The sequence below is a fragment of the Paracoccus aestuariivivens genome, from assembly GCF_009711225.1.
GTDB classification, from domain to species: domain Bacteria; phylum Pseudomonadota; class Alphaproteobacteria; order Rhodobacterales; family Rhodobacteraceae; genus Paracoccus; species Paracoccus aestuariivivens.
The window spans coordinates 222034-277378 of record NZ_WMIE01000001.1; the positions used below are offsets into that span (position 1 = coordinate 222034).

Sequence of the window (55345 nt, forward strand, 5' to 3'; positions counted from 1 at the left end):
CCATGATTGACCGCAAGCACAGCAACACCCTGCGCGCGCCCTTGTCGCGCGCAGGCCATTGCCTCGATGACATGCCCGAATGCGCCCATGATCCCGACGGACGCTTGCCGCTTATTGGCCTGCTGGCGACCGCGACGCTGGTTGTACTGGCGGTCGTTGCCGTATGGCTCGCATTCGTCGCGACCGATTGGTCCGCTTTGCTGGACCTGACCTCACACGCCACGAAGCGCGAGGCCTAGAGACGGGAATGTTCGATCACAAACTCCTGTCGGATGCCGCGCCGAACGCGCTGCTGCAGAACCTGATCATGCGCGGCTTACTATTCCGCGCCCGCCAAAAGCTTTTGACCATGCCGGACACGACGGAACTGGCCGACGACATCGCGGCCGCACTGGAACAGCGCCATCCCTTTTCCAGCGGACCAGCCGCGGCTTCATTTCACGTCTCGGCTGATCACCTGTCGCCCGCAGAAGCCATGCGCGACCCGATGCCCGAGGCATGGCAGATCATCATCGCCATGATTTGCGGCTCCATTCTGGGCGCCGCAGGATGGTTCGCGGCCGGATGGTTTGTAGCAGTCTCGACCTGACTGCCAACCCCAACCAATTTCGGAAGGAATCTAGCAATGGCCGGTAGCCGTTTTCAGGAAACCAAGGGCGGTGCGATCCTTGACCGGTTCACCGGAACCGTAATCGCGCGGATCGAGGTCACAGAACTGGACACATCGACCGCGCTGCGCGTCAGCCAATTGATCCTCGACGCCCTGCACCGCGAATTTGGCCCGACGCACCTGGTCAACGTGGTGCCTGATCGGGGCTGAAGAACCCGGCGGGCCTTTTCGGACCGCCGAACGGACTGGGTGCCCCAATAGAAGCCTGCGCCCCAACTTGCTGGCCGCTGCTGTACCACCACCACAACAATCCGCAGCGGCCAGCCTCTTTCCCAATCCGCGCCCGGCGGCTCCGGGCACACCCCAAAAGGAAGAAAGATGGCTCAGACGGTCGATAGCACCTCGGATGACCGCACCGCGAACAATGCGGTGCGCCACACCTACCGGATTCTGACCGAAACCGAGAAGAAGCAGATGCAGCAGATCAAAGATGTGGGCGGATATTTTATCCACACTCTGCATGAAATTGGCGGCACCGATGCCAGTGTCGACCGCCTCGCATCCCGCGATCTTTCGCTGGCCAACACCCACATCGAAGACGCCGTCAATCGCGCCGTCCGTCACATCACCTCATAAGATCGGAACTGCGATGGAAATCCCCAATCAAACGCGGCAATTGCGCAGCCTCGACCAAATGCTGTCGCTGGCTGACGCAGGCGACTATTTGCCCGACCTTCTGTCGCGGATCGAGGCAAACAATGTCGAACTGCGCCAGTTCGCGCAGGACTTCTCGACGACTGCCAAGGGCAAGATCACCCTGACGATCGACGTCAAGGTCGACCCCTTCGGACATGCCGAGATGGTCATCGAGGACAAGATCATCGGGCCGAAACCGCCCAAACGCAAAGCTGTTGCGTGGATGACCGGTGACGGTGGCATCACCACGCACAACCCCGCCCAATCCCGCATGGAAATCCGCGACACCACCGATGGTCGCCGCGAATTCCGCACTGCCGCAGAATAAGGATCAATCCATGAACGACACACCAAAGAACATCGCCGAGACCCTGTTGGCAGAGCTGCCGCGCATGGGCGAGGTGCAGGTGATCTCCAGCCCGAGCGATGGCCTACCATTTATCGTCGCGGTACCGGACGGCCTGAAGGTCGAAGATCTTACCGCTAAAAATCGCGCGCTGGCCGAGGCATTGAAACCGCTGCAGCGCACCGGAAAAGCTGTCCTGACCGATTTGGACAGTCTGATTACCTGGACCAACCGCTTCAAAGGCGACCACAGCGTGATCTTTGGTCAAATCCAGCCGAAACCGCAGCTGCTATCTGTGATCGACTATCATGGCGAGGGCGCACCGGTGGTCGATTCCGAACAGGGCGATCCGACCGCGCATTACGGTCGCCATCGCGGCATCTATAGTTTTCCCGTTTCCGAGGAATGGAAGCGGTGGAACCAGATCAGTGGACAGGGGCTCAGCAAAGATGAGTTCGGCGAGTTCATCGAAGTGAACGCCAAGGACCTGCTGGATCCGACGCCCGCGCTTTTGGGACATGACAGCAAGCCCGAACCTTGGGAACAGCGGATGATCGAGGTCGCCGCGCAGCTTCAGGGACGGTTCGGACAGTATGCGGCGCTGGTTCAGCTGTCGCGCAGCTTTCAGGTCCATGAAACCGGCCACCTGAACGTCACCACCAATCGAGACACTGGCGAGGCGCAAGTCCAGTTCCTGACCGAGCACAAGGATCCCGACGGTCAGCCCCTCCGCCTGCCCAACCTGTTCATGATCGCGATCCCGGTCTTCGAGGAAGGTGCTTTCTACCGCCTGGCAGTGCGCTTCCGGTATCGCAAATCCGGCGACAGCGTGAAGTTCTACGTCACCCTGCACAACCCCGACATCGCACTGCGCGACGCCGCGCGCGAGGCGATGAAGCGTGCGCAAGAGCTGACCGGCGTCCCCCTGCTGATGGGAACGCCAGAAATCGGCGCGGCCTGATCGCTCCGGTGTGTCGCCCCGAGAGGGCGGCCATCCAGAGCGACCGGAATAAGATGGAAATAAAAAGTGACCCCCTGCATCCACGCCCAGATCGAACAGCTCCGGTGGCTCCTCGAACAGGCCTGTAAGACCACCGGCTCTTATCTGCGTACCCGACCCATGGTGAATCGGACCGGCGATGGAGGGAAGTCTTCGAATGAAGATTTGATCGAAGAATTCGGGAGAATTGATTAATGGGCCGCCGCGCCACATTCACTGAAGCCGACATTCGCCGCGCGATGAAGGTTGCGCGTTCGATTGATGAGCGATCAGTTGTTGAAGTGACCGCCGAGGGCACAATCCGTATTCTGCCGGAGGCAGTACGCACCAACAGTTCGGCTGTCGACAAATGGTTCGAGGATCATGACGCGAGTTAACCTCAAAGGAATCAATCGGGTTCGTAAAAAGCTCGCCGATGGCACGGTGCGCGAGCATCACTATGTCGGACGCGGCAAGGGCGCAGTGAAGTTCTGGGATAGCGCCAGCGACGACAAGATCGGTTCGCCCGAATATGTCGCCGCCTTTTCACGGTCCGCGAAGGATGGATCACCTGCCCGAGGCAAATTCCGTTCGGTGATACTCCGATTCCTGGATAGCCAGGACTTCACCAAACTTGCCCCACGTACCCAGTCCGACATGCGGAAATCGTTTTATCACGCCGAAAACGGTATCGACAAAAGGTTCGGAGACGCACCGCTGGATGCATTCAACGATCCACGGATCAGGCGGCAGGCGCTTGATTGGCGGGACAAGATTGGTGGAAAGTTAGGCGATGATCGGATCAGACACCTGCAACGTCTGATAGCGTTCGGGCTCGATCGCTCGATGATCCGACAGCATCACCTCATGCAGATCCGATCAGTCTACAAAAGCCAACGGGCCGAAATCTTCTGGCTGCCAGACGAGGTCGAGAAGTTCAGATCAGGCGCACCGACTCACATCTGGCGCATCCTCGCGATCGCGCTGGAAACAGGATTGCGGCCGGGCGATCTTGCCCAGCTTTCGCGGGAGCACATTCATCGAACGCCCAATGGGCACCGAATTGTCATCTGGACTCAGAAGCGCAAGCGGCTGGCCTCGATCCCAGTTACGGCGACAATGGCGGAGATGATCACCGCCACGCCTGACCAGCAAATGCGCCTGATCGTCAACAAGGCCGGCGTGCCCTATCAGCATGAAAACTACCTCGGCGACGCAGTTTCGGAGTGGAGGGACAAGCTGAGGATTCGCAGCGAACTACGCCTCTATGACGCCCGCGGGACGGCCGCCACCAGACTATTAGAAGCGGGTGCAGAACTGAAGGAAATCGCGACCCACATGGGCTGGTCGATCAAGCACGCCGCAGAGGTGATCGAGCGGTATGTCGCACTTTCGCCTACAATGACCGACAGCCTTGCAGCCAAGCTAAACGCCCAAAACTAAGACCCACATCATTGATCCATCCCAGCCGAGAGAGTATCACCGCACCCTACACTCCGGAGAAGGAGATCGAACAGGAGAGTGACGTTAGTGGAAGACCTCAAAATCACGATGATCCCTCGCTCGACGAGGCGTTCATCTTCAAATCCAGTTTCGCCGTTCAGGTACCCCGGCGGCAAGGCCTTTCTGAGCGAGTACCTGGAATCGATGCTACCTAGATCGGCCACAGACTTGCCCATGTTTGCCGAACCGTTCTGCGGTGGAGCTGGAGCCGCATTGACGCTTTTAGCAGACGGCCACGTTTCAGACCTGTTTCTGAATGACGCGGATGCGCGAATCCACTCCACTTGGTTTGCTATGCTTCACGAAACCGACCGGTTCATCGCGGCCATTCACTCTACACCACTCGACATAGCACAATGGTATCGCCACCGTGACATTACAGAGTCGAGCAACAACAGCAGCTACTCATTCGATGTCGGCTTTTCGACCTTTTTCATGAATCGAACCACTCGATCTGGAATTATCGAAAAATCTGGACCGATCGGTGGATATGAGCAGAATGGAAAATGGAAACTTTCTGCCCGCTTTAATCGAGACGGGCTTGCTCAAAGAGTGAGGTGGTTGAGCGACCATCGCAGTCAAATACACTTACACAACTTAGATGCACTAAATTTTATTCATAAGCTAAAATCTGAACTTAATTTGAACTCGACACTGTTCTTTATTGATCCTCCGTATGTGCAAGCGGGCGGAAGGTTGTATTACAACGGCATGTCAGAGGCCAAACACGTTGCCCTCTCGGATCTTCTCACCGGGGGCTATATACCCCATTGGATATTGACTTACGACGATGCTCCACTTATCCGAAAACTCTACCAACACGAGGACATCTCGTTGATGGAGGTAAATTACAGCCTACAACGCAAGCGAATCGCCAAGGAGATCTTAGTCACGCCACCGCTGCGACGGGTAGCGGCGCATTTCTGAAATTTGCTATCCACTCAATCACCTGTGGCATATTTGCTGACTCGTCCATTTGCTGTCCCCCACGCGCGATTTCCATTCCAATTAGCGCCCGACTCGGAAGCCTAGTGCGATCCAAGAGGGCACCATGGCGCGCGTGGTCATTGATCCAATCACTGACTTCAGTCTCTCGAAAAGGAATAAGCGTAACAAATGCCTTGTTGCCTCTCGGGGGATAGCTAAGGTAATTGGGTTCAAAGACATCCACGTGAACTCTCACCGGCTTATTTTCCCAGTCATGACCGCTAGCAACCTGACCGTAGTATAGGATTGGCGGTGGAGGGCGATCGAGGATCTGCCAAGAGATCACATCGATACCGCCATCTTTCTCGTGTGGCGGCGTATGCTGGCCAGGTTGTTCCCTAACTTCGAACCCTGCACCACGCTCCTGTGCTCTGCGAAGCGTATCGAGTACACTTACTTGACCCTCACGGGGCCAGCCGACGCTTGCTGCGCTTCCAGATGCCAGCCCAGCCATGGCGAAGACCGAGATCACCTGAAAGACCCGGTTCCTAAGACGAGTTACCAGCGCAACCTCTATTTCAAAATCAAGGAGAGTATTTCGTGACAGGTGTGATGTGAGCAAACAAACTAAATATGGAGCATATTGCTCCACTTGCCAGTTCTGAATAAGAATAAGCTCCTCCCCATTGTCAGAAATACGAAATGGATAACCGCCGCCGCAGCCGACTGTCCGTTCTATCACTTCGTTTTCGATTTCATTGGTGAGGTCGTCGAGCTCACGATCCCTCTCTCCGATATCATCCTCTGGCTCGTTCAACTGCTGGATTAATGCACCACGCATCGCGTCGAAACGCGCCACGCTGAATGGGCTAAAAAAAGCTGTAAGCTCTAGCCAATCTGTCAAAGCAGCGATACTAGAATTAAGAATCGGAGGAATAACAGCCATTATTCTTCACCTAAAATCTCTTGCGTTTCGACACTCATTTTCATGGAGTGTCGAATAAGGAGAGAACGCTTAACCAGCGTTTCCGCAACCTCCAAAAGTTCAGCCTGCGTCGCCAAATCAAAGCCATCGAGGGCCTCTAACGCTTTTCTCAAGTCGTCATTGGCCTCGAAAATGTGTTTGGCAAAACGCTCGCTTTTGGGCGTTGCTGTTATTACAGCCGCTTCTAGACCACCGACTTCTTCAAGCTCCCTCGTCGCAGCTTTCGATCCAAGCACAATGCGAAGCCGCCCCAAGTCGGGATTCTGACTTTTAACTACCGGCTGGATTTGCTCCCGCTTTGACCCATATAGCCATAGCAGCAACTGGCGTAGTTTGCCGTAGTTCTCTTTATCTATAGGTTCACGAGACGGATTTTCGTTTCGCGGAAGTCTCTTCATTCCCAGATAACTTGTGTACTCCTCGTAACTCAGAGCCGTGTAAAGGTGTGAAAAGCTGAATGAATTTTTGAATCTCTCTTCGATTGAATAGACTTCGTTCTGTTCTGCCTGACGAAGAACAAACAAAGCCGTAACCATCCGATGTATCGTTGCGTGGTTGTCGCCCATACGTGATGCTATATCAGCTAGGCTTAAAGGCGAGGCTTCGTTGACCTGCGAATCAAGCCATCGACCGGCGTACTGTGCTTTTGCATAAGCATCCCACGCCTGCGGCCCGTTTATATGCTTGAAACCAATTAGTTCGCGCGCATCATCTTCTGACGCGACTCGGAATACGAGTATCTCGCGTAACGATTCGAGTACTTCTTGCCGCAGCGGGGGTACTACGATGCGAGCAGCTTTGGCGTATTCCGGATTTATCAGGCATTTGATTGCAGCTAACCGCCGATTGCCTTCCAAGACAGTAAGCTTGTCACCTTGAACGACAACAATAAGCGGCTCAATGTTGATGTAACCACTGGTCGCGATTGATTGCACGAGCTCGGATAAGTCCGCTGTAGATGCTAAAAGCTCTATGATTGCCGATTCACTGTCGTCGACGGGAGATTTATCGGGCGTAAACCGGGGATTCCTAGCATCAAACGCCAGCACCTCGAGCGGGACCCTTTTCGGCACCCCCACCTCGATAACATTATCCCAGTCCATAAAGTCCCCTCGGCATGCGTGGTCTCGCCTAGACACCTATCAGCGACAAACAAATCAGTCCATGCTGATGCAGTAAACGTCGAGCGAAGCGAACGAAATAAAAGCGGTCGGATGACTGCAAACCGAAGTGCAAACCTAGGCACATTTCGATTGCTAAGTACTGGTCGGGGCGAGAGGATTCGAACCTCCGGCCTACGGTACCCAAAACCGTCGCGCTACCAGGCTGCGCTACGCCCCGAACCAAGGGCTTACTAGCCGCTGCTTTCGTCGGGGGAAAGAGTAAATCTGCGCCGGGTGGTCACTTACATGGCGCATGGGCCGTGCCCTGCGGCAATGCGGGATGCGCCAGCACCATTCCTGGACGAATACCCAATTTTTCGGCGTCTCCGCCGCGCACTTCCAGCACCATCAACCGGTCAGGAGACGGATCGCCCACTGCCGCGCCGGAAATCGACGTCTCATCCAGTGGCCGCGCCATCGGATGGATGTGTCGCACCTGACCACGCGAATCGATAAATATCATATCCAGCGGGATCAGCGTGTTACGCATCCAGAAGCTAACGGGTTGGGCATGAGGATAGACAAACAGCATCCCCTGCCCCGACGGCAGGGACTTGCGGAACATCAGCCCCTTGGCCCGCTCGCCTTCGTCATCCGCGATCTCGACCGCGACTTCGACCGCCCGCTCGGGTCCAAGGAAAATGGCCTTGCCGGGATCGCAAGACAGCGTCGCCGACAAGGCCCCTGCAGGGTCAGAGAGAGTTAGCAGAAAAGTTGCGGCTAGCCATATCATACCGCGCCCGCAACAAGCCGCAATTTAGCGAGCGCGGCCGCTCCCCCCAATTGTGGCCCCTTGGCCTCCATCGCGGCCCGTTCCCAGGACAGAACCTGTGCGGCCATCAACCCACGTCTGCCATCAACGACCCGTAAGGCGATCGCCTCACCGACGGTCAGATCCGAAAAGCCGGAATGACGCAGCACTTCGACATGCAGGAACACATCGGCCTTCTGCTCGAAAATATTGGCAAAACCAAAGCCCTTGGCCTTGTCGAACCACTTCACCCGAGCGGGCAGCAGCGGCAGACGCGCGACTTCCTCGGGCGTGGCCGAACACAGATCGGCGATTGCCGGCATCGGCTCGCTTGCAGGCGCGTCGATTTCAAGGACTTCGACCGCCTGAACGCCGCGAGCCGTATTCTGGACCATGGCGCGGACCTTCGCGCCTTCGGCGACCGAGCTTTGACCGAAATTTCGCAGAACGTTCGAGTGCAGCAGAATGTCGGAACCACCGTCCGGATCGGTAAGAAAGCCGAAGCCTTTACTGCCGTCAAACCATTTGACGACTCCGACTATCTCCCGGAGTTGTTCGTCACCCACACTCATTCAGCCCACCCCACTCAACATCCCCTGATCTTCTAGCCGACTTATCCAACAACCTGCTGTCACAACGCAGGGATGAAAAGAACAATTTGGTTCAGTCCTCGGTCAGGTTTTCCATACCATGGATAAAACGTTGTTCATCATCAAGGGCTAAGACGCTGGACGACCCATAAAGTTTCTTCTGATATATTAGACGGTAAGTCCATCCTGTTCTTTTTCATAGCATAATCTTGCCGAAGCCACCGGAATCTGTCGTGAAGCCGGAACGCCCCGTCTGCCCAGAATTCGATCTGCTCAGGATGGATGCGATAGCCGCCCCAATAGGGCGGACGCGGCGGTCGCAACCCAAGATTGATGCCCTGTTTCGTGACCTCGGCCATCAATGCCGTGCGGCTTTTCAAGGGGCGGCTTTGATGCGAGGCCCATGCGCCGATCCGCGACTGCAGGGCGCGCGAGGAATAATAGGCGTCCGCGACCTCTGGCTCGACACGGCTGACATGCCCGCGGACCCGAATCTGGCGGCGCAGGGACTTCCAGTGCATCACGAAAGAAGCAACGCCGGTTTCCTCGATCTGCACACCCTTGGCGCTTTCGAAATTGGTATAGAACACGAACGAGCCATCCGCGCCCGCGCCTTCTATATCTTTCAGCAGCACCATCCGAACATCGGGCAGGCCTTGGGCATCGACCGTGGCAAGCGCAATGGCATTGGGGTCGTTCGGTTCACTGCGCTCTGCTTCGGCCAACCAGGCCCGCGCGATGGCAAAAGGGTCGTCACCCGCGAATATTCCCGTCCGATCTGTCATGGTGATACGACTTGATGCCCCCTTGGAGTTATCATAATCCTGCCCGAACTGTAGAAGCGCGAGGGACAGTAACATGTCAAGTGGAGCCGGTTTGGGGCTGATGAAGGGCCGTCGCGGCCTCATCATGGGTCTCGCGAATGATAAATCCATCGCCTGGGGCATTGCGAAAGCCTTGGCAGACCAAGGCGCCGAACTGGCTTTCTCGTATCAAGGCGATACGCTGAAGCGCCGGGTCGAGCCGCTTGCCGCACAGGTCGGGTCGGATTTTCTGGCCGAGTGTGACGTTGCGGATGAAACATCGATTGACCGGCTGTTCGCCACGATTGCCGAGCGCTGGGACAGCATCGACTTCATCGTCCATGCCATCGGCTTCTCGGACAAGGAACAGCTGCGCGGTCGCTATGCCGACACCACGCGCGACAACTTCCTGATGACGATGGATATCTCGGTCTATTCCTTCACCGCCGTAGCGCGCCGCGCAGCCGCGATGATGCCGAATGGCGGCAGTATGGTTACGCTGACCTATTACGGCGCCGAGCGGGTCATGCCGCATTACAACGTCATGGGCGTCGCCAAGGCCGCGCTGGAAGCCAGCGTGCGCTATCTGGCCGAGGATCTGGGCAAGGACGGCATCCGCGTCAACGGCATCTCGGCTGGCCCGATCAAGACGCTGGCGGCCTCGGGCATCGGCGATTTCCGCTATATCCTGAAATGGAACGAGCTGAACTCGCCCCTGCGCCGCAACGTGACACAGGAAGAGGTCGGCAAGTCGGCTTTGTATCTGCTGTCCGATCTTGGCTCGGGCGTCACGGGTGAAACCCATCACGTCGATGCGGGTTACCATGTCGTCGGCATGAAGGCCGTCGATGCGCCCGACATCGCCGCGGTCAAGAAAGACTGAGCGGAACCCATGAACGTCGAGCAAGTCCTCGCGCTTGTTTCGGCATTGTCGCTGGCAATTCTGACGCCCGGCCCTGCGATCATCGCGACGGTGCAAACCGCCTTCGCGCATGGCCGTGGTCGGGCGTTGCCTTACGCATTGGGGCTGGCCACCGGTGCGTCGCTTTGGTGCATATTCGCGCTTGCCGGAATGGCGGTACTTTTCCGGCTGCACCCGCAGTTGTTCGCCGCGATGAAAATCTTCGGCGGGCTGTATCTGCTTTGGTTCGCGTGGCGACTTTGGCAGTCTTCGACCCTGCCGCTGCCGGATGCGGCCACGGGCACAACCAAAGGCTTCTGGGGTGGCATCGCACTGAACCTGTCGAACCCCAAACCCGCATTGTTTTATGGGGCTTTGATCCTTTCGGTTTTTCCCGAGCCGATGGCGCCGCAGCGTCAGGGCTTGATTTATGCAATATGTCTTGCCACCGAGCTTTTCTGGTACGCGCTGGTTGCGCTTATGATGTCGACATCGGGGATGCGCAGGCGCTATTTTGGCGCGAAATTCTGGATCGACCGGGCGGCGGCATTTGCGATGGCGGGGCTGGGCCTGTTGTTGATCCTCGAGCATTGAAAGGATCGAAGGAATGAACGACCGTTTGCCGCATGAACGCGGCTTCCATATCAGCTGGGACCAGATGCACCGCGACGCGCGGGCCTTGGCGTGGCGTCTGGACGGCCGGGAATGGCGCGCCATTCTGGCGATCACCCGCGGTGGCCTTGTGCCAGCAATGATCGTCGCACGCGAACTGGACGTCCGCACCATCGACACGATCTCGGTCAAATCCTACAAGGCGGTCGGCGCCGAAGCCAAGCAGGGCGAAATTCAGGTCCTGAAAGCCCCCGATCACGAATTGATGGGCGATGGCGAGGGCATTCTGGTCATCGACGATCTGGTCGATTCCGGCCGCACGCTGGAGCATGTCCGCAAGCTTTACCCCAAGGCGCATTTCGCCACCGTCTATGCCAAGCCGAAAGGCCGCCCGATGGTGCAGACCTATGTGACCGAGGTCAGCCAGGACACCTGGATCTTCTTCCCCTGGGACATGGCGCTGCAATACGTCCAGCCCTATCGCGGCGAGGACTGATCCTCCGCACCGGCATTTGTCCAAAAACCCCAGCCCGCGCTGGGGTTTTTCTGTGACGGGCGTACACCGCGCGTACACAGCCCGTACACAACCCATGCACCGACCGAGTAGGCCGTGACAGAAAACCCATTGGTTCCGGTTCTGGAGACCCCGCGCCTGCTTCTGCGCGGGCATCGGCTGGACGACTTCACCGCATGTGCCGCGATGTGGGCCGATCCGGTCGTGATCAGACATATCGGAGGCGTGCCCTCGACCGAAGAACAATCATGGTCGCGGCTGCTGCGCTACGTCGGACATTGGCATCATCTGGGATTTGGCTACTGGGCCGTCACCCTGAAAGAGGATGGCCGCTATCTGGGCGAGGTCGGGCTGGCCGATTACCATCGCGACACCTCTCCGAAGTTGACCGGCAAACCCGAAGCCGGTTGGGCGCTGGTCCCGCAGGCCCATGGCAAGGGCTACGCGACCGAAGCCGTAAGCGCCGCGTTGCAATGGGCGGATGCGCATATCGATTGCGCGGCGACCTCGACCATCATCGCACCCGAGAATGCGGGTTCGATCCATGTGGCGAAGAAGGTCGGGTTTTCGAATGCGGTGATCGGCCGGTATGGTGAACACGAATCGCTGTTCATGGAACGCTTGCGAAGAACCTGACGGCACATGGGGCGGGAACGCCAATGGTGGCGACCTTCAATAAGGCAAAACCGTCCCGTCGTAATTCTGGAACCGGCCGGTGCTTTCCAGATCCAGCGCATCGAAACGGGCCACCAGACCACGGATCGAGGTTTCGACGTCGATATCGGCAGCCGATCCGCCCATATCGGTCCGGACCCATCCGGGATGATAGATGCCGACAGCAATGCCTTCGGCACGCAGGTCGGCAGCTAGATTACGTCCCAGATTCAGCGCCGCCGCTTTCGAGGCTCGATAAATGTAACTGCCGCCGGGCGCGCGGGCATCCGACCCCATCATCGAGGATATGATGGCGATCTTGCCGCCCGCCTTCCGCAAGGCTGGCAAAAGCGTCTGAACCGTCAGGAAAACACCCGTGACGTTCACGGCAAAGCTCGCGGCCCAATCCTCGGGCCGGTAGCCGTCCTGCAAGCGCTGTCCGCGATCCAGATAGACACCGGCATTGCAGACCAGAAGGTCAAGCGGACGATCCGACAGAGTCGCAACCAGCGGTCCGAATCCATCGGGTCTGGTCACATCGCAAGACACTAGACCATTCGCCGGGTTGCGGCTGGTCCCGATAATCTCATCGCCGCGCGCAGTCATGGCGGCAAGCAGTCCTGCCCCTATCCCCCTGTTCGCTCCGGTGATGACCGCCCGCATAGCCCTAGCCATTCCCCCGCACGAAGCGCGCTGCTTCCTCGGCGGCGCGGCGCAGGGCGTTGGACTTGTTCACGGTCTCCATGAACTCGGCCTCGGGGTCGCTGTCATAGACGACGCCGCCACCGGCCTGAATGTAAAGCTGCTGATCCTTGATCACGCCGGTCCGCAGCGCGATGCACATGTCCATCTCGCCATTGGCGGCGAAATAGCCCACGCCCCCCGCATAGACGCCGCGCTTTTCGGGCTCCAACTCGTCGATGATCTGCATCGCGCGGACTTTCGGCGCACCCGATACCGTGCCTGCGGGCATACCCGCCAGCAGCGCGGATAAGGCGTCCTCGCCCTCGCGCAATTCGCCAACCACGTTCGAGACGATATGCATGACGTGGCTGTAACGCTCGACGATGAATTGCTCGGTCGGCTTTACCGTGCCCATTTTCGCCACGCGGCCCACATCGTTGCGGCCAAGGTCGAGCAGCATCAGATGCTCGGCCAGTTCCTTCTGGTCGGACAGCAGGTCGGCTTCCAGCGCATTGTCTTCCTCGGGGGTCGCGCCGCGTTTGCGGGTGCCTGCGATCGGGCGCACGGTGACCTCGCCGCCGCGCAGGCGCACAAGGATTTCGGGCGATGCACCGACGATCTGGAAGCCGCCGAAGTTCAGGTAGAACATGAACGGCGACGGGTTCGTGCGGCGCAGGCTGCGATAAAGCGCAAAGGGCGGCAGCGGGAAATCCATCGCCCAGCGTTGGCTGGGCACGACCTGAAAGATGTCGCCCGCGCGGATATAGTCCTTGGCCTTCTCGACCGCCGCCAGATAGGCGTCCTTCGAGAAATTCGAGCGCAACTCGCCGACCTTCAGGTCATGGCCCAAGGCGCGCGGTTCGCTGGGCTGACGGTCGAGCGAACGCAGCGCCTCCATCAGGCGTTCGGCGGTCTGGGCGTAAGCTGCACGGGCGGGCGTGCCGTCCTGATGCCATGCGGGGGCGCAAAGCAGCACCTCACCCTTGACCCCGTCCAGCACCGCCACGACCGAGGGGCGCATCATCATCGCATCGGGCAGGCCCAGCGTATCGGGATTCACATCCGGCAGACGCTCGACCAGACGGATCATGTCATAGCCGAGATAGCCGAACAGGCCTGCCGCGCCCGCAGGAACGCCGTCGGGCATGTCGATGCGGGATTCGGCGATCAGGGCGCGCAGGGAATCCAGCGCCGGACGGTCATCGGTGACGAACTCGTCCGAGTAACGCGCCTGACGGTTGATCCGCGCCACGCCATCGCGGCAGTCCCAGATCAGATCCGGTTTCATCCCCACGAACGAGAAACGCCCGCGCACCTCGCCTCCGGTGACGCTTTCGAGCATGAAGCTGTTCGGCGCCGCCTCGGCCAGTTTCAGCATCAGGCTGACCGGAGTGTCCAGATCAGCCGCAAGGCGGATGGTCAGAAGCTGGTTGCGGCCCTGATTCCAGCCACGCTCGAATTCCGTAAAATCTGGGGAAATATCCATCACTGCATCTGTGTATTCACCGCATCGACTGCGGTCTGGTTCACGGTCACGCCGCTTTGGCTCTGGATGGCGCGGGTGAAGTATTCGAACACGTCCTGACGCATCGAATCGTTCAGCCGGTTCTGGATACCGTCGCGCATCTGGCCGTTATCCTCGCTGTCGGTATCGGCCGCGTGGATCTGGTCCAGCGTCACAAGGAAGACGCGGTTCTCGGCATCAACAACCTCGGTCTGACCGGCCTCGGCGATCTCGAAGGCGCGGGCGACGACGTCCTGCGGCACGCCGACGATGAAGCCGCCACGGGTCAGGCCCGGCTCGGCATGGCCTTTGGCCGGAACCACCGGAGCGACAGGCTCGACCGGAATGGGCGCGGCGCCAACCGCCTGGGCGACCGGAGCGGTCGCGGCAGGCGTCGGGTTCACCACCGGCTCGACCGCAGCTTCGGCGGCCAGCTTGCGCTCGTCGGCCAGAGCCATCAGTTGGCGCATGGTTTCGTTCTGGATCCAGTCGGCTTCGACGCGGTCACGGACCTCGGCAAAGGGAATCAGCGCCGGCGGCTCGATCTTGTCGAGGCGCATCGCGAAGATGCCGCCGTCTTCGAACGTGGTCAGCTCGGGGAAGTCCTTTTCGGTGACTTCGGCGGCTTTCTGGCGGAACTCGGGATAGGCCACGATGCTGCCCGGTTCTTCCTCGTTCGCGCCGGTCCAGTCGATCTGGCCGACCTGCATATGGGTTTCCTTGGCGATATCTTCCAGCGTCGCGCCGCCTGCCATGAGGTCGGTGATGCTGCTCGACTGGTCGTCGATCTGGCGCCGGGCGCGGTCGATGGCGGCCTCGACGCGCAGATCGTCGCGGGCCTGCTCGAACGTCACGTTCACCGGTTCAAGGATCGCGTTCATCGAGAACAGCGCCGGACCAAGATCGCTGTTGACCGGACCCGTGACGCCGGGCTGCTCGAGCGCGAAAACGGCATCGCCAGCCGCGCCAAGATCCTGCTTCGAGACTTCGCCCAGATCCAGATCGGCGAGTGTCAGACCGCGTTCGGCGGCCAGTTGTTCGAAGGTGACCTCGCCCTTGTCCAGACGGGCCTTGGCGGCGGTGGCGGCGTCGTTCGTCGGGAAAACAAGACGCTCGACCATGCGGCGCTCGGGTTGCTGGTATTCGTCCTTCCGCTGGTCATAGAGGTCGCGCAGGGACTGCTCGTCGACCTCGACGGTCTTTTCGATCATCTCGGGCGTCAGCCAGATATAGGTGATCTTGCGTTTCTCGGGCGAGGTGAAGCGCGCGGCATTCGCCTTGTGCCAGGATTCCAGCGTCGCTTCGTCGGGGGCGGCAATCGGCGCGGCCAGATCGGCGGTGGTCAGTTCCTGCCAATGGATGTCGCGGGTTTCAAGCAGCCAGCCCAGCGAGCGGTCGGTGACGGCCGCAGGCGCGGTGACGGCGGCCAAGGCGGCGCGTTGCATAATGACGCGGGCGGCATCCATGCGCAGATCATGTTCGAAATCGGCCTCGCGGATGCCCTCGCGGTTCAGGGTATCGGCGTAACGGGCGCGGTCGAACTTGCCGTCGAGTCCCTTGAACGCGGCGGCATTGGTGATCTGATCGGCCACCAGTTGGTCACCAACGGAAACACCCAGACGCTGCGCTTCGTCCTCGAGCGCCGCGCCGACCATCAGGCGCGACAGCGCGACCTGATCCAGACCGATATTCTTGGCCTCAGCAGCCGTCACCTGACGGCCGGTGCGCGCGGTGAAGTCCTGGATTTCATTGCGCAAAGCCCGCGCGTAATCCTGCGACGAGACATCGACGCTGCCCACGGTTCCGATATCCGCTGTCCCGCCCGAGAAATTGGTGACGCCGAAGCCGCCAAGTCCCAGGACCAGCATCCCCATCAGCAACCAGACGATGGTCGATTTGCCCTTGCCGCGCATTAGCATGTCCTGCCCGTTATTTTCGTCCTGTCGGAAGTCTTTAGGGGGCGACGGCCCCGTGAGCAAGTGCCGCGACCGGATCGGACGCGGCACGAGCAGTCACAAATCCGCAGGTTGGTTACCCGCGAAAGCCCGCCAGCCGTTGCATCAGGCTGCCGATACCCGTGACATCGGCATTGGCAAAGGCAATGCGGACATGGCGCGCGCCTTCGGCGTCACCTTCGGGCATGAACATCGTGCCGGGCAGCAACAGCACGCCCGCATCGCGCACGAGGCGCTTGGCAAGTTCGGGCGAGGAAATGTCGAATGGATGCTCGACCCAAGCGAAATAGGCGCCACAACCTTTGACACGCCAGCCATCCAGCGTGGCCATGCCTTCCGACATGGCGCGACGGCGGGCAAGGATCTCGGCCCGCTCGCCCGCAAGCCAATCGGTCAGATTCGCCATGCCCCAATGCGCGCCGATCTGGCCGATCTGGGGCGCGCAGATCGCAACGGTGTCCAGAAACTTCTCGATTTCGATCATGCGGTCTTCGCTGGCGATCACCGCTCCGACGCGATGGCCCGTCAGGCGGTAAGCTTTCGAGAAGCTGTAAAGGTGGATCAGCGTGTCGCGCCAATCGGGGTCCTGGAACAGGTCATGCGGCGCACCATCGCGCGAGTCGAAGTCGCGATAGGTTTCATCGACGATCAGGGCGATGCCACGCGCCCGCGCCAGTTCCAGAAAAGCCCTGAGCGTCTCGGCCGGATATTCCGCACCCGAGGGGTTATTGGGGCTGACCAGCACGATCGCCCGCGTCCGGTCGGTGATCAGCTTAGCCGCCTCGGCGGCGTCGGGGATCATGCCCTGACCGCAGCGCAGACCTACCGAGCGGATGCCCTGCATGTCGAGCCACATCTTGTGATTGAAGTACCACGGCAGCGGCAGGATGATCTCGTCCCCCGCGCCCGCCAAGGTCTGCATCGCCGCGCAGAACGCCTGATTGCAGCCTTGGGTGATCGCGACCTCGTCAGGGCGGATCATGCCGTCATAGGCGCGGCTCCAGTCACGCGCCACCGCCTCGCGCAGTTCGGGGCGGCCCAGCACCGGACCGTAGAAATGCGCGTCGGGCAGGTTCAGCGCGGCATCGGCCATGGCGCGGCGCATCGGTTCGGGCGGCGGATCGACCGGAGCGGCCTGACTGACGTTGATCAAGGGCCGGTCGGGCGTGAACGTGACGCCTTCCAGCCAACGGCGCGCCTCCATAACGGGCGGGCGGAAAGTGGCGGCGATGGCAGGGTTCAGGGGATTCATGCGGGTTCTCAGTTCGGCTCGGTCAGGCGCAAGGCGCCGATATCGGGCGGGGTGGATAGGTTGAAGCCCGCGCCGGACGCATCTTTTGCAGCGGGTGCGCTGGCCGGATCGGGCGAGAAGCCAAGGTCGGGCGACTTGTCGGGCTGGTGATCCGGCCCCGGCGGGGCGATCCGCGTCGCGGCCTCGACCGGAGCGGGCGACTCGGGGGCGATCATGGGCAGATCGATGGCTGCGCCTTCGGGGGTCTGGATGACGGCAGGCGCGGGTGCTTCAGCCCGCGCCTCGGGCTGGATGGCGGGATCGGCGGTGGCGGGCACGGTTTCATCTGCCGGAGCCGCGACCATCGGCGCAGTCGCCCGTGGCGCGACGGCAGCCATTGGCGCGGGGGCCGTCGGTGCAAGATCCGTGCCTCTGGCGAATTCGGAATCCTCGGGAACCGTCAGGGTTTCGGCGGCGGGGCCTGTGCCGGAATCCGTTGTCGTGCTAGTCGGTTGTGGCGCGGGTGCAGGTTCGGGGATCACCGCAACAGGGCTGACGGATGGTGCCGGATCGGGCAATGGCTTGGTGACCGGAACGGCCAGGGACAGCGCGGCCAGTCCGGCGCCGCAGATCAGCGCCCCGTGAAACAGCCCCGCCGCAAATCCTTTTGCCATACGCGATCCGCCCTGCCAGCCCCTGTTTTTATTGCCCGCGGGGTTGACCCTCCTGCAAGCTTTGCACCATCTATAGCCGCAGATTTTCCGGGGTTCACCCCCCAATGCAAGGCCCAGCCATGATCCTGCTCATCGACAACTACGACAGCTTCACATGGAACCTCGTCCACTACATGGGCGAAGCAGGTGCGGATGTCCGGGTCTGGCGCAACGATGCGCTTACGGTGGACGAGGCGCTTGGCATGGGCGCGCAGGGCATCGTCATCTCGCCCGGTCCCTGCGATCCGGCGCAGGCGGGCATCATCGTCCCGCTGATCAAGGCCGCATCCGAGCGCGCCATCCCGCTATTCGGCGTCTGCCTTGGCCATCAGGCCATTGGCGAGGCGTTCGGCGGCAAGGTCGTGCGCGCCTCGCGCATCGTGCATGGGAAAACCGACCAGATCAGCCATGACGGGACCGGAGTCTTTACCGGCCTGCCCTCGCCCCTGACCGCGACGCGCTACCATTCGCTGACGGTGGAACCCGAAAGCCTGCCCGATTGCCTGCGCGTCACCGCGACCGCGCCCGACGGCACGATCATGGGGCTGATGCACCGTACCCTGCCGATCGAGGGCGTGCAGTTTCATCCCGAAAGCATCGCCTCGGAATATGGCCATGACATGATCCGCAACTTTCTGCGGCGCTGCTCGAATCTGGAAACCGCGGCATGAACGGACCGTCCGATATCCGTCCGCTGATCGGCATCGCGGCCAGCCGCCCTCTGACCGGAACCGAGGCCGAAGCCGCGTTTTCCGCGCTGTTCGAGGGTGCGGCAACCCCTGCCCAGATCGGCGGCCTGCTGATGGCCATGCGTGTGCGCGGCGAGACGGTAGAGGAAATCGCCGCCGCCACCCGCGCCATGCGCGCCCGCATGAACCGCATCAAGGCCCCCGACAGCGCCATCGACATCGTCGGCACGGGTGGCGACGGCAAGGGCACGCTGAACATCTCGACCGCGACGGCTTTCGTCGTTGCGGGCGCGGGTGTGCCGGTCGCCAAGCACGGCAACCGCAACCTGTCGTCCAAATCGGGCTCGGCCGATGCGCTGACCCATCTGGGCCTGAACGTCATGGGCACCCCCGAGACGGCCGAGAAGGCTTTGGCCGAGATCGGCATCTGCTTCATGATGGCTCCGGTCCATCATCCGGCGATGCGCCATGTCGGCCCCGCCCGGACCGAACTTGGCACGCGCACCATTTTCAACCTGCTGGGGCCGATGACCAATCCCGCCTCGGTGCGGCGGCAATTGACCGGCACGTTCGACAAGGTCTGGAACCGCCCGATGGCCGAGACCCTGCGCGAGTTGGGTTCCGACATGGCGTGGCTGGTGCATGGCTCGGACGGCACGGACGAGGTCTCGATTGCGGGACCGACATGGGTCGCGCAACTGAAGGATGGCGAGGTCACCGAATTCGAGATCTCGCCCGAAGACGCGGGTCTGGCGGTCCACCCCTTCGAGGCGATCATGGGCGGCGATCCGTCCCAGAATGCCGCCGCTTTGCGCGGGCTTCTGGCGGGCGACAAAGGCGCCTACCGTGACGCGGTTCTGCTGAACGCGGCTGCGGCGCTTCTGATAGCGGGCAAGGCCGCCGATCTGCGCGAGGGGGCCGACATGGCCCGCGAGTCGATCGACAGCGGCAACGCCAAGGTCAAACTCGAAGCGCTTGCCGCGCAGGTCGGCGCACCCGAGGCATGAGCCTACCGCAAGCATGGGCCTCGCTGCCGTTTTTCGAGACGGATTGGCCCGCGATCTCGGCGCGGCTGGACGGGCTGGACTGGCTACCGGGCCATGAACGGGTGTTCGCGGCCCTAAGCCTGACCCCGCCCGATCAGGCACGCGTGGTCATTCTGGGCCAAGACCCCTACCCGACGCCGGGCCATGCCAATGGTCTGGCCTTCTCGGTGACTGCGGAAACCGCGCTGCCGCGTTCGCTGAAAAACATCTATGCCGAGATGCACGACGACATCGGCCACTGCCCCGCGAATGGCGATCTTGGCCATTGGGCGCGGCAGGGCGTACTGCTGCTGAACACCTCGCTGTCCGTATTGCCCGGTCAGGCCGGAATCCACGCGAAATGGGGCTGGGACCGGCTGGCTCGTCAGGCCGTCGAATACGCGCAGGTGCGGCGGCCTCTGGCCTTCGTCCTTTGGGGCGCGCATGCGCAAAAGGCGATGGCCGGAATCCCCCGCGCCGCTGATCTGGTCATCGAAAGCGCGCATCCCTCGCCGCTTTCGGCCAGACGCGGCTTTTTCGGCTCGCGTCCGTTCTCGCGGATCAATGACTGGCTGATCGCCCGCGACGAAACGCCTATCGACTGGGCCCTTTCCGAAACACCCGCCGCGAGGTAAAAACGCGCATGGATATTCTCGACCGCATCAAAGCCTACAAGCTTGAAGAGATCGCAGCCGCCAAGGCCGCCCGCCCGCTGGCCGAAGTCGAGGCTGCCGCCCGCGAGGCCTCGGCACCGCGCGGTTTCGCCCGCGCCCTGACCGAGAAGGCCGCGAGTGGCCACGCCCTGATCGCCGAGATCAAGAAGGCCAGCCCCTCGAAAGGGCTGATCCGTCCCGATTTTGATCCGCCCGCGCTGGCGAAGGCCTATCAAGCCGGTGGTGCGGCTTGCCTTTCGGTCCTGACCGACGGCCCCAGCTTCCAAGGCGCGCCAGAGTTCCTGACCGCCGCCCGCGCCGCCTGCGACCTCCCGGCGCTTCGCAAGGATTTCCTTTACGACACCTATCAGGTGGCCGAAGCCCGCGCTTGGGGGGCCGATTGCATCCTGATCATCATGGCCTCGCTGGACGATACCCTCGCCGGCGAGCTTGAGGATGCCGCCTTCCATTGGGGCATGGACGCCCTGATCGAGGTCCATGACGAGGCCGAGATGGAGCGCGCTTTGCGCCTGAAATCGCCGTTGATCGGGGTCAACAACCGCAATCTCAAGACCTTCGAGATCAGCATCGAGACGACGCTACGTCTGGCCCCGATGGTCCCGCCCGAACGCGATCTGGTCTGCGAAAGCGGTTTGTTCACGCCCGAGGATCTGAACCGAATGGGAGATGCCGGCATCCGCCGCTTCCTGATCGGCGAAAGCCTGATGCGGCAGGATGATGTGACCGGTGCCACCCGCAATATTCTGGGCCTTGCCGCATGAGCCTGACGCATTTCGACGCCCAAGGTCAGGCCCATATGGTCGATGTCTCGGGGAAACCCGAAACCGCCCGCGAGGCGATGGCCGAGGGTGTCGTGATCATGTCGCCTGAAACCCTCGCGCTCGCCCAAGGCGGTGCGGCCAAGGGCGATGTCATGGGCGTCGCGCGTCTGGCGGGAATCATGGGGGCCAAGCGCACCTCGGACCTGATCCCGCTGTGCCATCCGCTGCCGATTACCAAAGTCGCGGTCGAACTGGTCGCCGAACCCGCGTTGCCCGGCATCCGCATCACCGCCACCGTCAAGACCGCCGGAAAAACCGGCGTCGAGATGGAGGCTTTGACCGCTGTCACCACGGCCTGCCTGACCGTCTATGACATGCTCAAGGCCGCCCAAAAGGACATGCGGATCGAAGGCATCCGCCTGCTCTCGAAAACCGGCGGCAAATCGGGCGAGTTCCGCGCCCCCTGAAAGGGTTCCCCATGATCAGCGTCGACGAAGCCCGCGCCCTTGTGCTTGCGCTTGCAACTCCGCCCGAGACCGAGGAAATTCCCGTCCATGACGGACTGGGGCGGGCACTTGCCGCCCCTGCTGTTGCGCGTCTGACCCAGCCGCCCTTCGATGCCTCGGCCATGGACGGCTATGCGCTGCGCTCGGGTGACCTGCCCGGCCCGCTGGACGTGATCGGCACGGCGGCGGCGGGCGTGCCCTATGAAGGCCCGACGCCCGAGGGATCGGCAATCCGTATCTTCACCGGAGCGGCAGTTCCTGCGGGTTATGATCGCGTGGTGATGCAGGAAATCGTCACGCGAGAAGGTGACCGGATCACTATGGCCGATGCCGGTCAGAACCTGAATATCCGCCTGAAAGGAAGCGATTTTTCCGAAGGCGCGGGGTTCCAGCCGGCGCGTGGCTTGCGCGCCTCGGATCTGGGCCTGATCGCGGCAATGAACGTGGCGCAGATCACCGTCGCGCGTCGTCCCCGCGTTGCGGTTCTGGCGGGTGGGGATGAACTGGTCCGACCCGGCCAGCATCCGGCGCAGGGGCAGATCATCAGCTCGAACGACATCGCCATTGCGGCGCTCGCGCGCGAGGCGGGGGCCGAGCCCTTCATCCTGCCGCTTGCCCGCGATACCGAGGAATCCCTGCGCGCCCGCTTTGCCGAGGCCGAGGGTGCCGACCTGATCGTGACCATCGGCGGGGCCTCGGTCGGGGATCACGATCTGATTGCCAAGGTCTCGGGCGATCTCGGGATGGAGCGCAGTTTCTACAAGCTGGCCATGCGCCCCGGAAAGCCGCTGATGGCGGGCCGGATGGGCCGCAGCGCCATGCTGGGCCTGCCGGGCAATCCGGTCTCCGCCATCGTCTGCGCGAAACTGTTCATGCAGCCGCTGATCCGCGCCATGCAGGGGCTGCCGCCGGATGACGGGGTGTCACAAGCCGTTCTGGCCCGCGACCTGCCACCCGAGGGGGATCGCCAGCACTATCTGCGCGCGCGCCTGACCCCCGGCGCGGATCTGCCGGCGATCGAGCCGTTCCAGGATCAGGACAGCGCGCGCCTGTGGGTTCTGGCCGAGGCCGATGCGCTGCTGGTCCGCCCCGCAGGCGATCCGGCGCGCAAGGCGGGCGAACGGATGAGCTATATCGCCCTTTGATCCCGATTAACCGCTTCTTTACGCGAATCGGCTTAATGATTGACGCAAGGGTTTGATCGTTCTAGAACATTCAAGGAACATCATGACGTTCGCGGCAGAGCAGGGAAAGACGATGCTGACCAAGAAGCAAATCCAGCTGCTTGAATTCATTCAGGCGCGTATGGCGCGTGACGGCGTGCCGCCCTCCTTCGATGAAATGAAGCTGGCGCTGGATCTGCGTTCGAAATCAGGCATTCACCGCCTCGTGACCGCGCTGGAAGAACGCGGTTTCATCCGCCGCCTGCCACATCGCGCCCGCGCATTGGAAATCGTCCGCCTGCCCGACACGCTGAGCAAAGGTTCGGGTTTCCAGCCCCGCGTGATCGAGGGAAGCGTACCGGAACGCCAAAGCCCTGCCCCGCGAGGCGCAATGGATGTGGCGATCTCGGCGATCGAACTGCCCGTGATGGGTCGCATCGCGGCTGGCGTCCCGATCGAGGCAATTTCGGAAATCTCGCATCACATCGCCGTCCCCAGCACCATGCTGAGCGCACAGGACCACCATTATGCGCTTGAGGTCAAAGGCGATTCCATGATCGAGGCCGGGATCAACGACGGCGACGTCGTGGTCATTCGCGAGACGACGATTGCCGAGAATGGCGATATCGTCGTGGCTTTGGTCGAGGGCTTCGAGGCAACGTTGAAGCGTTTCCGCCGCAAGGGCGGAATGATCGCGCTGGAAGCCGCGAACCCTGCCTATGAAACCCGTGTTCTGCCCGAAGACAAGGTCCGCGTACAGGGGCGTCTGGTTGGCCTGATCCGTAGCTATTAAGGCAGCAATCGGGCGCATCAGATTGCGTTATGACACAACGATTTCACTATCCGCGGTGATCAAGCGGCGTTGCGGCCAACTATCGGCTGGGATATCCATGTCCGCAAACCGACCGGTCAAGGAAACTCCATGCGCCTTCTGACGCTTCGCATCTTCGCTATTGTCATGGCGTTTGCACTGCCCGCACAAGCTTTCGACACCAATGCCAGTGCGGCATGGGTCTATGACGTCGCTACCGGCACTGTTCTCATGGAAAAAAACGCCGACGAACCCTTGCCGCCCGCGTCGATGTCGAAGCTGATGACGGTCTATATGCTGTTCGAATCCCTGCACGAGGGCCGCATCCAGCTTGATACCCGCCTGCCCGTCTCGACCAAGGCGCGTCAGATGCAGGGGTCGACCATGTTCCTTGACGAACAGGACCGGCCGACGGTCGCAGAACTGATCAAAGGCATCATCGTTCTGTCCGGCAACGATGCCTGCGTCGTGGTGGCCGAGGGGCTGGCCGGAACCGAAGATGCCTTTGCCCGCCAGATGAACGACCGCGCCAAGGCGCTTGGCATGGCCAATTCGCATTTTGCCAATGCCTCGGGCTGGCCCGATCCTGAACATCGCATGTCTATGCGCGATCTTGGCATTCTGGCCCAGCACCTGATCAAGGACTTCCCCGAACTGTACAAGAACTTCTCGGTCGAGGAGTTCCGCTTTGACAATCGCGCCCCTGCGAACCGCCACAACCGCAACCCGCTGCTGGCTCTTGGTATCGGCGCTGACGGCCTGAAGACCGGCCACACACAAGAGGCCGGTTACGGTCTGGTCGGATCGGCCGTGCAGGCCGACCGTCGCGTGATCTTTGTGATCACCGGCCTGCCCAGCGAACGTGCCCGCGCCGAAGAAGCCGAACGCATTGTCAATTGGGCCTATCGCCAGTTCACCATGCGAACCATCGTTCCGAAAGGCGAGATCGTTGCACAGGCTCCGGTCTGGCTGGGCGATCAAAGCAAGGTTGGCCTGACCACGGAAGACGGTGTCAAAGTGCTGCTTCCCGCCGGTTCGCAATCCGGCGTCACGGCCGAAGCCGTGTTCAACGGACCGATCGAGGCCCCGATCACCCAAGGCGACAAGCTGGGCGAGCTGCTGGTCAACATCCCGGGTGCCGGACTCTCACGTCTGCCGTTGGTCGCCGCCAGCGATGTCGGCAGGGCCGGTGTGTTCGGTCGACTGCAGAACGCGGCCTCGCGCCTGAGTCAGCACGCGATCCAAGCCGTCAACAACTGATCGCGCGGGCGGATGTTCATCAGCTTCGAAGGGATCGACGGCTCGGGGAAATCCACTCAGGCCAAGCGGTTGGCCGAGACGCTGCGTAATCGCGGCATCGCAGTGTCACTGACACGCGAGCCAGGGGGCAGCGAGGGTGCCGAGCAGATCCGTAAACTTCTGGTCGAGGGCAAGGGCGAGCGCTGGTCCCCCGAAACCGAGCTTTTGCTATTCACCGCCGCCCGTCGCGATCATGTCGAGCGCCTGATCACCCCTGCGCTAGAACGTAATGAGACCGTGATCTCGGACCGCTTTGCAGATTCCTCGCGCGTGTATCAGGGCCTCGTCCGGGCCGAAAACCGCCAGCTTGTCGAGGAACTGCACCGGTTGATGATCGTGGTCGAACCCGACCTGACATTCATCATCGACACGGACCCCTCGGTTGCGCGCAATCGCGGCGTCATTCGCGGCGGAACCGAGGATCGCTTCGAAAGCCTCGGACTTGGTTTCCAGTTGCGCTTGCGCGAAGGCTTCCTTGCCCTTGCTGCCGAGTTTCCGCTGCGCATCCGCATCATCGACGGCAGCGGCTCCGAGGACGAGGTCGCAGCACGCGTCCTCTCGCACCTGCCGTGAGTGCGGACGACATTCCCGAACCCGACCGCGTTCCCGGCGCACCTCATCCGCGCGAGACATCTCGTGTTCAAGGGCAGGACCATGCTGTCGCCGATTTCCTGAACGCTGCGCGCGCCGGCCGGTTGCATCATGGCTGGCTGTTGTCTGGCCCGCGCGGAACCGGCAAGGCGACTCTAGCATGGGCAATGGCGAAATGGCTGCTGTCCGGGGGCGAGGAAGGCTCCATTCGGACCGACCCCGAGGCTCCGGCGGTCCGTCGCATCCGCGCCTTGTCCGAGCCGCGCCTGCTGCTGCTGCGCCGCCCCGTCGATGAAAAGACCGGTCGTGTCCGGGCAGAGATCACCGTGGACGAAGTGCGCCGTCTGCAGTCCTTTTTCCAGATGTCCGCTGCCGAGGGTGGTCGTCGCGTCGCGATCATTGACGCCGCCGACGAGATGAATCCGGCCGCCGCCAACGCTTTGCTCAAGCAGCTTGAAGAACCGCCCAAGGATGCGACGATCATCCTTGTCGCGCATCAACCCGGTCGTCTGCTGCCGACGATCCGCTCACGTTGCCGCGAATTGCGCCTTCACCCGCTGAACCCGACCGAAATGGCAGGCATTCTTGCCGATATGGGCGTCGAAGATGACCCCGACCGTCTGGCCGCGTTGGCCGGAGGCTCGGTCGGAGAGGCGGTTCGGCTTTCAGGTCAAGGCGGGCTTGAGCTTTATCAGGAGATCGTCAACCTGTTTGCCGATTTCCCCCGCATGGATCGCCGTGCCGCCGCCAACCTCGCCGAAACCGCTGCCGGTCGCGCAGGGGCGAATGGCGGCGATCCCTTCGATCTAGTCGTCACGTTGCTCGATCGCTTCCTGACCCGCGCCGCGCGGACCGGTCTGCTTGGGCCGCCGTTGCCCGAAGCCGCCTCGGGCGAGGCCGATATCCTGATCCGGCTTTCGCCCGATCAACGGGCAGCGCAAGTTTGGGCGGCAGCGCAGGCCGAACTTTCGGCGCGTGCCCGCGTGGGGCGGGCGGTGAACCTTGACCCTTCCGCCTTGGTGATGGATATGCTGATCGGGCTTGCGAACCAGCCCGCTCATTAGACAGACGTTACGGGGAGCCTTCCTGATGTCCGAAACCCCCGCCCTTCCCGATCTTGTCGATAGCCATTGCCATCTCGATTTCCCGGATTTCGAAGGTCAGCAGGCCGAGTTGATCGCCCGCGCCAATGCTCTGGGCGTCCGGCGCATGGTCACGATCTGCACCCGATTGCGCAACGAACCGGCGGTCCGCGCCATTGCCGAGGCGCATGAAGGGGTCTTCTACGCCGCCGGAACCCATCCGATGTACGCCGCCGAGGAACCGCTTCTCGCAGTCGAGGAACTCGTGGTTCTGGCCCGTCATCCGAAATTCGTCGGCATCGGCGAGACCGGCCTTGATTATCACTATACGGCGGACAGCGCGATCGTTCAGGCCGAAAGCCTGCGCATCCATATCGAGGCCGCGCGTCGCACCGGCCTGCCGCTGATCATCCACTCGCGCGACGCCGACGAGGACATGGCCCGCATCCTGACCGAGGAACACCGCGTCGGTGCGTTTGGCTGCGTCATGCACTGCTACACCAGCGGTCCCGAACTGGCGCGCACGGCTATCGATCTGGGCTTTTACCTGTCCATGTCGGGCATCGCCGCCTTCCCGCGCTCGACCGAGATCCGCGAGATTTTTGCCGCCGCACCGCGTGACCGGATCCTTGTCGAAACTGACGCGCCCTATCTGGCCCCCCCGCCCTATCGCGGCAAGCGTAACGAACCTGCCCATGTGGTTCACACCGCGCGCCTTGGCGCGGAAGCGTTGGGCATGACCGAAGCAGAGTTCAGGGCCCAGACGACCGCCAATTTCGACAGGCTGTTCACGAAGGCTGCCGCATGATGCGAGCGGTTATCCTTGGTTGCGGCTCCTCGGGGGGGGTGCCGCGCCTTGGTAACCGTTGGGGGGAATGCGATCCCGCGAATCCGAAGAACCGACGGCGTCGCTGCTCGTTGCTGGTCGAACGCGAGGGGCTCAGCGGCATTACCCGTGTCCTGATCGACACCGGCCCCGATCTGGTGCCCCAGCTTCTGGATGCCAATATCGGCGAGATCGACGCTGTCATCTACACCCATGCCCATGCCGACCACATCCACGGCATCGACGATCTGCGACAGGTGGTCTTCAACATGGACCGGATGATGGAATTGCACGCCGATCCGCTGACTGCGCAGGCTCTGGTCCAGCGTTTTGGCTATGTGTTCAGCACGCCTGCCGGTTCATCCTATCCGCCGATCTGCCGGATGAACCTGATCAAGGGGCCGATCCGGATCGACGGCTCCGGCGGCGTGATCGAACTTCTGCCCTTCGAGGTCGATCACGGCGACAGCACGGCGCTTGGTTTCCGCATTCCGGCAACCGGCGGCGGTTTGGTCTACCTGCCCGACGTCAAGGATATTCCCGATCCGGCCTGGTCGCTGATTTCGGGAACCGAAATCTTCATCTGTGACGGCTTGCGCCGCAAACCGCATCCCAGCCACGCCCATCTGGAACTGACGCTGGACTGGCTGGCACGTTCCGGCTGCACGCGGGGCATCGTCACCAATATGCATATCGACCTCGATTACGACGATGTCATGGCCGAGACGCCGGATAACGTCATTCCTGCCCATGACGGATTGGTGTTAAGTTTCAAATGACTATTCTCTTCGACGTCATTCTTCCGGTCTTCATCGTCATTGGCTTCGGCTATCTCGTCGCGTGGAGGAAGATGTTCACCGAGGTCGCGGTGGACGGTCTGATGCGCTTCGCCCAGAACTTCGCGGTTCCGGTGCTGCTGTTCACCAATGTCGCGCGTCTGGACCTGTCCAAGGACATGAATCTCGGCATGTGGGTCGCCTTCTATGCCGGTGCGTTCCTGTCCTATTTCATCGGCTGGGGCGTGGCGCGGAGCTATCTCAAACGCAGCCCCGAGGATGCGGTCGCAATCGGATTCTGCTGCCTGTTCTCGAACTCGCTGCTGCTGGGCATCCCGATCATGGAACGTGCTTACGGCCACGAGGCGCTGGCCGGCAACGTCGCCATCATCGCGATCCACTCGCCGCTGCTTTACACTTTCGGCATCACCATGATGGAGGTCACCCGCGCGCGTGGCCAAAGCCTGCGCGTCGGCCAGATCGCGATGCGGGCGCTTTCGGGTGTGCTGCATACCCCGTTGATCCTTGGCATCCTCAGCGGCGCGGTGATGAACCTTCTCCTTAGCGCCGGTCTGGTCATGCCCGAGGGCTTCTGGGCCGCCGCCGACATGATGGCCCGCGCCGCCCTGCCCGCCGCCCTTTTCGGGCTTGGCGGGGTTCTCTACCGCTACCGCCCCGAGGGGGACAGCACCGCGATTGCGCTATGCTGCATTTGCTCGCTGGTGATCCACCCCGTGACGACCTACGGGCTGGGGCTGATGTTCAAACTTCCTACCGAGGCCATGCGCTCGGCCGTGATTACTGCCAGCATGGCACCGGGCGTAAACGCCTACCTGTTCGCGGCAATCTATAACTCGGCCAAGCGGGTCGCGGCATCGACAGTCCTCGTTTCGACCGCGCTGTCGATGCTGACGATCTGGTTCTGGATCTCGGTCCTGCCCTGACCGCTCGCCCGACATGAGAACGCCGCCCCGTAGGGCGGCGTTTCAGGTCCGGGGCATGAGCCGCTCAATGCGGCGTGATGCCCCGCAACCGCTCGGAGCGGCGACGCAGCATCTCGACCACGGTCAGAAGCGCGATCGAGAAGATCACCAGCAAGGTCGCCACCGCCAGAATTGCCGGAGAGATCTGCTCACGGATGCCGTTCCACATCTGGCGCGGGATCGTCTGCTGGTCCGGCCCTGCGATGAACAGAACCGCCACCACCTCGTCAAACGAGGTGACAAAGGCAAACAACGCGCCCGAGATCACGCCGGGCAGGATCAGCGGCATGATGATGCGGAAAAAGGTCGTGCGCGGATTGGCACCAAGACTTGCTGCTGCGCGGGACAAGGACTGATCGAAACCGATCAGCGTTGCCGTCACGGTGATGATCACGAAGGGAATGCCCAGCGTCGCATGGGCCAGAATAACGCCCAGATAGGTTCCGGCCAGCCTGCCGCATTGCGGGTTCAACCCGATCCATGTTAGCGGCTCGCACGGATTCGAGTAGAAGAAGAACATCCCGGTCGCCGTAATGATGATCGGCACGATCATCGGCGAGATCAGGATCGCCATGATGATCCGGCGATAGGGCATCTCGGGGCGCGACAGGCCAAGCGCCGCCAAAGTGCCCAGCACCGTCGCCACGATCGTCGAGAAGAACCCGATGATCAGCGAGCTTTTCGCAGCCTGTACCCATTTCGCATTCTGCCAGACATCGGCCCACCAGCTTAGATCCCGCGGCGCGTCGGGCTTTGCCATGCCGAAGGTCAGCAGGCTGTCATACCACCGCATCGAATAGCCCGTCGGGTCAAAGGACAGCATCTTGTCGGTGAAGGTGAAATAGGGTTCGACGTTGAAGGATAGCGGGATCACGACGACAATCGGCGCGATCAGGAAAAAGAAGATCGCCGCGCAAAGCACCAGATAGGTGTAGTGCCAGACCCGCTCGAGTTTAGTGGCATAGGTCGGAAGTGCCATATCGCTTATCCCAGCTTCAGATTGTCGATGCCAACAAGGCGGTCATAAACCCAGTAAAGGATCAGAACTCCGCCCAGCAGCAGCGCGGCCAGCGCGGCAGCCATCGACCAGTTCAGCGTCTGGGTCATGTGCATCGCAATCATGTTGGAGATGAGTTGCCCGCTCGATCCGCCGACCAAAGCCGGCGTGATGTAGTAGCCGACCGCAAGGATGAAGACCAAAAGCGCCCCTGCCCCCAGACCCGGCAGCGTTTGCGGGAAATAGATCCGGCGGAATGCGGTCCAGCTTGTCGCGCCCAGCGAGCGCGCGGCCCGCACATAGGACGGGTTGATCGTCCGCATCACGGAATAAAGCGGCAGGATCATGAACGGCAGCAGGATATGGGTCATCGCGACGATCGTGCCGGTCTGGTTGAAGATCATCTGCAGCCGCTGGTTGTCATTGATCACCCCCAGCCAGACCAGGATATCGTTCACCACACCTTGCTGCTGCAGCAAGACCATCCAGGCCGTGGTCCGCACCAGAAGCGAGGTCCAGAACGGCAGCAGCACCAGAATCATCAGCAGGTTCGATTTGCGCGTCGGCAAGGTCGCCAGCAGATGCGCGATGGGGAAACCCAACAGGAACGTCGTGCAGGTGATGACGAAGGACAGCCAGAAGGTCCGCATGAACAGCTTCACATAGATGCGCTGCTGTTCTGGCGCCTGCACGATGCTGCCGTTCTCGTCCCGCGCACGGTCGATGGCGGCAAGGTAGAAGTTGCCTGTATAGGGCGAGGAAGCCTCGCGCATGGCGGACCAAAGCTTGGGATCGCCCCATTTCTCGTCCAGTTCCAGCATCGCGGCGCGGAAAGGCGGCTCGACCCCGTCCTTGACCTTGCGTCCGGCCGAGGTGAACAGCGAACGCGTTCCCGGCACGTCGTAATTGATCCGCGTTCCGACGACGCCAATCGTGCGGGCCTCGGCTGCGGCTTGCAGATCGGCGGCCAAGGCACCCCATGCCGCCTCGTCGGGCTCGACGCTGCGGTCATTGGCATCGAACCATGCGCTAAGCTGCGGCATGTTCGCGGAAAAGCCGTCATTCTTGACCGAGCGTTGCAGCATCTGCCCGATCGGAAACACGAAGGTGATCAGGATGAACAGCAAAAGCGGCAGCACCAGCAACAAGGCGCGGCGACGCGCGCGGCGCGAACTGCGGGCCAATGCACGGGTCAACGGCTGCCCGTCGGCGGTCGTCAGCGGGCCACTGGGCGCAAGGCCTGAGGCCTTGGTCGCGCTCGCGGCATGGGGGTCAAGGGCGTTGGCCATCCTGGTCCTTCAGCGGATCTTATAGTTCAGGGCACCGCCGCCCGAACGGATCGGGCGGCGGCAAGGGGATCAGCTGGCTGCAAGCCATGCGTTGAACTGCTCGGTCATCTCGGCAGCGCGGTCGGCCCAGAACTCGGGATCATCATAGACCGCGGTGGTCAGGTGCTCGGCCTTGGTCGGCATATGCGGGCCCATTTCGGTCACGCCGTCCTGATACTTGCCGACCAGCGCATCCGAGGATTTCCGCGCCGGACCATAGCTGATCCACTTCGCCTGGTTCGCAAGCTGCTCGGTCGAGGTAGCGAATTTCAGGTATTCCATTGCGGCTTCGGGGTTCGGCGAACCTTTCGGGATCGCGAACAGGTCGAAGTCCATATACTGCCCGTCCCAGATGATCTCGAAGGGCTTCTTCTCGGCCACCATCGCGTCGAAGATCCGGCCGTTATAGACCGTGGTCATCGTCACTTCGCCATCCGCCAGAAGCTGGACAGGCTGGGCACCGGCCTCCCACCAGACGACATCCTTCTTGATGGTGTCGAGCTTTTTGAAAGCGCGTTCAACGCCTTCCGGAGTGGCAAGGGTTTCATAGATCTTGTCGGGCGCAACGCCATCGGCGATCAAAGCCAGATACAAGGTCCGCTTGGGGTTCTTCGGCAGGCCGCGCTTTCCGGGGAATTTGGCGGTGTCGAAGAAATCGGCTGCGGTCTTGGGCGGATTGTCCCCGAATTTGGTCGTGTCGAACGAGATGACCGTACCCCAGACGATGTTCGCGACCGCGCAATCCTGCAACGCACCCGGCACGAAATCGTCCTTGGCGGGCGTCCCGTCCGGTGCGGGCGGAAGATCGTCGGCGTTGATTTCGACCAGCGCACCTTCGTCACAAAGACGGATTGCGTCCGACAATTCGATATCGAACACGTCGCCGGTGATGTTCTTGGCCTCGACCTGTGCCTTGAGCGGCGTCGCCGGATTGTCGGCGGCGATCATGTTGACCTTGATGCCGGTCTTTTCGGCGAAGGGGATGTTATATGCCTCGACCTGCGATTTCTCGTAGGCGCCCCCCCACGAGACGACATTGACCTCTTTGTTCTGCGCCTGGGCCGCAAAGGCCAGACCGCAAAGAGCCGTGGACAGAACCAGAATTCTTTTCATGTTTTCCTTAACTCCCTATTTGCTTGTCCGGCTCATTGGCCGTGTCTTTTTGGCGCTTACGCGCAGAGATGACCGCGGCGGAGAACCGCCGCGGTCCAAAAAAGTCAGCTCGCGAGCCAGGCGTTGAAACGCTCGTTCAGCTCGGCGTCATGATCGACCCAGAAGTCCAGATTGGACCCGAGCGCCTCTTTCATGTTGTCGGCGAAGGTCGGAAGGTTCGGCCCCATCGGGACGTCCGTACCTTCGATATTGCCGACCAGCGCGGCTGCCGATTTGCGCGGCGGGCCATAGCTGATGAACTCGGCGGCGCGGGCCTGCGGTTCGGGCGAGGTCGAGAAGGCGATGAATTCCTTGGCGGCTTCCAGATGCGGCGCGCCTTTCGGGATCACCCAGCCTTCCATCTCGTAGATCTGGCCGTCCCAGACGATCTTGAAGGGTTTCCCCTCGCCTTGCGCGGCATTGAAGATCCGGCCGTTGAAGGCATAGGCCATGCTGACTTCGCCATCCGCCAGCAATTGCGGCGGCTGCGCGCCGGCCTCCCACCAGATCACATCATTCTTGATGCTGTCGAGTTTCTTGAAGGCGCGGTCGACGCCCTCGGGCGTAGCCAGAACGTCATAGACCTCGGCGGCAGGAACACCGTCCGCCATCAGCGCGAATTCGAGGTTGAACTTCGCACCCTTGCGCATGGTGCGCTTGCCTGGGAACTTGGCGGTGTCGAAGAAATCGGCCGGACCGGTCGGCTTGGCGTCAGCGTATTTGCTGTCGTCATAGGCCAGAATCATCGAGTAGACGTCCGTACCGACGAAGCAATCGGTCACTGCGCCTTCGATGAAGTCGTCGGCGGCCGAGGTGCCATCCGCTGCGGGCAGAAGGATCGATGCGTCGATCGGCTCGAGCAGGCCTTCGTCGCACAGGCGAACCGCATCGGCATATTCGACCGAAGCCACGTCGGTCGTGACGTTGCCCGCCTCGACCTGCGCCTTGATCGGCGTCGCCGGGTTATCGGCATCCGAGACGGTTACCTTGACACCGGCCTTAGCCTCAAAAGGCTTGGCATAGGCCTCGACATGGCTGTTGCCATATGCGCCGCCCCAGCTCAACAGGTTCACTTCCTTGTCCTGCGCATGGGCAGTGGCAGCAATCGCGACCAGCGCCGAGGTCAGGATGAGCGTCCGTTTCATTTTAGCTCCCTCACGTGAAAATCGAATATCTTGTTGAAAATCAAACCGGATCCAGCGCGCGAGCATCCTCGGGGTGCCAGCCGATGCGGATCGTCTCGCCGGGGGTCAGTTTCACCTGCCCCAGCGTGTTGCGGTACTTCATGACGAAATCGTCCTGCCCCGCTACTTTCAGCCGCGCCCGCAGGATGTCGCCCATATAGACAACGTCCTTGACTTCGGCTTCTAGCGTATGGGCTCCCGCCGGCATCAGGTCGGGCTTGAACTCGACCCGTTCGGGTCGGATCGAAACGGTCGTCGTCTGCCCCGTCTCGCGGATATTGACCGGAGTCGCGTCGATCAGATCACCGTTGCCAAGCCGCACCAGCGCCTTCGTGCCCTGCAACTGCTCGATCTTGCCGCGTAGCGCGTTGTTTTCACCGATGAAACCCGCGACGAAGCTGTTTTCCGGCTGCTCGTACAACACCGGAGGCGGGGCAAGCTGCTGGATGCGACCATCGTTGAAGACGGCGATCCGGTCCGACATGGTCAGCGCCTCGCCCTGATCATGGGTCACATAGACGACGGTGATCCCCAGCCGGTCGTGAAGCGCCTTGATTTCATATTGCATATGCTCGCGCAGCTGCTTGTCGAGCGCGCCCAGCGGTTCGTCCATCAGCACCAGTTCGGGGTCAAAGACCAAGGCGCGGGCCAAGGCGATTCGCTGCTGCTGGCCGCCGGAAAGCTGCGCCGGACGGCGGTTCGCGAATTTCGACATCTGCACCATGTCGAGGGCGCGTGCGATACGTGTATTACGCTCGGACGAGTTCATGCCACGCACTTCCAACGGGAAGGACAGGTTCTCGCCCACGGTCATGTGGGGAAACAACGCATAGCTTTGAAAGACCATCCCGATGCCGCGCTTATGGGGCGGAACGTCGTTGATGTTCTTGCCGTTCAGGCGAATCTCGCCATGGGTCGCGGTCTCGAATCCGGCCAGCATCATCAGGCAGGTGGTTTTGCCCGAACCCGATGGCCCCAGCATCGTCAGGAACTCGCCCTTGCCGATAGTCAGGTTCAGGTCCTTCACGACAAGCGTCTGGCCATCATAGCTTTTCTGCACGTGATCGAAGACGACGAAAGCGTCGTTGTCGGCTGTGATTGCCAAATGCGGGACTCCCTGTTTCTGTGGTTTTTGTTTTCCGCAGACCAAGCCTATGCGGCGGCCATGTGGTATGGCAACTGGCATGTAGAGATCTTGGGCAGCAGTCCCGCTCTGCCCCGAAAGTGGGCAAGGCACACGGTCAGGCGACGCGCTTCGCATCAATCGCGAAGGCCCGTCGGCACAAAACTTTCACAAAACTGGAAGTTTTTCCGCGCGTTGAGCGGTTGCAGCGCTGCAACAAATAGCAGAGGACCAGCGGCTGCTGCACCCTGCATCACAAGCCGGGGCGTCCACGCCGATTACGGCCCACCGCATGGCGCATTCTTCCCATTCGATTGTCGCAAATTCTGCTCAATGCGCAGGCATTCGATCACAGGAAATAAGGAAAGCCGCGCAACCCAAGGGCTGCGCGGCTTTCGTTGCTTTGGTGCGGTCGAGAAGACTCGAACTTCCACTCCGGTTAAGGAACAGCGACCTCAACGCTGCGCGTCTACCAATTCCGCCACGACCGCATCTTCGTAGCACGGGCTACTTAGACGGTTGCACGGGGGATGAAAAGGGGTCTTTTGCATCCTCCGCAAAGTTCTTTTCATTCCGCTGCGACGGCAGCTTGCGGAATGTAGTTCAGGATTGGGGCGAGCCAGCGCTCGGCCTCGGTCAGGGACATTCCCTTGCGCTCGGCATAGTCCAGAACCTGATCGTGTTCGACCTTGGCGACCCCGAAATAATAGGCGTCGGGGTGACCCAGATAGAGGCCCGAGACCGAGGCCCCCGGCCACATCGCCATCGATTCGGTCAGCTCGACCCCGGTGGCTGCCGTGGCATCCAGCAGGCGGAACAGCGTGGTCTTTTCCGTATGGTCGGGCTGGGCCGGATAGCCGGGCGCGGGGCGGATGCCGGGATAGGGCTCGCCGATCAGCTCTTCGGGGGCAAAGTTTTCGTCTGAATAGCCCCAGTATTGCTTGCGCACGCGTTCATGCATCATCTCGGCCAAAGCCTCGGCGAAGCGGTCGGCCAAAGCCTGCACTAAAATGGCCGAGAAATCGTCATGCGCGGCCTTGAAGCGGTCGGCAATCGCCTGTTCCTCGCCCCCCGCCGTCACCACGAAGCCGCCGACATAGTCGCGGGCGCCTTCGGGGGCGACGAAATCGGCCATCGCCACATTCGGACGCCCATCACGCTTGTGGACCTGCTGGCGCAGCGTGTGCAGGGTGGCCAGCGCCTCGTTGCGGTCATCCCCGGTGAACAGGCGGATATCGTCGCCCGAGCGGTTCGCGGGCCAGAAGCCGATGACGGCGCGGGGCTGGAACCATTTCTCGTCGATGATGCGCTTGAGCATGGCCTGCGCGTCGGCGAACAACTGCCGTGCGACCTCGCCCTGTTTTTCGTCCTGAAGGATGCGGGGATAGACGCCCTTCAGCTCCCAAGTCTGGAAGAAGGGGGTCCAGTCGATATAGCGCGCAATCTCGGCCAGATCGAAGTCGTCGATCACGCGCGAGCCGAGGAATTCCGGGGTCTTGGCCTGATAACCGGTCCAGTCGATCTTGACGGCATTGTCGCGGGCCGAGGCCAGCGGCAGGCGCTTCTTCTCGGCCTCGGCGCGGGCATGCTTGTTCGCCACATCCGCGTATTCGGTGCGGATCGTATCGACATAGGCGGTCTTTTGGCCGGAAAGCAGGCTACCCACCACGCCCACCGCGCGGCTGGCATCGGTCACGTAAACCGTCTGCCCCTTGGCATAGCGGGGATGGATTTTTACGGCGGTATGCACGCGCGAGGTGGTCGCGCCGCCGATCAGCAGCGGGATGTTGAAACCCTCACGCTCCATCTCGCTGGCGACATGCACCATCTCATCCAGCGACGGGGTGATGAGGCCCGAAAGACCAATAATATCGACCTTTTCAGCCTTGGCGATCTCGAGGATCTTCGCTGCCGGAACCATGACGCCAAGGTCGATGATCTCATAATTATTGCAGGCCAGAACGACGCCGACGATGTTCTTGCCGATGTCATGGACATCGCCCTTGACCGTCGCCATCAGCACCTTGCCCGCGCTGGTCGAAGCCCCGCTACCGGCCTTTTCGGCCTCCATATAGGGCAGCAGATGGGCCACGGCCTGTTTCATCACGCGGGCGGATTTCACCACCTGCGGCAGGAACATCTTGCCCGAGCCGAACAGGTCGCCGACCACGTTCATCCCGTCCATCAGAGGACCTTCGATGACATGCAGCGGACGCTCGACCGAGAGGCGGGCTTCCTCGGTATCCTCGTCGATATATTCGGTGATGCCATTGACCAAGGCATGGGCCAGACGTTTCGCCACCGGCCATTCGCGCCAGGTCAGGTCCTTTTCGCGGGCTTTCGCGCCACCCTCGCCACGGAAACGCTCGGCGATATCCAGCATGTTTTCGGTGGCCGTGCCGCCCTTCGAGGGCTTGCGGTTCAGGACCACATCCTCGCAGGCCTCGCGCAGATCGGCGTCGATCTGGTCATAGACCGCCAGCTGCCCGGCATTGACGATGCCCATATCCATGCCCGCCTGAATGGCGTGATACAGGAACACGGCATGCATCGCCTCGCGCACCGGCTCATTGCCGCGGAAGCTGAACGACAGGTTCGAGACCCCGCCCGAGATATGGACATGAGGCAGGGTCTGCATGATCCGGCGGGTCGCATTGATGAAATCGACGCCGTAATTGTCGTGTTCCTCGATGCCCGTGGCGACGGCGAAGATATTCGGGTCGAAGATGATATCCTCGGGCGGGAAGCCGACGCGGTTCACCAGCAGGTCATAGGCACGCGAGCAGATCTCGACCTTGCGGTTTTCGGTATCGGCCTGCCCGGTCTCGTCAAAGGCCATGACCACGACGGCGGCACCGTAGCGGCGGCAGAGGTCGGCTTGCTTCAGGAACTGCTCTTCGCCTTCCTTCAGCGAGATCGAGTTGACGACGGCCTTGCCTTGCACGCATTTCAGCCCGGCCTCGATCACCTCCCATTTGGAACTGTCGATCATCACCGGCACGCGGGCGATATCGGGTTCGGCGGCGATCAGGTTCAGGTAATCGACCATTGCCTGCTTCGAATCGATCAGACCTTCATCCATGTTGATGTCGATGATCTGCGCGCCGTTTTCGACCTGATCGCGGGCGACATCCAAGGCGGGGGCGAAATCGCCATTGGTGATCAGCTTGCGGAAACGGGCCGAGCCGGTGACGTTCGTGCGTTCACCGACGTTCACAAAGGGAATTTCGTCGGTCTTGACGAAGGGCTCAAGGCCCGACAGGCGCAGGCGCGGCTCGATTTCGGGCAGCGCGCGCGGCGGGATGTCGGCCACGGCGCGGGCAATCGCCGCGATATGCTCGGGGGTCGAGCCGCAGCAGCCGCCGACGATATTGACCAGACCTTCGCGCGCGAAATCGGCGACTTGGGCGGCCATATCCTCGGGGGATTCGTCATATTGGCCCATTTCATTCGGCAGGCCGGCATTCGGATAGGCACAGATCAGCGTATCCGCGACGCCGGAAAGTTCGGCAAGGTGCGGGCGCATCGCCTCGGCACCCAAGGCGCAGTTCAACCCGATGGTCAGCGGCTGGGCATGGCGCAGCGAATACCAGAAGGCGGTGGGGGTCTGGCCCGACAGCGTGCGCCCCGACAGGTCGGTGATCGTGCCGGAAATCATCACCGGCAGGCGCAGGTTCTTTTCCTCGAAGACCTCTTCGCAGGCAAAGACCGCAGCTTTGGCGTTCAGCGTGTCAAAGATCGTCTCGATCAGGATGATATCCGCGCCGCCGTCGATCAAGCCATGGATCTGCTCGGCATAGGCCACGCGCAGCTGATCGAAACTCACCGCGCGGTAGCCCGGATTGTTCACATCCGGGCTGATCGAGGCCGTGCGGTTGGTCGGCCCCAGCGCCCCCGCGACCCAGCGCGGGCGGCCGTCCTCGGCCGTCGCACGGTCCAGCGCCTGACGCACAAGGCGCGCGCCGTGGAAGTTCAGATCGTAGACCGCATGCTCCATGCCGTAATCGGCCTGCGCGATGGTCGTGGACGAAAACGTGTTCGTCTCGACGATATCCGCGCCCGCCTTGGCATAGCGGTAATGGATCGCCTCGATCGCCTCGGGCTGCGTCAGGATCAGCAGGTCGTTGTTGCCCTGCTGGGGATGCTCGCCAAGCGCAGGCGGATGACAGCCACAAGCGCAGGCCCCGCCATGGCCAAGGAAATCACCCTCGCCGAAGCCAAGCTGTTGGATCTGCGTACCCATCGCGCCGTCAAGGATCAGGATGCGTTCCCGCGCGGCGGCGCGGATGGCTTCAAAGACGGGAGAAAGAGGCAGGGTCATGGCGGAATCCAGGCTATTGAAGCTGTCTATATAGTTACTGAAGTCGAATTAGTGAAATTCAACATCCGCAGAATGATCTTGAACGGGATTCATGTTCCGCAGCACCCCCTCTTGCGCCTTGGCCACATTGCCGCCAAATGACGGGTCATGACTGAATGGATCACCGCCCCCGGACTGACCGAATATGACGAAGCCGTCGCCTTCATGGAGGCGCGGGCCGCTGCCATCCATGCCGGAGAGGCCGATGAGCTGATCTGGCTTGTCGAGCATCCGCCGCTTTACACCGCTGGCACCAGCGCGAAGGAAGCCGACCTTTTGGACGCGCGCTTCCCCGTCCATGCGGCGGGGCGCGGCGGTCAATATACCTATCACGGGCCGGGCCAGCGCATCGTCTATGTCATGCTGGACCTGAACCGGCGCGGCCGCGACATCCGCGCCTTTGTCGCGGCGCTGGAGAATTGGGTCATCGACGCGCTTTCCGAGTTCAACGTCACCGGCGAAATCCGCGACGGACGCGTCGGCGTCTGGGTGGCGCGTCCCGACAAGGCCGCGCTGCTGGACGGTTCGATGCGCGAGGACAAGATCGCGGCCATTGGCGTCAAGCTGCGCAAATGGGTCAGCTTCCACGGCATCTCGATCAATGTCGAACCGGATCTGAGCCATTACGCAGGCATCGTGCCCTGCGGCATTTCGGGTCATGGCGTCACCAGCCTCGTCGATCTGGGGCATCCGGTCGGCCTCGGCGATCTGGATGTCGCCCTGATGCGGACCTTCCCGGACAATTTCCCGCCGATTTCGGACTGATTTTATCCAGTTCCTTGGGTCAGCATTGCCTAGCTTGCGACCTTTTGACGGTATTCAGGCTGTGTTCCCCGTGCTAGCCCTCGACATCAGGGAGGGAGAGGTCCCATCCAGATTTTCGGAAAACGACCTAGAGGGAACACCATGAAGACCGCAATCCTCGCCACGCTGGCTGTCGCCGCGCTCGCCATGCCGGCTGCGGCTCAGGACGCCGCAAAAGGCGAAAACGAATTCAAGAAATGCAAGGCCTGCCACATGATCCAGTCCCCCGACGGGACCGATGTGGTCAAAGGCGGCAAGACCGGTCCGAACCTTTACGGCATTGTCGGCCGCAAGGCGGGCACGCAGGAAGGCTTCAAATATTCCGACGCTCTGATGAAACTGGGCGAGGCCGGCGAAGTCTGGACCACCGAGGATCTGGCCGGCTACATCACCGACCCGAACAAGTTCGTCGAGGAAAAGGTCGGGGACAAATCCCTCAAGACCAAGATGACCTTCAAAATGGCCAAGAATCAGGCTGACGTGGTTGCGTTCCTTGCGCAGCATTCGCCCGAGGCGGGTGCGGCTCCGGCAGCTGACGCGGCGGCGGCTCCGGCGGCGAACTGATCCTGCCACCTGTCGCGGGCATGCAACAGGGGCGTTCCGACCAAGCTTTTCAGCCCTAGCGGACGCTCCTTCTGCCTGCCACCGCGATTGCCGGTCGCAAGATTGTGTTCTAGAACTTGAGCCGAGTCCGTCGGCCCCGAACGGCCGGCCCGCGCATGTTTAGGGAGTTCAGCATGGCAGACGCAGCCGTTCACGGCCACGGAGACCATCACGACAACCGCGGCTTCTTCACCCGCTGGTTCATGTCTACCAACCATAAAGATATCGGCATTCTGTACCTGTTCACGGCTGGCATCGTCGGCCTGATCTCGGTCAGCTTCACTGTCTACATGCGGATGGAACTACAGCATCCCGGCGTGCAGTACATGTGTCTTGAGGGCGCACGCTTCATCGCGGATGCCGCCAGCGAGTGTACGCCGAACGGGCATCTGTGGAACGTCATGATCACCTATCATGGCGTACTGATGATGTTCTTCGTCGTCATTCCGGCCCTGTTCGGGGGGTTTGGCAACTACTTCATGCCGCTGCATATCGGCGCGCCGGACATGGCTTTCCCGCGCCTGAACAACCTGTCCTACTGGATGTATGTCTGCGGCGTCTGCCTTGGCGTCGCCTCGCTGCTCGCTCCGGGGGGAAGCGACCAGGCGGGTTCGGGCGTGGGCTGGGTGCTTTACCCGCCGCTGTCCACGACCGAGTCGGGCTATTCGATGGATCTCGCGATCTTTGCGGTCCACGTTTCGGGCGCGTCGTCGATCCTTGGTGCGATCAACATCATCACCACCTTCCTGAACATGCGTGCCCCCGGCATGACGCTGTTCAAGGTGCCGCTGTTCGCTTGGTCGGTTTTCATCACCGCATGGCTGATCCTTCTGTCGCTGCCGGTTCTGGCTGGTGCCATCACCATGCTGCTGATGGATCGCAACTTCGGCACGCATTTCTTTGATCCCGCTGGTGGCGGCGACCCGATCCTGTACCAGCACATCCTGTGGTTCTTCGGCCACCCCGAGGTCTACATCATCATCCTGCCGGGCTTCGGCATCATCAGTCACGTCATCTCGACCTTCGCCAAGAAGCCGATCTTCGGCTACCTGCCGATGGTTCTGGCCATGGCCGCGATCGGTATCCTCGGCTTCGTCGTCTGGGCGCACCACATGTACACGGTCGGCATGTCGCTGACCCAGCAGAGCTATTTCATGCTGGCCACCATGACTATCGCGGTGCCGACCGGCATCAAGGTGTTCTCGTGGATCGCGACGATGTGGGGCGGCTCGATCGAGTTCAAGACGCCGATGCTTTGGGCCTTCGGCTTCCTATTCCTGTTCACCGTCGGCGGCGTAACCGGCGTCGTGCTGTCTCAGGCTCCGCTGGACCGGGTCTATCACGACACCTATTACGTCGTGGCCCACTTCCACTACGTGATGTCGCTGGGCGCAGTCTTTGGCATCTTCGCCGGGGTCTATTACTGGATCGGCAAGATGTCGGGCCGCCAATATCCGGAATGGGCAGGCAAGCTGCATTTCTGGATGATGTTCATCGGCGCGAACATGACCTTCTTCCCGCAGCATTTCCTTGGCCGTCAGGGCATGCCACGCCGCTACATCGACTATCCGGTCGAGTTCGCCTATTGGAACAACATCTCGTCGCTGGGGGCATACCTGTCCTTCGCCTCGTTCCTGTTCTTCATCGGCATCGTCTTCTACACCCTGTTCAAGGGCCAGCGCGTGAACGTCCCGAACTACTGGAACGAACACGCCGACACGCTGGAATGGACCCTGCCCTCGCCGCCGCCCGAGCACACGTTCGAAACGCTGCCGAAGCAGTCCGACTGGGACCGCGCCCAAGCGCATTGATCCAGGCGATGCCTTATGCATGGCAAGACACGGCCCCGGAGCAATCCGGGGCCGTTTCGTTTCGCCTCGAGATCTGGCCGCATCAATCGCTGCCGCCCAAGGGCTTCGTCTGGGTGATCGGACTGGCCGCCACGGGACTAGCCCTGCCATTGCTTGCCGTCGTCGGAACCTTGGCGTTGTGGGGCCTGCTGCCTTTTGCGGCATTGGCTGTGTGGGCGTTATGGCACGCGATCCGGCGCAGCTACCGCAACGGCGCGACCCGCGAAGTGATGGATCTGGACCGCAGCCACCTGACATTGACCCGAACGGACCCCGGTCGCGCACCACGGATCTGGCAGACGAACCCCTATTGGGTGCGGGTCGCCCTGCGCCAGCACGGACCGGTTGCGGATTATCTGGTACTGACCGATGGCAAACGCGAGATCGAACTGGGCGCGTTTCTATCCCCCGAGGAACGCCAGAACCTGCATCACGATCTTGACGAACGGTTGATGCGGCTTCGCACCTGAACGGTCACGCGCGCCAGTAATGGCTGAAGCTGCGGTATTTCTTGCGCGGTCCTTCGACAACCCACGCCTCGGCCCAGCGGTTCTTGTCTGAGAACAGGAACAGCCCGCGATACAGATCGTCGCCGCATAGGTGCTGAACCTTTTGCACACCGGCAGTTTGCAGCGTGATAAAGGGCGCGCCACTGGGGCGTCTCACATCGACGGACGCGTTGCCCCAATCCAGCCGATAACTGCGCTGCGACGGCAGCGTCTGGCGCTGAAGCCGGATAAAGCCGTCTTCGTGGAACAGATCCTGAGTAATGACGGCCAAGCCTTCGAAACGGGTGACCCAGCCGGTTTTTGCATCGTCGATGCGACGCTTGACCTTCCACGAGCCAAGAAAGTCCAAGATCCCGATTGTCTGATCCAAGTCTTTCATGTTCTCCGCCTCACTCGCCTGTCCATCCGGTGCTTATCGTCGGTCCGCAGCACAAGATAAACCACCGCGTGGACATCCGGTTCGAAGGGACGACCAAATAAAACACCCCCTGCGACGTCGCGCAGGAGGCAAGACTCGAACGCGGCGCGTCAGTCGGGATCAGCCGTCGACGCGGATCACCTTGTTCTCGGGATCGTAGGGGCTATCCTCGGTCACAACGGCGTCCCACAATTCGCGCTGCATCCGCACCTTCAGTCTGGTTCCGGGCGTGGTCAGTTCGGGACGGACATAGCCCATGCCGATGGACTTGCCGAAAGCCGCCGACCATCCGCCCGAGGTCAAGCGCCCGACACGCTGTCCGTCAAGAAACAGCCCCTCGCGACCCCAAGGATCGGCATCAGCCGGACCATCGATCAGCAGGGTCACGCATTTGCTGCGTATGCCCTTGTCCAGCATGGCCTGTTTGCCGCGGAAATCCTTGTCCAGATCGACAAAGCGGTCCAGCCCCGCCTCGAGCGGCGTCGCGTCGCGGCCAAGTTCGGTACCGAAAGCGCGATAGGATTTTTCCTGACGCAGCCAGTTCTGCGCCCGTGCGCCCACCAGCTTCATGCCGTGCTTTTCACCCGCAGCGACAAGTTGTTCCCAAAGGTAGCGGCCAAACTCGATCGGGTAATGCAACTCCCAGCCCAACTCGCCGGTATAGGCGACGCGAATGGCGCGAACCGGACACATGCCAAGTTCGATTTCGCGCATCGACAGCCATGGGAAACGCTTGTTGCCCAGCACGGTCGCAGGGTCGGCATCGCGCGCGATTTCCTGCAGGATCTTGCGGCTGTTCGGGCCAGCAATGGCGTAAACACCCCATTGCGTGGTGATGTCCTGAATGAGGATCTGCCCGAACTCGGCTTCCTTGTCCTCGGCCAGTTTCTTCAGGTTGTCGCCGTCATAATCGGTCCATGCCCCAGCCGAGATCAGGTAATAGTCATCCTCGGCCAGACGCACGATGGTATATTCGGAACGCGTCGTGCCGGTTTCGGTCAAGGTATAGGTCAGGTTGATCCGCCCGACCTTTGGCAGTTTATTGGTGGTGAACCAATCCAGAAACGCGGTCGCACCCTTGCCATGAACCCGATGCTTGGCAAAAGCGGATGCGTCGATCATACCGGCTGTCTCGCGGATCGCCTTGGCCTCATCGGCAGCGTATTGCCACCAGCCGCCGCGACGGAAGCTGCGGGCGGCATGATCATCAAACTCTGCGGGACCGTAATAGTTCGGACGCTCCCAACCGTTCACCTGCCCCATCTGCGCCCCGGCGGCGATCTGGCGATCATAGGCGGGCGCCGTGCGCAATGGCCGTGCGGCTTCGCGTTCCTCGTCCGGATGGTGCAGGACGAATACGTGCTCGTAGCATTCCTCGTTCTTTTTCACGGCGTAATCCGTGGTCATCCAGTTCCCGAAGCGGCGGGGATCAAGGCTGGCCATGTCGATTTCGGCCTCGCCCCCGGTCATCATCTGCGCCAGATAGTTGCCCACGCCGCCAGCAGCGGTAATGCCAAAGCTAAAGCCCTCGGCCAGCCACATGTTGCGCAGGCCGGGTGCCGGACCGACCAGAGGGTTGCCATCCGGCGTGTAGCAGATCGGGCCATTGAAATCGTCTTTCAGACCCACGGTTTCCGAGGTCGGCAGCCGGTGGATCATCGACATGTATTCCTCTTCGATCCGCTCGAGATCCAAGGGGAACAGGTCCGCGCGGAAGCTTTCGGGAACCTCGTACTGGAACCGCGCCGGAGCGCCCCGCTCGTAGGGGCCAAGGATCCAACCGCCACGTTCCTCGCGGACATACCATTTCGCGTCGGCATCGCGCAGGACCGGATGTTCGGGATTGCCGTCAGCGCGCCACTTGACCAAGGCCGGATCGGGTTCGGTCACGATGAACTGGTGTTCGACCGGAATGGCGGGGATCTTGATGCCAAGAAGCCGCGCCGTGCGCTGTGCGTGGTTGCCGGTGGCGGTCACGACATGCTCGGCACGGATTTCGAATGGCTCGTTCGCGGGAACAAGATAGCCGCCCTTCTCGACCATCCGGTCCAAGGTCACGACCCATTCGCTGCCGGTCCAGCGATAGCCGTTGACCTGAATCTTGCGCTCGATCGTGCAGCCCGCCATCCGCGCGCCCTTGGCCATTGCCTGAGTCACGTCGGCGGGGTTGATATAACCGTCTGTCGGGTGGAACAGCGCCCCTTTCAGGCCGTCGATATTGACCAAGGGCCAGCGTTCCTTGATCTGGGCGGGGGACATGAATTCATGCGGGATGCCCACGGTTTCGGCTGTGGCGGAATACAGCATGTATTCGTCCATCCGGTCTTGGGTCTGTGCCATGCGCAGGTTGCCGCAGCGGGTAAAGCCGGCGTTCAGGCCGGTTTCGGCCTCTAGCCCGGCGTAAAGCTTGACGGAATAGTCGTGAATATGGCTGGTCGCGTAGCCCATGTTGAATAATGGCAGCAACCCCGCCGCGTGCCATGTCGAGCCCGAGGTCAGTTCGTCGCGTTCGACCAGCATCGTGTCCCAACCCGCCCGCGCAAGATGCAAGGCAATACCGCAACCGACCGCACCGCCTCCGACCACAAGAGCCTTCACATGGGTTTTCATGGCCAGCCTATCCTTTTCGCACGTGAGCTACCTTGAGCGAGTTGTGGCAGAGCCCATCCCAAGTCGCAGCGCGGCGGCGACATTTCACCGTCAAAAAACGACATGTCGCAAATTCGCCATCCATCGGACGCATCCATGGCGGGCGGGCATCCTAGACCATCGAGGGCAGGACAAGATCAGGCGGGCGGTGGCCGTCGATGAAGGCCTTGATATTGATCACGACTTTCTCGCCCATCTCGGTCCGCCCCTCGACCGTGGCCGAACCCATATGCGGCAACAGAACGACATTGGGCAAGGCGCGCAGACGGGGGTTGATCTCGTGGCCATGCTCGAAAACGTCCAGCCCTGCGCCCGCAATCTCGCCCGCGCGCAGCATCCGCGTCAGGGCGTTCTCGTCGATGACCTCGCCGCGAGACGTATTGACCACCACCGCCGTCGGCTTCAGCAGTTTCAACCGCCGCGCGTTCAGCAGATGAAAGGTCGCGGGGGTGTGCGGGGCGTTCACGCTGATGATATCCGAGCGCGCCAGCATCTGGTCCAGACTTTCCCAATAGGTCGCGCCAAGTGCGGCCTCGACCTCGGGTCTAAGGCGGTGGCGGTTGTGATAATGGATCGTCATGCCAAAGGCCCGCGCGCGTCGCGCGACGGCCTGCCCGATCCGCCCCATGCCCAGGATTCCCAGTTGCCTCCCGCCCAACCGGCCACCCAGATGCGAGGTCGGAGACCAGCCCTGCCAGCGTCCCGCCTGCATCTCGGCCATGCCTTCGGGCAGGCGCCGTGTGACGGCAAGGATCAGCGCCAGCGTCATATCCGCAGTGTCTTCGGTCACGACGCCCGGCGTGTTCGAGATCGAAATCCCCTTGGCACAAGCGGCGCGCACGTCCAGATGGTCCACCCCCGCGCCATAATTCGCGATCAGCCTCAGCCGGTCGCCGATCTCGGCCAGCATCGCGGCGTCAATCCGGTCGGTGACGGTTGGCACCAAGATGTCGTTTTCCTGCATCGCGGCGATCAACTCTTCGCGCGTCAATTTGCGGTCATCATGGCGCAAGGTGACGTCGAACAACTCGGTCATGCGGTTTTCAATGCATTTCGGCAGACGACGGGTCACAAAGACCTTCAACGCAGCACCGCCCGGACCTGTGGTTGCCATCACTCCCCCTCCCTCGTGACCGAGCCATCTTCCCAAGCTTGATGCCATTTGGCAAAGTGCCTGCGTCGAGGGGCGGGCACAAGACCCCGAAAAAGCAGGACAGGCAAATGAATTACAGACAAATTCATCCGGGTTTCTTGATCATGGCCTTGATGGGGTGCCTTGCCACCGCGGCTCTGGCGCAGGCCGTAGACCCGGGTGAAAATCTGGACGCGCGCCAGCTTCCGGCCGTTTCCGCTGATGCCGAGATCAGCCGGAACCCCGATGGCAAGAACGACCCGAACCGTGGTCCCGTCACCAACCTGCCCCTGCCCCGCTATGTCAGCCTGAAAGGCGGCGAAGGGAACGCCCGCCGTGGTCCCAGCCTGTCGCACCGCATCGACTGGGTGTTCCACCATGCCGGAATGCCTTTGCGCGTGGTCGCCGAATTCGGCCACTGGCGCCGCGTCGAGGATCAGGACGGCGCCGGAGGATGGGTGCATTATTCGCTGCTGTCGGGCGTCCGGACCGCTATCGTACGCAAGGACATGCTCGAACTGCTGGCCAAGCCGGACGAGCGCTCGGATGTGCTGGCCCGTGCCGAAGCGGGCGCAATCGTCAGGCTTCATGAGTGCAACCGCGACTGGTGCCGCGTCTCAGGAGGCGGCGAAAAGGGCTGGGTGCCGAAATCCGCGATCTGGGGCGTCGATCCGGACGAAATCCGCGAGTAAGGGGTTTTCGGGCCGCCCGAAGGCGACCCGGAACAGTCAGACTTTCCGCTTACATGCTTTGGCCGGACAGCGAGCTCGAGCTCGCGGTGGCTTTCATACATTGGAAATAGGTCAGCGTGATCGAATCCTCGGTCATCCGCAGCGTGCCGTCGGGGCGGGTCTGAAGATCGACGACGCGGTTACCGGCAGCGGGCGAGCCTTCGCAAGCCAGCGTGACGCGCGTGCGGTCCACCTGCTTGTCAGAACCGGCAACGGTACAGGTCGCCGCCGGGAAGCTGAACTTGTTGCCGTCGATCACGAGGCTCTTGTCACTGGAGACATTGCCGCATTCCGATTGCAACAGGTTATAGGTGCCGTTCAGCGCGCTCGATTGCGCAATCGGGCCGGGCGTCGGGCCGGGCTTCACGGGGGCAGCCTGATCACAGGCGGCAAGGCCACCCAGGGCGGCAACGGCGGCAAAGGCAAGCAGAGCTTTGGTCAGTGTCATGTCGTTTCTCCCGTTGAATCACGAGGCAACCTCCAGAAGGTCGCGTCCTTTCAACAAAGCGTGAACCCCCGGTTTTCGTTCCCTGAATTTCAACCAAAGTTCATCTGCGGGCAAAGAATCCCCTTTCGAGAGGATCCATTCCTCAAGTTTTCGGGCGGTTTCGGGATCAAAGGCGTCGCCTTTTTCCATGAATGCCTCGAAGGCATCGGCGTCCATCACCTCGGACCACATGTAGCTGTAATAGCCCGATGAATACCCGTCGCCCGAGAAGACATGCGCGAAATGCGGCGTGGCATGGCGCATCGGGATGGCTTTCGGCGCTCCGAGGGCTGCCAGAACCTCGGCCTGACGAGCCATCGGATCGGCGGGCGGCTCGCCGCGATGGAAGGCCAGATCGACCAATGCGCTTTCCAGATACTCGGTCGTGGCAAAACCGGAATCGGCATTTCGTGCCGACAGGATCCGGTCGCGCAACTCGGCAGGCAGAGGTTCGCCCGTCTCGGCATGGCGGGCGTGGCGATCCAGAACCTCGGGCTGTTCCAGCCAATGTTCGAACAACTGGCTGGGCAGTTCGACAAAGTCGCGCGCCACGGACGTTCCCGACATCGAGGGCCAACTGACATCGGACAGTATATGGTGCAACGCGTGACCGAATTCGTGGAACAGCGTATGCGCGTCGTCCCAGCTTAGATAGGCAGGCGCGCCTTTCTGCTCGGGCGGGGTGAAGTTGCACACGTTGACAACGATGGGGCGCTGCCCCTCGCCAATCTTGTGCTGCTGCGCGAGCGAGGAACACCACGCCCCCGAGCGTTTGCTGGGCCGCGCGTAGAAATCCCCCAGAAACACCGCCATCTGTTTGCCGTTGCGGGTGATTTCCCATGCCCGCACATCGGGCGACCAAAGGGGCGCATCGAATTCGCGCATCTCCAGCCCGAAAAGCCGCCCCGCCGTGTCGAAAACCGCACCGATCATCGCCTCAAGCGTGAGATAGGGTTTGACCTCGGCCTCATCCAGATCATGTTCGGCCTTGCGGCGGCGTTCGGCGTAGTAGCGCCAGTCCCAAGGTTCCAGCGCGCCGTTCACGCCATCCGCGTTCAGCATCTCGGCCAGCTTCCGGCCATCGGCATCGGCCCTGACCCTAGCGGCCTGCCAGACTTCGGTCAGCAGCGCCTCGACAGTTTCGGCCTTGCCAGCCATTTCGGGTTCAAGCTTGTAGCTGGCGAAATCGGCATAGCCGAGCAGTTGGGCGCGTTCATGCCGCAGCTTCAGGATCTCGGCCGCGATCGGGCGGTTGTCCGTCGCCTCGCCACCCGCGCCAGAGCCATCGCCCCGCGCGGTCCATGCCCGCCACGCAATTTCCCGCAGGGCGCGGTCCTGAGAATACTCAAGGAACGGCACGATCAACGAGCGGTTCAGCGTCACGATCTGTCCCGCCATGCCGCGTTCACGGGCCGCCGCGCGCATCGCGCGGACCAGCCAATCCGGCAGGCCCGCCAGTTGGTCATCGGCAATCGCCATGGTGAAATCGCGTTCGTCGGTCAGGACATTCTGGGCGAAATCGGTGGACAACACCGCCAGACGTTCGCGGATCGCAGCCATGCGATCACGCGCCTCGCCGGTCAGACCCGCGCCCGAGCGGCGCAGACCACGCAGCGTCAGTTCCGTCAGACGACGGTCCTCGGGCGAAAGCTGATCGCGGTCCTGCATGATGGCTTCGACCCGATCGAACAGGCGCGGGTCCATGCTGACCTTGCTGCCATGCGCCGCAAGTCGCGGCGCGATCTGGCGCTGCAAATCCTCGCGCGCCGGGTTCGAATCAACGCCGGTCAGGGTGTAGAAAATCGCGCAAAGCCGGTTCAGCGGTTCCTCGGCGGTTTCCAGCGCGGCAACGGTATTGGCAAAGCCCGGCGGTTCGGGATTGGCGGCAATGGCCTCGACCGCAGCGGCAGCCAGCCGCAGACATTCGTCGAATGCCGGAGCAAAATCCTCATCACGGATCAGGTCAAAACGGGGAAGCCCCAGCGGGCCGGTCCAATTGGTCAATTCGGGGTTCATGCGAGCCTCCTGTTCAGTTGCCCGCGAGTCTTTCACCCCTGCCGGAAATGTCCAGAGCCGCAGACCGGACAATCCGCACGACGCGACAGCTTCACGACGCGGTTTTCGCCCCATAGCCCGTCAAAGATCATCATCCGGCCGCGCAAGGAATCGCCGGCGCCAACGATCAGCTTGATTGCCTCAAGCGCCATCATGCTGCCGATCACGCCGGGCAAGGGGCCGACGACTCCGGCCTCGGCGCAGGCGGGGGCCAGACCGGTCGCGGGCGCTTCGGGAAAGATGCAATGCATGCAGGGCGCAGCGTGTTTAGGGTCCCAGATGGTGACCTGCCCCTCCCATTGCGCGATGGCTCCGGCGATCAGGGGGACAGCCGCCGCGACGCAGGCCGCGTTGATCGTCTGTCTTGCCGCAAAACTGTCGGTGCCGTCGATGACAAGATCATGCTCGGCGATCAAGGCGGCATCGTCGCCCGTGATGCGCTGGTTCAGCGCCGTCACCTGCACATGCGGGTTCAAGGCAAGCATCGCCGCCGTCGCCGCCTCGGCCTTGGGGCGACCATCGTCGGACTCGCGGAAAATGACCTGCCGTTGCAGGTTGGACAGGCTGACCCGATCATCGTCGGCAACCGTGATCCGCCCGACCCCTGCCGCGGCCAGATACAGGCATACCGGAGCGCCCAGCCCACCGGCACCGACAACCAGAACCCGCGCCCGTCGTAAAGCCGCCTGCCCCGGCCCGCCCAACTCGCGCAAGACAATGTGACGGGCGTAACGGTCAAGCTCGGGCTCAGACAGTGGACCGGAATGAGCGGGGGGCGTGGAAGGGGCCTCGGGCAAGGGGATCGCCTTTCTGTGCAACTGACGCAGCAACGTCCGGTAGCACAACATAAGCGTCAGGATGCCGCCGCCAAGTATCCAAAGCCGGGGATTACCACCGGCAAGCTTCGCCACGACCGAATTGGGAGCAAAGTTCTGGAAGCCGAGAACCACGCACCAAATAGCCGCGACAACCAGCCAAACCCGTGCGGAAGGCCAGCCAAGGACACGCCCCGCAATCAGCAGGGCGGCCATCAGCAGAATGACGAACATGAAATCAGGCCCGGCCGGTCGAGCCGAAACCACCCGCGCCACGGGCTGTTTCGCCCAGTTCTTCGGCCATGACATACTGCGCGCGAATGACCGGAGCGATCACGGCCTGCGCGATACGCTCGCCATGCTGGATGGCATAAGGTGCCGCGCCAAGATTGATCATGATGACGCCCAGAGGACCGCGGTAATCGCTGTCGATGGTTCCGGGCGTGTTGGGCAACGTCACCCCGTGTTTCAGCGCAAGGCTTGAACGGGGGCGGATCTGCATCTCGAATCCTTCGGGGATCTGCACCCGCAGACCGGTCGGAACAAGACGGATCTGGCCGGGAGCAAGCACAAGCTCGTCCCCGCCCAGATCGGCCCGCAGGTCAGCACCCGCAGAGCCGGAGGTCTGGTATTCAGGCAATGGCAGCGCCGCATCGGCGCCCGGTTCACGCAGAACCAGAATCGTAACTTCGGATGACATGCTGCCCTGCTAGAATATGAACGGCGCTTATTTCGGCGCGATCATCATGACCATTTGACGCCCTTCAAGCTTGGGCATCGATTCGATCTTGCCCAGTTCGCCGACATCGCCGGCCACCCGGTTCAGCAACTCAAGACCAAGCTGCTGGTGCGCCATCTCACGACCGCGGAAACGCAGGGTGACTTTCACCTTGTCGCCGCCTTCAAGGAATTTCACGACCGAGCGCATCTTCACGTCGTAGTCATGGGTATCAGTCCCCGGACGGAACTTGATCTCCTTGATCTCGATGATCTTTTGCTTCTTGCGCGCTTCGGCTTCGCGCTTCTGCTGCTCGTATTTGAACTTGCCAAGGTCCATGATCTTGCAGACCGGCGGCACAGCGTTGGGCGAGATCTCGACCAGGTCGAGCCCGGCATCCTGTGCTAGCTCCAACCCGCGGGCGGGCGTGACGACACCGATATTCTCGCCTTCCGCACCAATCAGGCGGATTTCGGCGACTCGGATTCGTTCGTTTACGCGCGGGCCGGTGTCACGGGTGGGCGGAGCGTTATGCGGTCTACGGGCTATGGCTGTGATCCTTGCATGGCCAAATGGTTTGCGCGGTTAAATAGTCCTGCAAATCGCTCATTTCAACCGGATTCGCACTGTAATGGCTGGGATTCCCACAGGAACGATGACTGCTCTGCGTAGGGTTGAACGCGGCTTTACCGGTCGCGCCGGATCGTGCCATAGATACAAATGCGCGAACAACCCGAGCCGTCCCACATGAGCCATCCGCATCTTGCCGAATTTCTCAGACAATCGCCGGACCGCTTGGAAAAAGGGCCCATCGCGATCATCCTGATCGAGGATTCGGCTGCGGTCGCACAAACTCTGGCGCATCACCTGAAATGCGGCTTCAGGCTGATCCTTGCTTTGTCAGCCGAGCCCCTGCCCTCGCACGCCCTACCCGAGGACGAACTGGGCCGGATCGTCAATCTCAAGTTCGACTCGCGCCAGCACCGCGCCCATGTCAGCGCCGTCAACACCGTGATCGAGGCGGTTCCGCCCAATACATGGCTGTATTACGGCTATAACGCCGAATTCCTGTTCTACCCGTTCTCGGAAAACCGCACCGTCGGCGAGATGCTGACCTTCCACGCCGAAGAGCGCCGACGGGCCATGCTGTCCTATGTCGTGGACCTCTACGCGCCCGATCTGGACCGCTTCCCAGACGCCGTCAGCATGAACGAAGCGATGTTCGATCGCTCGGGCTACTTTGCCTTGGGGCGCAAGGATCGAGATGGCAACGAACTTGAACGGCAGCTGGATTTCCACGGCGGTCTGCGCTGGCGCTTCGAGGAACATATACCCGCCGACCGCCGCCGCATCGACCGGATTTCACTGTTCCGCACCCAGCCGGGCCTGCGCATGTTGCCCGATCACCGGCTTAACGATGCGGAATACAACACTTATGCCTGTCCTTGGCATCACAACCTGACAGCGGCGGTGGCCTCGTTCCGGGTCGCCAAGGCGCTTGCCCGAAACCCCGGCTCGCGCCGCGAGATCGGGTCGTTCAGCTGGCGGAACTCGACACCATTCCGCTGGCATTCGCAGCAATTGATGGATTTCGGGCTGATGGAGCCCGGACAGTGGTTCTAGGCCTGCACCGACGTTCCGAAAACGGGTGAATCGCTGGAAAAATCTGCATTAATCTGCGACCCTTGCACCTCTGGCGGGCGCAATGATAGACCCTGCCCAAAGTTTCGCGCCGGTTTTTGTGATCCGGTGGCGATTTCCTGACGCCACGTCACCTTCGAGGGAGCAATAGACGCGCATGACGATGACCCAGACCAGCTTTAGCAAAGAAGACCTGCTGGCATGCGCCCGTGGCGAGCTGTTCGGGCCCGGCAACGCGCAGCTGCCCGAACCCCCGATGCTGATGATGGACCGCATCACCGAAATCTCGGGCGATGGCGGATTGCACGGCAAAGGTCACGTCGTGGCCGAGTTCGACATCACGCCCGATCTGTGGTTCTTCGGCTGCCATTTTCCCGGCAACCCGATCATGCCCGGCTGCCTTGGCCTTGACGGCTTGTGGCAGCTGACCGGCTTCAATCTGGGCTGGCGCGGCTGGACCGGTCGCGGCTATGCCCTGGGCGTGGGCGAGGTCAAACTGACCGGCATGGTCCGTCCGGATCGCAAAATGCTTCGTTATTATGTAGACTTCACCAAAGCCGTGCAGACCCGTCGCCTGACCATGGGTGTGGCGGATGGCCGCGTCGAGGCCGATGGTGAAGTCATCTACCAAGTCAAAGACATGAAAGTCGCGCTGTCGGAAAGCTGACTTCGCACCGAAATCAGGAGAGCCCCATGCGCCGCGTCGTCGTCACTGGTCTAGGCATCGTTTCCAGCATCGGCAACAATGCCTCCGAGGTCCTTGCATCGCTGAAAGCCGGTAAATCCGGCATCACCGCGAATGAGGACATGAAAGAATACGGTTTCCGCAGCCAAGTCGCTGGCGCGGTCAAGCTTGACCCCAAGGAACTTATCGACAAGCGCGTGCTGCGCTTCATGGGTCCGGGGGCGGCTTACGGCTATCTCGCCATGCAGCAGGCCATCGCCGATGCGGGGCTTGAGGAAAGCGATATCGTGAACCCGCGCACCGGCCTGATCGCCGGTTCGGGCGGGCCGTCGACCTCGTCCATGTTCGCGGCGCATCAGACGGTGCTGGCCTCGGGCGCGCCGAAAAAGATCGGTCCGTTCGCCGTGCCGAAGTGCATGAGTTCGACCATCTCGGCGAACCTCTCGACCGCGTTCCGCATCAAGGGCGTGAACTACTCGATCACCTCGGCCTGCTCGACCTCGCTGCATTGCATCGGCAATGCCGCCGAGCAGATCGCGATGGGCCGTCAGGACATCATGTTCGCTGGTGGTGCCGAGGAACTGGACTGGACCCTGTCCTGCCTCTTCGATGCGATGGGCGCGATGTCGTCGAAATACAACGACCAGCCGGAGAAAGCCTCGCGCGCCTTCGACGCGAACCGCGACGGTTTCGTCATCTCGGGCGGCGGCGGCATTCTGGTTCTGGAAGAGCTGGAACACGCGAAGGCTCGCGGTGCCAAGATCTATGCCGAAGTCACCGGCTATGCCGCGACCTCG

59 protein-coding genes and 2 tRNA genes (2 of these 61 running past the window's edge) are annotated in these 55345 nt (G+C 61.6%); 35 read left to right on the forward strand and 26 right to left on the reverse strand.

The window, feature by feature from the left end; all coding sequences use genetic code 11:
• From GL286_RS01165 to GL286_RS01210, 10 genes are all read left to right on the forward strand, one after another.
• On the forward strand, positions 1 to 6 hold the end of the coding sequence (locus tag GL286_RS01165; RefSeq protein ID WP_155093718.1) for a hypothetical protein. 177 nt of this gene lie to the left of the window's left edge; only the last 6 of its 183 coding nucleotides appear in the window; the start codon falls outside the window, past its left edge; it ends in the stop codon at positions 4 to 6.
• Positions 3 to 239 (forward strand): hypothetical protein, encoded by a 237-nt coding sequence (locus GL286_RS01170; RefSeq protein ID WP_155093719.1) that lies wholly within the window; start codon positions 3 to 5, stop codon positions 237 to 239. Before GL286_RS01165 ends, GL286_RS01170 begins: the two co-directional genes overlap by 4 nt.
• Positions 240 to 247: 8 nt before the next feature.
• Positions 248 to 589: a hypothetical protein gene (locus GL286_RS01175; RefSeq protein ID WP_155093720.1), complete on the forward strand. Its 342-nt coding sequence runs from the start codon at positions 248 to 250 to the stop codon at positions 587 to 589.
• Positions 590 to 625: 36 nt separating this feature from the next.
• A complete protein-coding gene (locus GL286_RS01180) occupies positions 626 to 820 on the forward strand; it encodes a hypothetical protein (protein WP_155093721.1) in 195 nt (64 codons plus the stop codon).
• A gap of 168 nt (positions 821 to 988) precedes the next feature.
• Complete coding sequence (locus tag GL286_RS01185) at positions 989 to 1246, forward strand: Acb2/Tad1 domain-containing protein (protein WP_155093722.1); 258 nt, start codon at positions 989 to 991, stop codon at positions 1244 to 1246.
• 13 nt (positions 1247 to 1259) lie between these two features.
• A complete protein-coding gene (locus tag GL286_RS01190; RefSeq protein WP_155093723.1) occupies positions 1260 to 1634 on the forward strand; it encodes a hypothetical protein in 375 nt (124 codons plus the stop codon).
• A 10-nt stretch (positions 1635 to 1644) separates the two neighbouring features.
• Positions 1645 to 2613, forward strand: coding sequence for a DUF2303 family protein (locus tag GL286_RS01195; protein ID WP_155093724.1), 969 nt, complete (start codon positions 1645 to 1647; stop codon positions 2611 to 2613).
• Positions 2614 to 2846: 233 nt separating this feature from the next.
• Positions 2847 to 3029, forward strand: coding sequence for a hypothetical protein (locus GL286_RS01200; protein WP_155093725.1), 183 nt, complete (start codon positions 2847 to 2849; stop codon positions 3027 to 3029).
• Complete coding sequence (locus tag GL286_RS01205; RefSeq protein WP_155093726.1) at positions 3016 to 4074, forward strand: tyrosine-type recombinase/integrase; 1059 nt, start codon at positions 3016 to 3018, stop codon at positions 4072 to 4074. The genes GL286_RS01200 and GL286_RS01205 overlap by 14 nt, the downstream gene beginning before the upstream one ends.
• 87 nt (positions 4075 to 4161) lie before the next feature.
• A complete protein-coding gene (locus tag GL286_RS01210) occupies positions 4162 to 5061 on the forward strand; it encodes a DNA adenine methylase (RefSeq protein WP_211596157.1) in 900 nt (299 codons plus the stop codon).
• Here the strand turns inward: GL286_RS01210 and GL286_RS01215 are convergent.
• The 6 genes from GL286_RS01215 to pdxH form a co-directional block, all read right to left on the reverse strand.
• Complete coding sequence (locus tag GL286_RS01215) at positions 5024 to 6007, reverse strand: hypothetical protein (RefSeq protein WP_155093727.1); 984 nt, start codon at positions 6005 to 6007, stop codon at positions 5024 to 5026. The genes GL286_RS01210 and GL286_RS01215 overlap by 38 nt on opposite strands.
• Positions 6007 to 7149 carry a hypothetical protein gene (locus GL286_RS01220; RefSeq protein ID WP_155093728.1) on the reverse strand — a complete coding sequence of 381 codons (1143 nt, stop codon included), beginning with the start codon at positions 7147 to 7149 and terminating at the stop codon, positions 6007 to 6009. The genes GL286_RS01215 and GL286_RS01220 overlap by 1 nt, the downstream gene beginning before the upstream one ends.
• Before the next feature lie 161 nt (positions 7150 to 7310).
• A tRNA-Pro gene (locus GL286_RS01225) sits at positions 7311 to 7387 on the reverse strand.
• A 60-nt stretch (positions 7388 to 7447) separates the two neighbouring features.
• Positions 7448 to 7888 (reverse strand): DUF192 domain-containing protein, encoded by a 441-nt coding sequence (locus GL286_RS01230; protein WP_343038808.1) that lies wholly within the window; start codon positions 7886 to 7888, stop codon positions 7448 to 7450.
• 50 nt (positions 7889 to 7938) lie between these two features.
• Positions 7939 to 8532 (reverse strand): cold-shock protein, encoded by a 594-nt coding sequence (locus GL286_RS01235; protein WP_155093730.1) that lies wholly within the window; start codon positions 8530 to 8532, stop codon positions 7939 to 7941.
• A 140-nt stretch (positions 8533 to 8672) separates the two neighbouring features.
• Entirely contained in the window at positions 8673 to 9335 is a 663-nt protein-coding gene (gene pdxH, locus GL286_RS01240) for a pyridoxamine 5'-phosphate oxidase (protein ID WP_155093731.1), read from the reverse strand.
• 73 nt (positions 9336 to 9408) lie between these two features.
• On the opposite strand from pdxH, the gene fabI reads away from it, so the two are divergent.
• From fabI to GL286_RS01260, 4 genes are all read left to right on the forward strand, one after another.
• Positions 9409 to 10236 (forward strand): enoyl-ACP reductase FabI, encoded by an 828-nt coding sequence (fabI, locus tag GL286_RS01245; RefSeq protein WP_155093732.1) that lies wholly within the window; start codon positions 9409 to 9411, stop codon positions 10234 to 10236.
• Between the two features lie 9 nt (positions 10237 to 10245).
• Positions 10246 to 10848, forward strand: a complete 603-nt coding sequence (locus GL286_RS01250) for a LysE family translocator (RefSeq protein WP_155093733.1) — start codon at positions 10246 to 10248, stop codon at positions 10846 to 10848.
• A gap of 13 nt (positions 10849 to 10861) precedes the next feature.
• The gene (gene gpt / locus GL286_RS01255) at positions 10862 to 11362 is read left to right on the forward strand and encodes a xanthine phosphoribosyltransferase (protein WP_155093734.1); all 501 of its coding nucleotides are present in this window, start codon (positions 10862 to 10864) and stop codon (positions 11360 to 11362) included.
• A 114-nt stretch (positions 11363 to 11476) separates the two neighbouring features.
• The gene (locus GL286_RS01260; protein WP_343038809.1) at positions 11477 to 12016 is read left to right on the forward strand and encodes a GNAT family N-acetyltransferase; all 540 of its coding nucleotides are present in this window, start codon (positions 11477 to 11479) and stop codon (positions 12014 to 12016) included.
• A gap of 36 nt (positions 12017 to 12052) precedes the next feature.
• Here the strand turns inward: GL286_RS01260 and GL286_RS01265 are convergent, their stop codons facing one another.
• The 5 genes from GL286_RS01265 to GL286_RS01285 all read right to left on the reverse strand — a co-directional run bounded on the left by GL286_RS01265 (position 12053) and on the right by GL286_RS01285 (position 18082).
• Complete coding sequence (locus GL286_RS01265; RefSeq protein ID WP_155093735.1) at positions 12053 to 12697, reverse strand: SDR family oxidoreductase; 645 nt, start codon at positions 12695 to 12697, stop codon at positions 12053 to 12055.
• 4 nt (positions 12698 to 12701) lie between these two features.
• Positions 12702 to 14204 (reverse strand): anthranilate synthase component I, encoded by a 1503-nt coding sequence (trpE, locus tag GL286_RS01270; RefSeq protein ID WP_155093736.1) that lies wholly within the window; start codon positions 14202 to 14204, stop codon positions 12702 to 12704.
• Positions 14204 to 16135, reverse strand: coding sequence for a SurA N-terminal domain-containing protein (locus GL286_RS01275; protein WP_155093737.1), 1932 nt, complete (start codon positions 16133 to 16135; stop codon positions 14204 to 14206). The genes trpE and GL286_RS01275 overlap by 1 nt, the downstream gene beginning before the upstream one ends.
• A 118-nt stretch (positions 16136 to 16253) precedes the next feature.
• Positions 16254 to 17429: an aminotransferase gene (locus GL286_RS01280; protein ID WP_155093738.1), complete on the reverse strand. Its 1176-nt coding sequence runs from the start codon at positions 17427 to 17429 to the stop codon at positions 16254 to 16256.
• Positions 17430 to 17437: 8 nt separating this feature from the next.
• A complete protein-coding gene (locus tag GL286_RS01285; RefSeq protein ID WP_155093739.1) occupies positions 17438 to 18082 on the reverse strand; it encodes a hypothetical protein in 645 nt (214 codons plus the stop codon).
• A 119-nt stretch (positions 18083 to 18201) separates the two neighbouring features.
• On the opposite strand from GL286_RS01285, the gene GL286_RS01290 reads away from it, so the two are divergent.
• The 13 genes from GL286_RS01290 to GL286_RS01350 all read left to right on the forward strand — a co-directional run bounded on the left by GL286_RS01290 (position 18202) and on the right by GL286_RS01350 (position 29268).
• On the forward strand, positions 18202 to 18792 hold the full coding sequence (locus GL286_RS01290; RefSeq protein ID WP_155093740.1) for an anthranilate synthase component II: 591 nt from the start codon (positions 18202 to 18204) through the stop codon (positions 18790 to 18792).
• Positions 18789 to 19817, forward strand: a complete 1029-nt coding sequence (gene trpD, locus GL286_RS01295) for an anthranilate phosphoribosyltransferase (protein ID WP_155093741.1) — start codon at positions 18789 to 18791, stop codon at positions 19815 to 19817. The genes GL286_RS01290 and trpD overlap by 4 nt, the downstream gene beginning before the upstream one ends.
• On the forward strand, positions 19814 to 20470 hold the full coding sequence (locus GL286_RS01300; protein WP_155093742.1) for a uracil-DNA glycosylase: 657 nt from the start codon (positions 19814 to 19816) through the stop codon (positions 20468 to 20470). Before trpD ends, GL286_RS01300 begins: the two co-directional genes overlap by 4 nt.
• An 8-nt stretch (positions 20471 to 20478) precedes the next feature.
• Entirely contained in the window at positions 20479 to 21270 is a 792-nt protein-coding gene (gene trpC / locus GL286_RS01305) for an indole-3-glycerol phosphate synthase TrpC (RefSeq protein ID WP_155093743.1), read from the forward strand.
• Entirely contained in the window at positions 21267 to 21737 is a 471-nt protein-coding gene (moaC, locus tag GL286_RS01310; protein WP_155093744.1) for a cyclic pyranopterin monophosphate synthase MoaC, read from the forward strand. Before trpC ends, moaC begins: the two co-directional genes overlap by 4 nt.
• A gap of 11 nt (positions 21738 to 21748) precedes the next feature.
• Positions 21749 to 22921: a molybdopterin molybdotransferase MoeA gene (locus tag GL286_RS01315; RefSeq protein ID WP_155093745.1), complete on the forward strand. Its 1173-nt coding sequence runs from the start codon at positions 21749 to 21751 to the stop codon at positions 22919 to 22921.
• A gap of 112 nt (positions 22922 to 23033) precedes the next feature.
• A complete protein-coding gene (lexA, locus tag GL286_RS01320; RefSeq protein WP_155094492.1) occupies positions 23034 to 23732 on the forward strand; it encodes a transcriptional repressor LexA in 699 nt (232 codons plus the stop codon).
• 129 nt (positions 23733 to 23861) lie between these two features.
• Positions 23862 to 25010, forward strand: a complete 1149-nt coding sequence (locus tag GL286_RS01325; RefSeq protein ID WP_155093746.1) for a D-alanyl-D-alanine carboxypeptidase family protein — start codon at positions 23862 to 23864, stop codon at positions 25008 to 25010.
• A gap of 12 nt (positions 25011 to 25022) precedes the next feature.
• Positions 25023 to 25622: a dTMP kinase gene (gene tmk, locus GL286_RS01330; RefSeq protein ID WP_155093747.1), complete on the forward strand. Its 600-nt coding sequence runs from the start codon at positions 25023 to 25025 to the stop codon at positions 25620 to 25622.
• A complete protein-coding gene (locus tag GL286_RS01335) occupies positions 25619 to 26704 on the forward strand; it encodes a DNA polymerase III subunit delta' (protein WP_170295005.1) in 1086 nt (361 codons plus the stop codon). The genes tmk and GL286_RS01335 overlap by 4 nt, the downstream gene beginning before the upstream one ends.
• A gap of 25 nt (positions 26705 to 26729) precedes the next feature.
• Positions 26730 to 27530, forward strand: a complete 801-nt coding sequence (locus tag GL286_RS01340; protein WP_155093748.1) for a TatD family hydrolase — start codon at positions 26730 to 26732, stop codon at positions 27528 to 27530.
• On the forward strand, positions 27527 to 28327 hold the full coding sequence (locus GL286_RS01345) for an MBL fold metallo-hydrolase (protein WP_155093749.1): 801 nt from the start codon (positions 27527 to 27529) through the stop codon (positions 28325 to 28327). Before GL286_RS01340 ends, GL286_RS01345 begins: the two co-directional genes overlap by 4 nt.
• The gene (locus tag GL286_RS01350) at positions 28324 to 29268 is read left to right on the forward strand and encodes an AEC family transporter (RefSeq protein ID WP_155093750.1); all 945 of its coding nucleotides are present in this window, start codon (positions 28324 to 28326) and stop codon (positions 29266 to 29268) included. Before GL286_RS01345 ends, GL286_RS01350 begins: the two co-directional genes overlap by 4 nt.
• Before the next feature lie 64 nt (positions 29269 to 29332).
• Here GL286_RS01350 and GL286_RS01355 read toward each other — a convergent pair whose 3' ends face one another.
• From GL286_RS01355 to metH, 7 genes are all read right to left on the reverse strand, one after another.
• The gene (locus GL286_RS01355; protein WP_155093751.1) at positions 29333 to 30286 is read right to left on the reverse strand and encodes an ABC transporter permease; all 954 of its coding nucleotides are present in this window, start codon (positions 30284 to 30286) and stop codon (positions 29333 to 29335) included.
• Between the two features lie 5 nt (positions 30287 to 30291).
• Positions 30292 to 31593 carry an ABC transporter permease gene (locus GL286_RS01360; RefSeq protein WP_155093752.1) on the reverse strand — a complete coding sequence of 434 codons (1302 nt, stop codon included), beginning with the start codon at positions 31591 to 31593 and terminating at the stop codon, positions 30292 to 30294.
• A 69-nt stretch (positions 31594 to 31662) separates the two neighbouring features.
• Complete coding sequence (locus GL286_RS01365) at positions 31663 to 32745, reverse strand: ABC transporter substrate-binding protein (RefSeq protein ID WP_155093753.1); 1083 nt, start codon at positions 32743 to 32745, stop codon at positions 31663 to 31665.
• A gap of 104 nt (positions 32746 to 32849) precedes the next feature.
• Positions 32850 to 33929, reverse strand: coding sequence for an ABC transporter substrate-binding protein (locus GL286_RS01370; protein ID WP_155093754.1), 1080 nt, complete (start codon positions 33927 to 33929; stop codon positions 32850 to 32852).
• 40 nt (positions 33930 to 33969) lie between these two features.
• Positions 33970 to 35073, reverse strand: coding sequence for an ABC transporter ATP-binding protein (locus tag GL286_RS01375; protein ID WP_155093755.1), 1104 nt, complete (start codon positions 35071 to 35073; stop codon positions 33970 to 33972).
• 422 nt (positions 35074 to 35495) lie between these two features.
• Positions 35496 to 35582, reverse strand: a tRNA-Leu gene (locus tag GL286_RS01380).
• 77 nt (positions 35583 to 35659) lie between these two features.
• The gene (metH, locus tag GL286_RS01385; RefSeq protein WP_155093756.1) at positions 35660 to 39412 is read right to left on the reverse strand and encodes a methionine synthase; all 3753 of its coding nucleotides are present in this window, start codon (positions 39410 to 39412) and stop codon (positions 35660 to 35662) included.
• Positions 39413 to 39559: 147 nt separating this feature from the next.
• Between metH and lipB the strand changes: the two genes are divergently transcribed.
• From lipB to GL286_RS01405, 4 genes are all read left to right on the forward strand, one after another.
• Entirely contained in the window at positions 39560 to 40216 is a 657-nt protein-coding gene (gene lipB / locus GL286_RS01390; protein ID WP_155093757.1) for a lipoyl(octanoyl) transferase LipB, read from the forward strand.
• A 141-nt stretch (positions 40217 to 40357) separates the two neighbouring features.
• Entirely contained in the window at positions 40358 to 40819 is a 462-nt protein-coding gene (locus GL286_RS01395; RefSeq protein ID WP_155093758.1) for a c-type cytochrome, read from the forward strand.
• Positions 40820 to 40992: 173 nt separating this feature from the next.
• A complete protein-coding gene (gene ctaD / locus GL286_RS01400) occupies positions 40993 to 42669 on the forward strand; it encodes a cytochrome c oxidase subunit I (protein ID WP_155093759.1) in 1677 nt (558 codons plus the stop codon).
• 8 nt (positions 42670 to 42677) lie between these two features.
• Positions 42678 to 43178, forward strand: a complete 501-nt coding sequence (locus GL286_RS01405; protein ID WP_155093760.1) for a DUF2244 domain-containing protein — start codon at positions 42678 to 42680, stop codon at positions 43176 to 43178.
• A gap of 4 nt (positions 43179 to 43182) precedes the next feature.
• On the opposite strand, the gene GL286_RS01410 is transcribed toward GL286_RS01405, so the two are convergent.
• The 3 genes from GL286_RS01410 to GL286_RS01420 all read right to left on the reverse strand — a co-directional run bounded on the left by GL286_RS01410 (position 43183) and on the right by GL286_RS01420 (position 47398).
• Positions 43183 to 43596 (reverse strand): DUF6314 family protein, encoded by a 414-nt coding sequence (locus GL286_RS01410; RefSeq protein ID WP_155093761.1) that lies wholly within the window; start codon positions 43594 to 43596, stop codon positions 43183 to 43185.
• A 159-nt stretch (positions 43597 to 43755) separates the two neighbouring features.
• A complete protein-coding gene (locus GL286_RS01415; RefSeq protein WP_155093762.1) occupies positions 43756 to 46245 on the reverse strand; it encodes a GcvT family protein in 2490 nt (829 codons plus the stop codon).
• Positions 46246 to 46396: 151 nt separating this feature from the next.
• Entirely contained in the window at positions 46397 to 47398 is a 1002-nt protein-coding gene (locus GL286_RS01420; protein ID WP_155093763.1) for a 2-hydroxyacid dehydrogenase, read from the reverse strand.
• Positions 47399 to 47505: 107 nt separating this feature from the next.
• On the opposite strand from GL286_RS01420, the gene GL286_RS01425 reads away from it, so the two are divergent.
• Positions 47506 to 48108, forward strand: a complete 603-nt coding sequence (locus GL286_RS01425; RefSeq protein ID WP_155093764.1) for an SH3 domain-containing protein — start codon at positions 47506 to 47508, stop codon at positions 48106 to 48108.
• 49 nt (positions 48109 to 48157) lie between these two features.
• Here GL286_RS01425 and GL286_RS01430 read toward each other — a convergent pair whose 3' ends face one another.
• Genes GL286_RS01430 through infC form a run of 5 tightly spaced genes read right to left on the reverse strand, consistent with a single transcriptional unit; the run spans position 48158 to position 52780 of the window.
• The gene (locus GL286_RS01430; protein ID WP_155093765.1) at positions 48158 to 48595 is read right to left on the reverse strand and encodes a hypothetical protein; all 438 of its coding nucleotides are present in this window, start codon (positions 48593 to 48595) and stop codon (positions 48158 to 48160) included.
• A gap of 18 nt (positions 48596 to 48613) precedes the next feature.
• Positions 48614 to 50650, reverse strand: a complete 2037-nt coding sequence (locus GL286_RS01435) for a M3 family metallopeptidase (protein WP_155093766.1) — start codon at positions 50648 to 50650, stop codon at positions 48614 to 48616.
• Positions 50651 to 50682: 32 nt separating this feature from the next.
• Entirely contained in the window at positions 50683 to 51738 is a 1056-nt protein-coding gene (locus tag GL286_RS01440) for a HesA/MoeB/ThiF family protein (protein ID WP_155093767.1), read from the reverse strand.
• Between the two features lie 4 nt (positions 51739 to 51742).
• Positions 51743 to 52204, reverse strand: a complete 462-nt coding sequence (dut, locus tag GL286_RS01445) for a dUTP diphosphatase (protein WP_155093768.1) — start codon at positions 52202 to 52204, stop codon at positions 51743 to 51745.
• A gap of 27 nt (positions 52205 to 52231) precedes the next feature.
• Positions 52232 to 52780, reverse strand: coding sequence for a translation initiation factor IF-3 (gene infC, locus GL286_RS01450; protein ID WP_425496082.1), 549 nt, complete (start codon positions 52778 to 52780; stop codon positions 52232 to 52234).
• A 189-nt stretch (positions 52781 to 52969) separates the two neighbouring features.
• On the opposite strand from infC, the gene GL286_RS01455 reads away from it, so the two are divergent.
• The 3 genes from GL286_RS01455 to fabB all read left to right on the forward strand — a co-directional run.
• Entirely contained in the window at positions 52970 to 53845 is an 876-nt protein-coding gene (locus GL286_RS01455) for a glycosyltransferase family 2 protein (RefSeq protein WP_155093769.1), read from the forward strand.
• 175 nt (positions 53846 to 54020) lie between these two features.
• Positions 54021 to 54530, forward strand: coding sequence for a bifunctional 3-hydroxydecanoyl-ACP dehydratase/trans-2-decenoyl-ACP isomerase (fabA, locus tag GL286_RS01460; protein WP_155093770.1), 510 nt, complete (start codon positions 54021 to 54023; stop codon positions 54528 to 54530).
• Positions 54531 to 54556: 26 nt separating this feature from the next.
• Positions 54557 to 55345, forward strand: the 5' portion of a protein-coding gene (gene fabB / locus GL286_RS01465; protein ID WP_155093771.1) for a beta-ketoacyl-ACP synthase I. The gene runs 441 nt beyond the window's last position; the window shows 789 of its 1230 coding nt (coding positions 1–789); its start codon is at positions 54557 to 54559; its stop codon lies off the right edge, out of view.

What these genes read in the sequence shown, in the direction of transcription:
- GL286_RS01170 (WP_155093719.1), top strand. Translation starts at nt 3, where the DNA reads ATGATTGACCGCAAGCACAGCAACACCCTGCGCGCGCCCTTGTCGCGC.
- GL286_RS01175 (WP_155093720.1), top strand. Translation starts at nt 248, where the DNA reads ATGTTCGATCACAAACTCCTGTCGGATGCCGCGCCGAACGCGCTGCTG.
- GL286_RS01180 (WP_155093721.1), top strand. Translation starts at nt 626, where the DNA reads ATGGCCGGTAGCCGTTTTCAGGAAACCAAGGGCGGTGCGATCCTTGAC.
- GL286_RS01185 (WP_155093722.1), top strand. Translation starts at nt 989, where the DNA reads ATGGCTCAGACGGTCGATAGCACCTCGGATGACCGCACCGCGAACAAT.
- GL286_RS01190 (WP_155093723.1), top strand. Translation starts at nt 1,260, where the DNA reads ATGGAAATCCCCAATCAAACGCGGCAATTGCGCAGCCTCGACCAAATG.
- GL286_RS01195 (WP_155093724.1), top strand. Translation starts at nt 1,645, where the DNA reads ATGAACGACACACCAAAGAACATCGCCGAGACCCTGTTGGCAGAGCTG.
- GL286_RS01200 (WP_155093725.1), top strand. Translation starts at nt 2,847, where the DNA reads ATGGGCCGCCGCGCCACATTCACTGAAGCCGACATTCGCCGCGCGATG.
- GL286_RS01205 (WP_155093726.1), top strand. Translation starts at nt 3,016, where the DNA reads ATGACGCGAGTTAACCTCAAAGGAATCAATCGGGTTCGTAAAAAGCTC.
- GL286_RS01215 (WP_155093727.1), bottom strand. Translation starts at nt 6,007, where the DNA reads ATGGCTGTTATTCCTCCGATTCTTAATTCTAGTATCGCTGCTTTGACA.
- GL286_RS01220 (WP_155093728.1), bottom strand. Translation starts at nt 7,149, where the DNA reads ATGGACTGGGATAATGTTATCGAGGTGGGGGTGCCGAAAAGGGTCCCG.
- GL286_RS01235 (WP_155093730.1), bottom strand. Translation starts at nt 8,532, where the DNA reads ATGAGTGTGGGTGACGAACAACTCCGGGAGATAGTCGGAGTCGTCAAA.
- pdxH (WP_155093731.1), bottom strand. Translation starts at nt 9,335, where the DNA reads ATGACAGATCGGACGGGAATATTCGCGGGTGACGACCCTTTTGCCATC.
- fabI (WP_155093732.1), top strand. Translation starts at nt 9,409, where the DNA reads ATGTCAAGTGGAGCCGGTTTGGGGCTGATGAAGGGCCGTCGCGGCCTC.
- GL286_RS01250 (WP_155093733.1), top strand. Translation starts at nt 10,246, where the DNA reads ATGAACGTCGAGCAAGTCCTCGCGCTTGTTTCGGCATTGTCGCTGGCA.
- gpt (WP_155093734.1), top strand. Translation starts at nt 10,862, where the DNA reads ATGAACGACCGTTTGCCGCATGAACGCGGCTTCCATATCAGCTGGGAC.
- GL286_RS01265 (WP_155093735.1), bottom strand. Translation starts at nt 12,697, where the DNA reads ATGCGGGCGGTCATCACCGGAGCGAACAGGGGGATAGGGGCAGGACTG.
- trpE (WP_155093736.1), bottom strand. Translation starts at nt 14,204, where the DNA reads ATGGATATTTCCCCAGATTTTACGGAATTCGAGCGTGGCTGGAATCAG.
- GL286_RS01275 (WP_155093737.1), bottom strand. Translation starts at nt 16,135, where the DNA reads ATGCGCGGCAAGGGCAAATCGACCATCGTCTGGTTGCTGATGGGGATG.
- GL286_RS01280 (WP_155093738.1), bottom strand. Translation starts at nt 17,429, where the DNA reads ATGAATCCCCTGAACCCTGCCATCGCCGCCACTTTCCGCCCGCCCGTT.
- GL286_RS01285 (WP_155093739.1), bottom strand. Translation starts at nt 18,082, where the DNA reads ATGGCAAAAGGATTTGCGGCGGGGCTGTTTCACGGGGCGCTGATCTGC.
- GL286_RS01290 (WP_155093740.1), top strand. Translation starts at nt 18,202, where the DNA reads ATGATCCTGCTCATCGACAACTACGACAGCTTCACATGGAACCTCGTC.
- trpD (WP_155093741.1), top strand. Translation starts at nt 18,789, where the DNA reads ATGAACGGACCGTCCGATATCCGTCCGCTGATCGGCATCGCGGCCAGC.
- GL286_RS01300 (WP_155093742.1), top strand. Translation starts at nt 19,814, where the DNA reads ATGAGCCTACCGCAAGCATGGGCCTCGCTGCCGTTTTTCGAGACGGAT.
- trpC (WP_155093743.1), top strand. Translation starts at nt 20,479, where the DNA reads ATGGATATTCTCGACCGCATCAAAGCCTACAAGCTTGAAGAGATCGCA.
- moaC (WP_155093744.1), top strand. Translation starts at nt 21,267, where the DNA reads ATGAGCCTGACGCATTTCGACGCCCAAGGTCAGGCCCATATGGTCGAT.
- GL286_RS01315 (WP_155093745.1), top strand. Translation starts at nt 21,749, where the DNA reads ATGATCAGCGTCGACGAAGCCCGCGCCCTTGTGCTTGCGCTTGCAACT.
- lexA (WP_155094492.1), top strand. Translation starts at nt 23,034, where the DNA reads ATGCTGACCAAGAAGCAAATCCAGCTGCTTGAATTCATTCAGGCGCGT.
- GL286_RS01325 (WP_155093746.1), top strand. Translation starts at nt 23,862, where the DNA reads ATGCGCCTTCTGACGCTTCGCATCTTCGCTATTGTCATGGCGTTTGCA.
- tmk (WP_155093747.1), top strand. Translation starts at nt 25,023, where the DNA reads ATGTTCATCAGCTTCGAAGGGATCGACGGCTCGGGGAAATCCACTCAG.
- GL286_RS01340 (WP_155093748.1), top strand. Translation starts at nt 26,730, where the DNA reads ATGTCCGAAACCCCCGCCCTTCCCGATCTTGTCGATAGCCATTGCCAT.
- GL286_RS01345 (WP_155093749.1), top strand. Translation starts at nt 27,527, where the DNA reads ATGATGCGAGCGGTTATCCTTGGTTGCGGCTCCTCGGGGGGGGTGCCG.
- GL286_RS01350 (WP_155093750.1), top strand. Translation starts at nt 28,324, where the DNA reads ATGACTATTCTCTTCGACGTCATTCTTCCGGTCTTCATCGTCATTGGC.
- GL286_RS01355 (WP_155093751.1), bottom strand. Translation starts at nt 30,286, where the DNA reads ATGGCACTTCCGACCTATGCCACTAAACTCGAGCGGGTCTGGCACTAC.
- GL286_RS01360 (WP_155093752.1), bottom strand. Translation starts at nt 31,593, where the DNA reads ATGGCCAACGCCCTTGACCCCCATGCCGCGAGCGCGACCAAGGCCTCA.
- GL286_RS01365 (WP_155093753.1), bottom strand. Translation starts at nt 32,745, where the DNA reads ATGAAAAGAATTCTGGTTCTGTCCACGGCTCTTTGCGGTCTGGCCTTT.
- GL286_RS01370 (WP_155093754.1), bottom strand. Translation starts at nt 33,929, where the DNA reads ATGAAACGGACGCTCATCCTGACCTCGGCGCTGGTCGCGATTGCTGCC.
- metH (WP_155093756.1), bottom strand. Translation starts at nt 39,412, where the DNA reads ATGACCCTGCCTCTTTCTCCCGTCTTTGAAGCCATCCGCGCCGCCGCG.
- lipB (WP_155093757.1), top strand. Translation starts at nt 39,560, where the DNA reads ATGACTGAATGGATCACCGCCCCCGGACTGACCGAATATGACGAAGCC.
- GL286_RS01395 (WP_155093758.1), top strand. Translation starts at nt 40,358, where the DNA reads ATGAAGACCGCAATCCTCGCCACGCTGGCTGTCGCCGCGCTCGCCATG.
- ctaD (WP_155093759.1), top strand. Translation starts at nt 40,993, where the DNA reads ATGGCAGACGCAGCCGTTCACGGCCACGGAGACCATCACGACAACCGC.
- GL286_RS01405 (WP_155093760.1), top strand. Translation starts at nt 42,678, where the DNA reads ATGCCTTATGCATGGCAAGACACGGCCCCGGAGCAATCCGGGGCCGTT.
- GL286_RS01410 (WP_155093761.1), bottom strand. Translation starts at nt 43,596, where the DNA reads ATGAAAGACTTGGATCAGACAATCGGGATCTTGGACTTTCTTGGCTCG.
- GL286_RS01415 (WP_155093762.1), bottom strand. Translation starts at nt 46,245, where the DNA reads ATGAAAACCCATGTGAAGGCTCTTGTGGTCGGAGGCGGTGCGGTCGGT.
- GL286_RS01420 (WP_155093763.1), bottom strand. Translation starts at nt 47,398, where the DNA reads ATGGCAACCACAGGTCCGGGCGGTGCTGCGTTGAAGGTCTTTGTGACC.
- GL286_RS01425 (WP_155093764.1), top strand. Translation starts at nt 47,506, where the DNA reads ATGAATTACAGACAAATTCATCCGGGTTTCTTGATCATGGCCTTGATG.
- GL286_RS01430 (WP_155093765.1), bottom strand. Translation starts at nt 48,595, where the DNA reads ATGACACTGACCAAAGCTCTGCTTGCCTTTGCCGCCGTTGCCGCCCTG.
- GL286_RS01435 (WP_155093766.1), bottom strand. Translation starts at nt 50,650, where the DNA reads ATGAACCCCGAATTGACCAATTGGACCGGCCCGCTGGGGCTTCCCCGT.
- GL286_RS01440 (WP_155093767.1), bottom strand. Translation starts at nt 51,738, where the DNA reads ATGTTCGTCATTCTGCTGATGGCCGCCCTGCTGATTGCGGGGCGTGTC.
- dut (WP_155093768.1), bottom strand. Translation starts at nt 52,204, where the DNA reads ATGTCATCCGAAGTTACGATTCTGGTTCTGCGTGAACCGGGCGCCGAT.
- GL286_RS01455 (WP_155093769.1), top strand. Translation starts at nt 52,970, where the DNA reads ATGAGCCATCCGCATCTTGCCGAATTTCTCAGACAATCGCCGGACCGC.
- fabA (WP_155093770.1), top strand. Translation starts at nt 54,021, where the DNA reads ATGACGATGACCCAGACCAGCTTTAGCAAAGAAGACCTGCTGGCATGC.